Here is a 45,268-nt window from a genome sequence, read left to right on the forward strand (position 1 = left end):
TGCGGCACGGTGAATGTCACGATCGGTATAGGAGGCCAAGCTTTCGCTCAGCATTTCCTTCACCAGGACGGCCATATGGGGGATGATCTCGAGCGGCTTAACCTGCGTTTTTCCAGCCAGACGTCGAGCAATTTTGGCGATATCGACCGCATGGTCACCGATACGCTCCAAGTCGATAGCGATTTTCAGTGCTGTTCCGATTATACGAAGATCGCTAGCCATAGGCTGTTGGAGGGCAATCAATCGCAGGCAATTTTCCTCCACTTCCAGTAAAAGCTCATCGATCTGATCATCATTCTCGATAATGCGCTGAGCCAGAGCTTCATCCCGCCTGCTGAGTGCCTCAACCGCTCCTTCTATGCTGTTCTCAGCCAGACTGCCCATCTTGAGCAGTTCACTTTGCAATTCTTCCAATGCGGAATGAAAATTCGATCTTGTATCCATTCTGGCATTCGCCCCCTAGTCTTTGTTATCCGAAGCGTCCCGTGATGTAATCTTCTGTGCGTTGGTCGGTCGGTGTTGTAAAGATTTTTTCCGTTTGGTCTGACTCAATCACTTCACCGTTCAGGAAAAAGGAAGTAAAGTCCGAGATACGTGCAGCCTGCTGCATATTGTGCGTGACGATGACGATCGTGTATCTGTCGCGCAGCTCGCGAATCAATTCCTCAATTTTCAGAGTGGATATCGGGTCGAGCGCAGAGGTTGGCTCATCCATAAGCAATATCCGAGGATTGACAGCCAGCGCACGCGCGATACAAAGACGCTGCTGTTGACCACCGGACAACCCGTATGCCGACTTTTTCAGATTGCCGCTGACTTCCGTCCACAGGGCGGAGGCTTTCAGACTGGATTCCACGATGTGATCGAGCTGCTCTTTATCTTTTATGCCGTGAATGCGAGGACCATACGCAATATTATCGTATATCGATTTGGGAAACGGATTGGGCTGCTGGAACACCATCCCGATGTTTTTACGCAGCAGCTCTACGTTTACGTTGGGATCGTAAATATTTTGCCCGTCTATGTTGACTTGGCCGTCGATCTTGATGCCTTTGATCATATCGTTCATTCTATTGAGCGTCCGCAGCAGCGTAGATTTGCCGCAGCCCGATGGACCGATAAAGGCAGTAACGGAGTTTTCAGTTATATCCATATTTACTTTCTTAAGTGCGTGAAACTCGGAGTAGTACAGATCAAGCTGCTTGATATCCACTATCGTTGCCATGACTTCTATTCCCCCTGACCGTCTTCTAGAGCTTTCTCTGATACTTGTTCCGCAAGTAAATGGCGAATGCATTCATGCTGAGCAGCATGACGAGCAGCAGTATAATTCCCGCAGCGGCTACGTTCTGGAATTCGGCTTGCGGCTGGCTGGCCCAGTTAAAAATTTGAATCGGCATAACGGTGAACGTATCCAGCGGCGAGCGCGGCAGGAAAGCCACATAGGCGACGGCTCCGACTACGATCAGAGGAGCTGTCTCCCCGATAGCCCGGGACAGCGAAAGAATAGAACCGGTCAGAATACCGGGAAGGGACGATGGCAGTACGACGCGCACGATGGTTTGCCAGCGGTTGGCCCCAAGTGCAAACGACGCATTGCGCAGCGATTGCGGCACGGTCTTGATCGCCTCCTGTGAGGATACGATGATGATTGGCAGCACCAGCAGGGTCATCGTTAATGCACCCGATAAGATACTGCGCTCGAGATGAAGCAAGCGTACAAATACCGTCAAACCTAGCAGCCCGTATACGATAGAAGGTACGCCGGCCAGGTTCGCTATATTGGTTTGGATGATCCGACTGAAGCGAGTGTCCTTCGCATATTCCTCCAGATAGATGGCTGTGGAGACCCCGATGATAAATGTCAGCGGAGCTGTGATCGCCATCAGCCAAAGCGTACCGACGAATGCAGCTAATATGCCCGCCCGTTCAGGGAGCCTCGAGGAATAGTTGCTCAGGAAATCCCAATCCAACCAGCCGAGGCCCTGGACCAGAACTTGTATCAACAGCAAGGCAAGAGCAAGCACGCCAAAGCAGGTAGAGGCGAAATACAACCGATGGTACAGCTTGTTTTTTCGCTTGCGGCGATTGATGTGCAGAAGCGTTTCTTTGCTTTCCATCAGTATTCCTCCCTGAACTTTCTCGAGATATAGCTTGCCAGAATATTCATGATTAGCGTCAGGACGAATAAGGTCATCCCTACCGCATAAATAGTCAAGTACTCCGTGGAGCCGTAGCGGGTATCGCCCGAGCTTACCGAAACGATATACGCCGTCAAGGTTTGCAGACTTTGCAGCGGATTATAGGCAAGCACTGCCATATTGCCCGCGGCGAGCGTCACGATCATGGTCTCCCCGATGGCTCTGGAAAGTCCCAGTACAAACGATGAAACGATCCCGGACAATGCTGCCGGAACTACTATTTTAATGGCAACCTCTAGCTTCGTGGCTCCTAAGGCATAGGCTCCGTTACGAAGCGCGGCTGGAACGGCGACCATAGCATCCTCGCTTAGGGACGAAATAATCGGAATAATCATAATGCCTACGACGATACCAGCGCTAAGCGCATTGAAAATTTCCGTTTGCGGAATAATAAATCGGAGCACAGGCGTGACAAAGGTCAGCGCAAAAAAACCATATACAATCGTCGGGATGCCGGCGAGAATTTCCAAGATTGGCTTTATAATATTCCGTACCTTTGCAGGTGCATATTCACTTAGATAAATGGCGCTGCCCAGTCCGATCGGTATAGCTACTATGCTCGCTATCACCGTAATCAGCAGCGTTCCTGTGATGAGCGGCAATACACCGTACTCAGGCGGCTCGAATAACGGCGTCCACTTGATGCCGGTTATGAAATCCCAGAAGCGAACCACCCGGAAAAAGCCCACCGATTCAAAAACAAGTATAAAGACGATCCCTACCGTGGTGAGAATCGAGATAATGGCGAAAAACGCCAGTATTTTCGGAATTAATACATCTGAAGAAAGTATACGTTTTTTCTTCTTATAATTGACCTTCGAGCTGGCCGTTGTTGCTGCTATCTGTCCTGCCATTTTCTCCATTACCATTCCCCCGCGTAAAGCAAATGATATTGTTAAAAAGCCGCAACGCCCACACTGCCTGATCCGGTGAGCGTCACGGCCAGAAATTCAGTTCTTACTTAATAGATTCCAGGTTTTTGCTAGCGACTTCTTTCGGAAGCCTGATGTACTTCACGGCTTCGACAAGCTTAGCGCCTTCTTCGCTGTTATAGTACTTAATGAATTCTTTGACATGAGCTTGCTCCAACGCTTTCTTCGAAGGATAAATATAGATGTAACGGGAAAGCGGTGCATAAGTCATTTTCTCAATCGTATCATGGTTCGGCAATACGGCAGCTGCGCTTGCATCCTTCTTAATGCCAACTGCATTCAGCTTGTCTTCGTTTTCTTTATAGTAGGAAAAGCCGAAGTATCCGAGGGAGAATTCATCCCCTGCAACACCTTTTACGAGTACGTTATCGTCTTCGGAAGCTGTGTAGTCCGAACGGGATTCTTTAGCTTTGCCATTGATGGCTTCTGTGAAAAATTCGAACGTACCCGAAGCCGTTCCTGGACCGTACAGCTTGATTTCTTTATCCGGCCATTCTGGACGAACCTCGTTCCATTTCTTGATCTTGCTGTCCTTGCTCCAAATTTTCTTGAGCTCTTCTACCGTCATTTCCTTGGCAAATGTGTTCTTCTTGTTTACAACAACCGTTACGCCGTCAAGAGCTATAGGCATTTCAATTGCTTCTGTATTTTGCTTGGTTTTAAGCTCTTCCAGCTCTTCCTTCTTGAAGGTACGGGACATGTCTGCGATATCGATCTCGCCGGCAATCAGTTTTTTGGCGCCGTTACCCGACCCCGACTCACCGACAGTAATTTTAACGTCTTTATTTTTTTTCATAAATTCTTCCGCGATTGCCTGGGAAATCGGGAACACCGTGGAGGAACCGTCAATTTTGATTTCGCCTTTCAAGCTGGAAGCTGCAGGAGGAGCTTCTTTGGCTGGCGCGGGCGCAGGAGTAGTACCGCTGCCTTGTGTTGGGTTTTCCGTTTTTGTACCACATGCTGCCAGGGATAGTGCCAATACTGTTGCAGTTACTGCCAACGTACTTTTCTTAAACAACTTGACCACTCCTTAAGTGTTTGTGTTTTGCTCACAATTGCAATGTTACAGCTCTAATGTTTTCGCTAATTCACTCCTTTGTTAACGCAATGTTAAAAATCACGAAATCTATGAATTCTTCTGATCAATCGTGGTCCTAGTCTGGAAGACCCTGATAATATTTACAGTGCGTTTACGCAATCCGTACATAGACTTAATTTTTGGATCGTACAATAGTCATGCATCCCTTGTTTGGTTATCATTTTATTACATTAGGAGGAACTCACGTGATTACTAGAATCAAGTCTCTGCCTGTATGGCATTTGACGCTGCAAGCCAAGCTGATTCTCAGCTTCGTGGTCTTGCTCGCGATCTTCGCTGGTGTGTCCGCCTATCATAGAAGCCAGGTGAACGGGATACACGATCAAGTCCTACATCAGAATCATGAGATGCAGAAACAGCAGCTGGCACTGGAGTTGAAAATTAAGACGAATGAAATTGACGCGATTAAATCCGGATTTCTTATCTCAAGAAATGAAGCTCTGATAGAAACATTTGAAAGCAGTAAGTTGGATTTCTACGCCCTCGTGGAGCAGATCGCTTCGACAGCCTCCAATGCAGACCAACGGAAGTGGAGTGCGCGCCTGAAAAATACATCCACTGAATATACGGCCACCTTCGATTCTGCCGTGACTATTGTCAGAGACAAAAGCTTATCGCTGGCAGACATGAACGACCAATTAGCCAAGCTTCATGAATTGTCCCAGGTACATAAGGAGTATATATTCGAACTGGTCGACCAATTTAACCAGGCCTACGCCCAGGATGTCGAGGCGGCAGTGGCCAGCTCCTCTTCTTATGTAGCCGCCTCATTGAATACGTCCCTTCTGTCTTTAGCCGCCGTGCTGATTCTTAGTTCGGTTGTAGCCGTCATCCTGATCCGTTCGTTCTCAAGACCTATCAAGCGTCTTCAGGAGGCCGTCAAACGGATCGCTCAAGGAGACCTAAGTCAGACGATTAACCATACTTCCCGTGATGAACTTGGCAATCTAAGCCGTGACTTCGATCATATGGTCGAGCAGGTTCGAACGATGCTCGCCAACACGAAGCGGATCGCTTCCACGCTATCCGGGCATTCGGAAACGTTTCGCAAATTCTCCGGTTCCACCGCGGCAGCTAACCGCGATATTGTCCGGGCTATTCAGGAGATCTCCTCAGGCACCGAAAAGCAGGCTAGGCATACCGAGCACAGCTCCATATCTATCGCTGAGCTGTCGAGCCAAGTACAGGAAATTGCACGCATAACAGAGATCATGCAGCGCAAAAGCCGGGAGGCCGCCTTCAATACGTATACCGGCTCGGAATCAATGGCAGGTCTGAAAACGGCCGCGCAGCATTCTGAAGGCGTCTTGCAGCAAGTGTTCGCCTCCATGGATACGCTGTCGAAAAGCTCGGCCCAAATAGGTAAAATCGTCAGTACGATTACCGAAATCTCGACGCAGACGAACGTATTGGCCTTGAATGCCGCGATTGAGGCGGCGCGTGCGGGAGTCCACGGCAAAGGCTTCTCGGTTATTGCGGAGGAGGTCCGCCTGCTGTCCGGCCAAACGAACGAATCCTCCAAGCAAATCGGCGTCATCGTGAAATCGCTGGCTTACCAGATTGGAGAGCTCGAAGCCATCCTAAGCGCAGCAAGGCAATCCTTCGAGCTTCAAAACGGAAAGATGGAGGAAAGCTCCACCGCTTTCCAAGACATCCGCCAGTCCATGGACGAGCTTAACGGACATATTACGCTGATTCATGAACGCATCGCGGCTGCAGATGTAAAAAACAACGAGCTGGTGCATTCCATCCAGCATGTTGCCGGTATTTCTCAGGAAACCGCAGCAGGCGTAGAAGAAGTCAACTCTTCCTCGCTCCAGCAGGATGCAGCGATTCATCAAATCGCCAGAGGAGCAGATGATATGAGGCTTCTCGCTCAGCAATTATTCGATGAAATGAGTACATTTAAGATCGGGGAAGAACATGGAGAGACAGAGGAAGTACTTGCTGCGGGGAATCATGACTCGGATCCGGCTCTCAGAGCTTCCCAAGATGTAGCCATCATCCATCAAATTGAGGAGTATCAACAGCCTGAGGAACATCATGTAGAAAAACTTATTGTGGAGGAGCCTTCTTCGGAAGAGCAAAGGTCCGCAGAAGTCAAACAGGAGGAGAGCAAGCAAGAAGACGCGGAGAAGAAACTGATCCCAGTATAGGGTAGGCTTTGCTTAACTCCCCGCTTGAGAAAGAACGTACCTGATGCTGCGATCAAGCCGCAGTAAGAGGTACGTTCTTCTTTGTCGTTAGAGGCGTATGCTAAGCCTCATTATGGAAGTAAATCGCCTTCCCGGTACGGGACGATTCGTAAATAGCCTCCAAAATCTCCGATACGACACAAGCTTGCTCCGGTGTGACGACCGGATCGATATCCTTCTCGATCGCTTCCAGCCACAGCTTGGCCTCCAGGTCGGCAGGGCTTTCTTTGGAGCCGTCGTAGAAATCAACGCCCTTGGCATCCAGCTGGATTTCATTAGCAAACAACCGGCTGTGCTTTTCCCCATTGATGCGCAGCCCGTCCCACATATCGGCGCCGCCTTCGGTACCGCATAGCGTTGTTTTCGCTTCGCCGGTCTGCAGCAGATTCAGTGCCCAGCTGGACTCCAGCATGATCGTTGCCCCGTTCTCCATCGTGATCATGCCGAAGGCGGAGTCCTCTACCGTAAATTGCTTCGGGTCCCACGGCCCCCAGGCGTTGGCCGCATTTTCCTTCTGCGACAGCTTATGAAAAGCAGTGCCGAGCACAGCCTTCGGCTTATAATTGTCCATCATCCACAAAGTCAGGTCCAGCGCATGGGTCCCGATATCGATGAGCGGGCCCCCGCCCTGCTTCTCCTCATCGAGAAATACACCCCATGTCGGTACGGCTCGGCGCCTGATGGCATGCGCTTTCGCATAATAAATGTCGCCCAGCTCGCCATCCCGGCATACCTGCTTCAGGAACTGGCTGTCCGGACGGAAGCGGTTCTGGTAGCCGACCGTCAGCTTTTTGCCGGTCCGCTTGGCCGCTTCCACCATCCTTCTGGCATCGGCTGCGGTTTTCGCCATCGGCTTTTCGCACATGACATGCTTGCCCGATTCCAGGGATGCGATCGTAATCTCCGCATGGGAGTCATTAGGGGTGCAAATATGTACAACATCTAGACTGGAATCCTGAAGCAGCTCCCGATAGTCCGTATACACCTTCGCGCCGTCGGCCCCGAACTTCGTCGCCGCATCCCGGGCACGGTCCTCTTCAATATCGCAAAAAGCGACCAGCTCCGCATTCGGCTGGTTGTTCAGGGCAGGCATATGCTTGCCGAAAGCAATCCCCCCGCAGCCAATTATTCCGATTCTAAACACTTTTGACATCCTTAGCTCCTCCTCCACTCGTAACGGATATGACGCTTGTCTCCTAACAAAGCGCAATATGTTTAGTATAGGCAATAGGCTGAAAAAAGATATGCCGGATTTGGCTTTGTTTGCATGCGATTCTGTCCTTGGGATGACCGGCGGTCCGGCGGAAGGCCGTTGGGAAAGAAAAAGGCTCCCTTTCCTAAGAAAGGGAACCTGCTTTTACCGCATGCGGTACTTCATATAGCTATGCTTTCTTCGTCGGCGATGTAACCAGCTTATAGCCGACGCCGCGGATCGATTCGATCTGAACGGACTGCTGGTTCATCTCCAGCTTCTTGCGCAAGGAGCTGACATGCACGTCAACCGTACGCTGACCGCCGATGTAATCAAATCCCCAGACGATGTTCATCAGATCGTCTCTTGTAATAACGACGCCCGGGCGCTGCACCAGATAGAGCAGCACCTCAAATTCCTTGGGCCTCAGCGGAATCGACTCTCCACCCAGCACAACCTCGTATTTCTCCGGGTAAATGTGTAGATCCCCTGCGGTAATCACCTTTTCTCCCGAAGAGGTCTTCTCTTGAAGCCCTTCCCCCGTCATCGTCCGCCGCAGAACGGCCGAAACGCGGGCCAGCAGTTCGGCTACGCCGAAAGGCTTGGTAATATAATCGTCAGCCCCGTGCTTTAGCCCCTGCACGACTTCCTCCTCGGCATTACGGGCGGTCAGGATGATAACCGGCGTCCGGTTCCCCTTCTGTCTCAGCTTAGACAATATTTCAAATCCGTTCATACCCGGAAGCATAATATCCAGCACGATCAGATCGAACGACTGCTGAAGCGCTGCCTGTAAGCCGTCGCTCCCGTGATCGACGACCTTGGTCTCATACCCTTCCTGAGAGAGGTTATAAGACAAGAGGCGCGCTAAAGTAGGTTCGTCCTCAATCACTAATATCTTTTGTGGCATGAATATCCCCCGACTCCAAATTCTATATCTCAAGCTTACCATAGCGTGAAAATATTGACAAACGGTAAATCGATTGTCGCAAGCTAGTGAATAAGGGGCATGTCGATCTTAAAGGTCGTACCCACCCCTACTTCGCTTTCCACCCGTATGGAGCCCTTGTGAAGGTCGATCAGATGTTTGACAATCGAAAGCCCTAGCCCCGTTCCGCCGGAAACCCGGGAACGCGCTTTGTCTACGCGATAGAAGCGCTCAAAGATACGCGGGATGTCCTTCTTGGGGATACCGATACCGGTGTCGTTGATCGTGAAGCGCACCTGATCAGCCTCCGCAAGACCGGTCAAGCTCGGGACATGCTGGACGCTTATGCTGACCTGGCCGCCTTCCGGCGTATAGTTGATCCCGTTGGACAGCAGATTGATCAAAATTTGCCTCAAGCGATCCTCGTCCGCCTCCATATACAGATCCCCCGGCACCTCCATCGTCATCTTGATGTCCTTGGCCGAAGCCTGCGCGTTCAGCACGTTGATACAATTATGGACAAAGGGTGCCAGATGGATAGGCGAGAATTGCAGCGGAATGCGCTTCGACTCAATTTTGGACAGCTCGAGAATATCGCCGATCAACCGGTTGAGGCGCTCGCTCTCATCAAAGATAATTTGGAGAAACGACCGGGCGGTCTCTTTATCGTTAAGCGCTCCAGCCAGCAGCGTTTCCGCGAATCCTTTGACGGCGGCGATAGGCGTCTTCAGCTCATGCGATACATTGGCTACGAATTCGCTGCGCATCCGCTCCAGACGCCTTACCGCCGTAATGTCATGAAGCACGATAAGCAGCCCCGACCAGTCCTGTCCCTGCTGCGAGATCGGGTTCAGGTTGATCTCCAGGATGCGCTCGGATGGGAAATAGAATACCATTTCGTCTCGGATATGCTCCCTTGACTCGATACATTCCTGAATCAACTGCGTAAATTCATATTGCTGTTTCGCCTGATCGAATCGCTTACCAAGAAGCTCCATCGACGAGAAGCCGAGTATCTCTTCGGCCGACCGGTTCAGCAGCACAATCTTGCCTTCACGGTCTATCATCACGACGCCGCTAATCATATTCTCGAGCACGCTCTTCAGCCGGCTCTCGTCCTCCAGAATCCGCTCCATCTGGAGCTGCAGACTGTCGGCCATCCGGTTGATCGCTGTGCCAAGCTGACCGATCTCGTCCTTCTTGTTAACCGTTACCCGATACTTATAATTCATATCCGTGATCTGCTGTGCTACACTCGTAATCAGTTCGATCGGGCGCGTTATATTGAATGCAACCCGGTAGCTGATCAAGGCCGCTAAAGCAAAGACGGCAGCCAATCCTCCGAGCAGTACAAACCATACATTGCGGATGGAATTATCAATTTCGGTGAGACTCATGGACAAGCGCAAGAAGCCGACCGTTTCTCCCCCAGACGGCACGGGCAGGGCCACATACAGCAAGTTCTTGCCGACGGAATCGCTGTAACGGGTCGCATACCCTATACCGTCGCGCGCAGCCTCGATAATCTCTTCCCGATTCGCATGAGACTCCAGCTCGGACGCCTTGCGGTCGGAGTCTCCAAGCACCTTGCCGTCCGCCTGGAGAAACGTCACTCTCGCATCCGCAGACTTCTTCAGAAGCTCGGCCTGCTTCGTATAGAACTCCAGCTTCTCCTCCTCGGTCCCCGTCTGCTGCATGTTGACCGTCGTCATGATAATGCGAAGCTCGCGTTCCATGTTCAGCTTTAACGATTCGATGTACGAATTTCTGAGCATGCTGGCCATGAATATGCCTACAGCCAACACGGATGCGCCTATCAAGGCCATAAAAATAAGAGTAAGACGCGCGCGAAACATATTCATCGTGTAGGGGTCCCTCCATGCCGGTTAGCTTGCTTAGCTTGTCAGCAAGAAATAAATTTTACTCAATATCGTACCTGTTCGGCAGAGGGAATGCCAGTTATTTTTTTGTAAAGATCCGACCGCATGAATGCTTTCATGAAAGCATTATTCAGCGTGGCGAACGGCTGCTGGATCAGAATAGCAAGCACGACCGGCACAGCGGTCAGCGGGCTGAAGTAGGACAGCGCAAGAACAAGCCCGAGCGAAATATTGCGCATTCCGGAACTGAACGTAACCGCGATCATCAAATCCGGTCTTCTCGTCCATAAGGATCCAGCAAAGCCGATCAGGTAGCAAAGGCTCACGAGCAGCACGACCAAGGGCACAACAACGACCATGTCGCGCTTCAGCTCCACCATATAAGGGGCGATCGCCGCGGCATTGATCATAATCACCGTACATAAAGCGACCTTGGAGGTCGGTCCGCAGACGGGAGCCGACCATGCCTTGAAGCGGTACCTCGACAGCTCGTTGACGAGCACCCCAAGTATCGTCGGCGCCACCACGATAAGCAGCAAATCCGCAAGCATCCCCATATGATCCAGCTCGATCGAGGTGCCGAACATTGTCTCCAGGGCAAGCGGGATCACGAACGGACTTAAAGCCGTATCGATGACGATCATCGCCAGTGTGAAGGGCACATGTCCCTTCGATAGCGATACCCAGATGACCGAGGACACCCCAAGTGGAATAACGGCGAACAACACGAAGCCTACGACATAAGGAGAGTCGGCTCCGAACACCCAGGCACCGATGCCGTAAGCGATCAGCGGCGCAACAATATGGGTCAGGGAGAAAGTCAGGAGCATCGCACTCGGCATTCGAAACGCATCTCGGATCGAATTCACGCTGCAGCCTGAGGCCATGACAAACGTCAAATAAGCGAACAGCCACGGAATAGCGTTGACGCCCGACTTAAACTGTTCAGAAAGAAGAAACCCGAGTATCAGAGATACCGGGGTCAGAAGAAATAAATATTTTTCAAGCAGCCCGTTGAGACGGTTCCCATTCTCTCTCATAGGATCCCGCCGTTATACGAAAACCGGTTCTTTAAATTGCTCAAGCTTCGTCCGGGAGTCGTGCTCGACCTCGGCATGGAGGCTGTTGCCATGCGAGTCCATGGTGACGATCGCTGCGAAACCTTCGGTTTGCAAATGCCACATCGCTTCCGGAATGCCGAACTCCAGGAAATCGACGCCTTCTACCTTTTTGAAGCATTCGGCATAATACTGCGCTGCCCCGCCGATGGCATTCAAATAAACGCCTCCATGCTCTTGCAGAGCCTTGAGCGTTTTGGCGCCCATGCCGCCCTTGCCAATCACCGCGCGGATGCCGAATTTCTTAATAATATCTCCCTGATAAGGCTCTTCCCGGATGCTCGTCGTCGGTCCGGCCGCCTTGACCACCCAGTTGCCATCGCCGTCTTTGGCCATGACAGGGCCGCAATGATAGATCGCCGCGCCATTCAGGTCGACCGGCGAATCATGGTCCATCAAGTACTTGTGAAGCGCATCCCGGCCGGTATACATCGGACCGTTGATGATGACGACATCACCGACGCGCAGTGAACGAATCTGCTCCTCGGAGATCGGCGTCTGCAGCACAATCTCGCGGCGTTCTCCGCTGTCTGCCGCTGCGACCTCGGAGGGCTCGTCCTTCTGCATCGGCAGCTCGGTGCCCCGGCGATACACCCACTCCGTTATTTCCCCGGTCCCTGCGTCGATCAGCACGCCCTGGCGGCGAAACGCCCAGCAGTTGTAAGCCACCGAGACAAAGAAGCTGGCCGGCAAGCGGTTCATAACGCCTACCTTACAGCCCAGCAGGGAAACTTGTCCGCCGAAGCCCATCGTGCCGATGCCGAGCTTGTTGGCATTCTCCATCACATAATCTTCAAGCTTGCGCAGCTCCTCGTTCGGGTTTACATCATCCACAGTACGGAACAGCTGATGCTTGGCAAGCTCGTACCCGGTTGTCCGGTCGCCGCCGATACCGACGCCGATGAAACCCGCGCTACAGCCCTGGCCTTGCGCCTGGTACACCGCATGCAGGATGCATTTGCGGATACCGTCGAGATCGCGGCCTGCCTTGCCGAGGCCTTCCAGCTCTGTAGGCAGACTATACTGGATGTTCTTGTTCTCGCAGCCGCCACCCTTCAGGATCAGGCTTGCTTCGATCTCAGGACGCTCCCATTGCTCGAAATGAATAACCGGAGTACCCGGCCCGATATTGTCTCCGCTATTGGCTCCCGTCAGGCTGTCGACGGAATTCGTCCGCAGCTTGCTGTCCTTCGTCGCTTGGGCGACCGCCTCGATAATCGCTTTCTTCATCTCGAGCTGGTTCGCGCCTACCGGCGTACGGACGATGAACGTCGGCATGCCGGTATCCTGACAGATCGGAGATACGTTGCACTCCGCCATCCGAATATTATCGGCAATCGTAGACAGCGACAGAGCCGAACGCGTACCGGCATCCTCCTTCCGTCTTGCCTCTTGGATCGCCTCACGAACATCGGCTGGCAGGTTGGTGGAGGTTTCCACAATCAGGTTATACATGCTTTCTTGAAATTGCTTCATGATGGATGATGACTCCTTTCGGCAGCTGAACTACATAATCCTATCATACCATACCGCCTGACGCTCCGGCACATCCTTTTCTAGAATGAAAAACAGGCGGCAAGCGGCATCCGGGAAATGTCACGGAGGTTTTACAATTGGAGGGGCGCACGACCCCCGCGAATCGTGTATAATTCGTTCTGCGGCATGTTTCGCCATTAATCGGAGTAAGGATGATAACGATGAATAGCCATTTTTTCGCCTATATGAATAGACTAAGGTATATTGAGCGATGGAGCCTTATGCGCAATGTCATGAAGGAAAACGTCGCGGAGCACTCCTTTCAAGTCGCTGTACTCACCCATGCGCTGTGTACGATCGCCAACACCGTGTTTGACCGCGATGTGCCGACGGACCGCATCGTCTGCATGGCGCTTTTTCACGATGCTACGGAAGTGTTTACCGGCGATATTCCGACGCCTGTCAAGCATCACAATCCCAAGATTTTGTCCAACTTCCGCGAGATCGAACAGCTGGCTGCCGAGCGTCTGCTCGATATGGTCCCTGAGCCTCTGCGACAGGTCTACGAGCCGTTGATCGATACCAAAGCAAACGGGGAGAATGGCGTCTACAAGCACTATATCAAAGCGGCCGACCAATTGGACGCCTACCTCAAATGCGTGACCGAGCTATCGGCAGGCAACCGCGAATTTGCCATCGCCAAGAAGCAGATCGAGGAATCCATGGCAGCACTCGATATGCCCGAGTTGAATTACTTCCTGGAGCATATGGCTCCAAGCTTCGAGAAGACGATCGACGAGCTGTAGCGACCGCGGCCGTCTCCGCAGCAGAGGCCCGCAAGCATCGCCCCAAACGAAACAAGAGCCAGGATGGAGACCGGCTCCATCTGGCTCTTATTTCATCATGTCCCTCTAGGAGCGGACATTCGGTTAGGGCAATCCCCTTCTAGAACAGCATCGGGAATTTCATCAAGGTAACAATCAGGAAAAATACGACACCGTTAATCAGCGCGAGTGTTTTGATCCACCCAAGCTGAGCGGCGACCAATCCGCCTGAAGATTCGCTAACGGCCAGACGGATACGCTTGCCCATAATGCCGGTCAGCGCAGCAAGCGCCAGGAACAGCACGACGGATAGGACCATCCAAAGCACGGAATAATCGCCTTTCCCGACCATGTAGCCACCTGTCAGGAAAGCTAGGATCAGCGAGAACTGGCCTACGCGGTTGGTGGTAAACAGCACGTTCAGAAAGCCTACCTTGGACGCGCCGGATTGAAGCTTGTCCACCCGCCCGACCAGGAACGGCAGGACCAGGTATATCCCCATTAATATGGCGCTAAGTACATGAAGATAAATCAACACATTCCACACAGTGAAGCCACCTCTCTGCTATTTAATGCTATCCCCCTCAGTATAACGGAAGCGTTTGCCTGTATCAAACCAAACGTGCAAATATTGTGTGAACATGTGATAACAATCATAGACAACATACGAAAGCCTCCGAGCGCTTGGGCGCACGGAGGCTTGGAGTGGACTTGGCAGGAGCCTAAGCCGTTACAACTTTGATGACGTTGCGAACGGATTCTGCCGATTTGTCAAGGGCCGCTTTCTCTTCAGGAAGCAGCTCAAGCTCGAATATTTTCTCGATCCCGTCGCCGCCAAGCAAGGTAGGCACGCCCATGAACAGGTTGTCATAGCCATACTCGCCTTGCAGCAAGGCGATCGAAGGAAGGATACGTTTCTTGTCCTTCAAAATCGCTTCTGTCATTTGAACGAGCGATGCAGCCGGAGCATAATAAGCCGAACCGTTGCCCAGCAGGTTGACGATCTCGCCGCCGCCCGTACGGGTACGCTTCACGATGGCCTCGATGCGCTCAGCCGGAATCAGCTTCTCGATCGGGATACCGCCTACGTTCGAGTAACGAACGAGCGGAACCATGTCATCCCCGTGGCCGCCTAGTACGAAACCTCGGACATCCTCAACGGATACGTTCAGCTCTTGCGCGATGAACGTACAATAGCGAGCCGTATCCAGCACCCCGGATTGACCGATAACACGGTTTTTCGGGAAGCCGAGCGTTTGGAACGCCACGTAAGTCATCGCATCGACCGGGTTGGAGAGGATGAGGACGATCGAATGCGGGCTCGTTCTCTTGATATTCTCACAAACGGACTTCACGATACCTGCGTTCGTATTCACGAGATCGTCGCGGCTCATGCCCGGCTTGCGAGCGATCCCAGCCGTGATGATCACAATATCCGAGTTAGCGGAATCGTCGTAACTCGACGTACCTGTGATGTTCGCGTCAAAGCCTTGAACCGGGGAAGCCTCGAGCATGTCAAGCGCTTTACCCTTGGTCGGGTTCTCCAGCTGCGGAATGTCGAGCAATACGACGTCGCCGAGTTCTTTTTGCGCCAGCATCAAAGCAGTAGTCGCGCCTGTGAAGCCCGCGCCGACAACCGTAATTTTCTTACGTTGGATAGCCATTAGAAATTCCTCCTGGGAATGTCTTTTAGTGGGTTTGACAAAGCTTCGAGCTACAGCGATGCGATTAAAGCTTCATGAGGGCCGCAGCCCGCTGCCTGCATGATCCCGGCAGCGGGCTTGCCCTTCACGAGCAAGACGCCCCTTGCCAGGGATGTACTTAGCCGTCAGGCTTCGTTGCCGAGGCAAGCAGGGCGTGCGCTCCCCGTTAAGGGTTCGTCCAATTTAGAAATTAGCGATGATCTCGTTAGCGAACTGCGAGCATTTTACTTCCGTAGCGCCTTCCATCAGGCGTGCAAAGTCATACGTAACCGTCTTGTTGTTGATAGCTGTTTCCAGACCTTTGTAGATCAGGTCAGCCGCTTCCTGCCAGCCCAGGTGTTCAAGCAGCATAACGCCGGAGAGGATAACTGAGCCAGGGTTTACTACGTCAAGGCCGGCATACTTTGGAGCCGTACCATGAGTAGCTTCGAAGATCGCGTGGCCGGTCACATAGTTGATGTTCGCGCCAGGTGCGATCCCGATACCGCCTACTTGAGCAGCCAGAGCATCAGACAGATAGTCTCCGTTCAGGTTCAGCGTAGCGATAACGTCAAAGTCAGTCGGACGCGTCAATACTTGCTGCAGCGCGATGTCGGCGATCGCATCTTTTACGATGATTTTGCCGGCGGCTTCTGCGTCTTTTTGCGCTTGGTTAGCTGCATCAGTGCCTTGCTCTTCTTTGATTTTATCGTACTGCGCCCATGTGAAGGTCTTGTCGCCGAACTCCTGCTCAGCCAGCTCGTAGCCCCAGTTTTTGAACGCACCTTCGGTGAATTTCATGATATTGCCTTTGTGGACCAGGGTAACGCTCTTGCGGTTATGCTGGATAGCATACTCGATAGCCGCGCGCACGAGACGCTGGGAGCCTTCCTTCGAAACAGGCTTAATCCCGATACCTGAAGTTTCAGGGAAGCGGATTTTCTTAACGCCCATTTCGTTTTTAAGGAATTCCAGTACCTTCTTTACTTCGTCAGAGCCTTCTGCCCACTCGATACCCGCATAGATATCTTCTGTATTTTCACGGAAAATAACCATATCCACGAGCTCAGGACGCTTTACAGGGGAAGGAACGCCATCGAAGTAACGGACTGGACGGGAGCATACGTACAGATCCAGCTCTTGACGAAGAGCTACGTTCAGGGAACGGATTCCGCCGCCGATAGGCGTAGTGAGCGGGCCTTTGATAGCAACGATATACTCGCGGATCGCCGTCAGCGTATCGGCAGGCAGCCAGTTGTTATATTGATTGAAGGCCTTCTCGCCGGCAAACACTTCGTACCATGCGATTTTCTTCTCGCCCTTGTAGGCTTTCTCAACAGCTGCATCCAGCACGCGCTTGGAAGCGGCCCAGATGTCAGGACCTGTTCCATCGCCCTCGATGAAAGGGATGATCGGCTGATTGGGAACATTCAGCTTACCGTTAGTGATCGTGATGCGCTCGCCTTCAGTCGGCAGTGCATATTGCTCGAATTGTACCATGTTGATGTAATCCTCCTCGTAAAAGTAGAGTCAGCGGATGCTGACCCAAAATAATGAATCTAGAAAACATAGGGGTGCCGCAGCAGTCCACCCTCTCCTGGGGGATCATGCGGACTGCTGCAGACAGCCCATGGGGGTAAACAGTCCAAGTCTGATCATATACGACCGATTAACGGTTGTCGATAGGAACGTAAGCCTGCTGGGAAGGTCCCGTATATTCGGCGCGTGGACGAATCAACCGGTTGTTCTCGTATTGCTCAAGAATATGGGCCGTCCATCCGGATGTACGGCTGATCGCGAAGATCGGCGTGAACAGGTCGCGTGGAATTTCCAGGGACGTGTACACGGAAGCCGAGTAGAAGTCGACGTTAGGCTTCAGCCCCTTCTGACCGGTTACGATTTCTTCGATTTGAATCGACATGTCGTACCAGTTCATGTTGCCGGTCAGCTTGCCAAGCTCTTGAGACATTTTTTGAAGATGCTTTGCGCGCGGATCGCCATTTTTATAAACGCGGTGGCCGAAGCCCATGATCTTGACTTTGTTTTCAAGCTTCTCGTTGATGTAGCTGGACACGTTGTCCGCTGTGCCGATCTCTTCCAGCATCGCCATCACAGCTTCGTTCGCGCCGCCATGGAGAGGGCCTTTGAGTGCGCCGATAGCGGAGGTAACGCCCGAGTAAATATCGGACAGCGTCGCCACGGTAACACGCGCTGCGAAAGTGGACGCGTTCAACTCGTGGTCGGCGTGGAGGACTAGGGCTTTGTCCAACGCTTCGACCGCGATTTTGTCCGGGTCTTTCCCCGTCAGCATATACAGGAAGTTTTCAGCGATGCTTGCGCCGGCTTTCGGAGCAATCGGCTCAAGGCCTTTGCGGATGCGGTCGAATGCGGCCACAATCGTAGGCAGTTTGGCTTGCAATTTAATCGCCTTGCGCAGGTTCGATTCCGGAGTCATGTCGTTCGCTTCGGCATCGTACAGGGCAAGACTGGAAACGGCGGTACGCAGAGCCGCCATCGTATTGACATCCTGTGGGAACAGTTTAATTTGGCTAAGCACTTCGGACGGAACGGAGGCATTGTCGCCTAATTCCTTGACCAATCCCGCGAGTTCGGAGCGATTGGGCAGCTTGCCGTACCATAACAAATAGACAACTTCTTCGAACGTAGCGTTCTCTGCGAGGTCGTCGATGTTGATGCCGCGGTACGTAAGCACACCGTCAATAATGGAGCTAATGGAAGACGTGGTAGCTACGATTCCTTCCAAACCTTTGGTAGCAGTCAAGATAATCTCTCCTTTTGCGTTCAAATCACATATGTCTACTATAAAGGATTTACCAATCAATGTGAACAAATTTAGACATAAAAGTTCATTATCAGCACCATAAACATATGCTATCTGCAAGTAAGTCCTCTCATACAAGCATGTCTTTCCCCATGTAAATTTATTCTCGCCTCCTACAATATCTTCAACCGGACGGCTTCCGCCGAACCGGGTGGACTTCAAATAGGGTAAAAGGTAAAATAGAAATCGTTCCGAAAAAAATATAACAATCATTCGAAAAGTAGAAATCAGACCACGCCTTTGCGCGGACGGGAGGACCCCCATGAACAACAGCCGCATCATCGGGATTATCGACATCGGCTCCAACTCCATTCGACTGGCCATCTATGAATTAGCGGCCGAAGGCGGCTATCGGGTCGTGGGCGAGTTCAAGGAATCGGCACGCCTCAGCAGCCGGATTCATCCGGACGGCTCCCTTCCTGAAGAGGATATTCAAAGACTTGTGCACATCCTGACCCGGTTCAAGCGGATCGGGGATACCTATAAGGCAGGCGAATACCGCGTGGTGGCCACGGCGGCCATTCGCAACGCCTCTAATTCGCTACAAATCCTGGAAAGTCTCCGCCGGGAGAGCGGGCTTCCGGTAGAGATCCTGTCCGGCGAGGACGAGGCGCGCATCGGCTTTCTTGGGATGATCCGGACGATGGACATACCGGACGGCTTCCTTGTCGATATCGGCGGCGGCAGCACCGAGGTCAGCCTGTTCCGCGATCGCAAGATTGTCCAAAGCGTGTCGTTTTCGTTTGGAGCGGTTAATACGACGCGCGTCTTCTCCACAGACGGTGAGTTTTCGAACGAACAGCTGATGGGGATCCGGTACATGGTCGAGGCAGCTGTCGCTGCAGAGCCTTGGATCAAGGAGTCTCCCGGTCTCCCTCTGGTCGGCTTGGGAGGAGGCGTGCGCACGCTTTGTAAAATCAGCCAGCGCAAGAGACGCTACTCTTTCCCCCAAACGCATCACTATCTTATTCCTCCTGAAGAGATGGATGAGCTTGCCGCTTGGCTTCCCTCGCTCCCCGGCGAAAAGCGCAAGAAGGTGGACGGCCTGTCCAAGGACCGCATCGATATCATCATACCGGGCCTGATTATTTTGCAGACGCTCTTCCAGCAAGCCGGCGCAACGCATTACCTGGTTAGCGGCGCAGGGCTCCGGGACGGGTTGTTCTTCGAAACGTTCGCGCCGGCGCAGCCCGAGGACGTGCAGGTAGCCGAGTATAGCGCAGCCAACCTGCTTGCGCTGCATTCAACGGCCCCCGCGGCGCACACCCTTCAGGTACGTGCATTGGCGCTCCAGCTTTATGATGCGGTGACCGTAGAAGGCGGCATCCCATTGTCAGAACGGCACAGGCTTTGCTTCGGCATCGCGGCCATGCTTTATCGGATCGGGGCTTCCTTGCAGTATTACCAATTCCCTAAGCATTCGTTCCATCTGATCGCCCAGACACGTATCGATGGGCTGACTCACCGCGAGATGCTGCTTTGCGCCTACATCGCGTCGTTCAAAACGAAGAGCCGTACCCAGCAAGCGATGTCCGGCTACAAAGATATTCTCGAAGACGACGATCTGGAGACCGTCGCTAAGCTGGGAAGCCTGCTTCAAGTGGCGGTTGCGCTTGATGTCAGCGAGACCCAGGCACTGGAGCTGACGTCAGCCACGCTGCACAACCACTCCCTTCTTTTGGGTCTGCGGATAAAGCACGACCCCTCTGCGGAATACAGAGAGGTCGAAGCACTGCAAAAGGATTTTAAAAAATTATGGGGGCTGCAGCTCAAGCTTCAGGGGCCGTCGTTTTCCACGAGCTGATGCGCATCGCCTCGAACTGGCTGCGCAGCGGCTCATCCGGCCCTGCCTGAACTCTTTCGTATAGCCCGTTTGGCTGAAGCCGGCGGGCTTTTACATTATCCCGCAAACTCAGCTGCAGGATGTTGATCAGCGTCTCCTGGATGCTCGTATCGAATACCGGGCACATCAGCTCTACCCGTCGCGTCAGGTTCCGCGTCATCCAGTCGGCGCTCGAGATATAGATCTCGGGCTCGCCGCCATTCTCGAAGTAGAAGATTCGGGAATGCTCCAGAAATCGGTCCACGATGCTGATCACGGTGATATTCTCGCTAAGCCCCGGAACACCCGGCTTCAAGCAGCAAACTCCGCGCACGATCAGCTCAATCTTCACACCCGCCTGCGAGGCCAGATACAGCTCATCCACCATCCGCTGGTTGGAGAGCGAGTTGAACTTCGCGACGATGCGCGCGGGCTTGCCCTGTGCGGCATTCTCGGCTTCACGACGTAATTTCCCGATCAGCTTATCCATCATGTCCGATGGCGCTACTCCGAAGGCTTTCCAGTTATGGGGCGCCGAATAACCCGTTACTTCGTTAAATAAGGCCGACGCGTCCTCCCCAATATCCTTGTCCGTGGTGAACAGGCCGATATCCGTATACAGCTTGGCTGTGCTGTCATTATAATTCCCGGTTCCCACATGAATGTATCTGCGCAAGCCGTCCTGCTCCTGACGTACGACCAGCGTGATCTTGGCATGCGTCTTAAGCCCAACGAGACCGTAAACCACATGACATCCCGCTTGCTCAAGCTTGCGTGCCCAAGCTATGTTGCGTTCTTCGTCAAACCGGGCCTTCAGTTCGACCACGACCGTCACCTGCATGCCGGATTCCGCTGCACGGGCAAGCGCCTGGATCAAAGGAGAATTGCCGCTGACGCGATATAGCGTCATTTTGATCGCGAGCACCTCGGGATCATAGGCCGCCTGACAGATGAAGTCCGTCACCGCATCGAAGGATTCGTACGGATGATACACGAGGACGTCCCGCTGACGGAGCTTGCCGAAGATGTCGGCCGCCTCATCCAGCTCCGCCGGATAGGCCTGCTGGATAGGAGCATAGCGCAGCTGGTCATATCCTTTTAGCGAGCCCGCGAGCTTCATCAAGTAGCTCAAGTCAAGAGGGCCGTCGATCTCGAAGATATTGTCCGTGACCTCAAATTCATCCAGAAGCTGTGCCAACGCATACGGGTGAATCCCCTTCTGAACCTCTAGCCGTACCGGCGTCCCCCATCTGCGGCGGCGGAGCTGGAGCTCAATCTCCTCCAGCAGATCCTCCGCCTCTTCTTCGTTGAGTATCAGATCCGAGTTGCGGGTTAGGCGGAAGGCCTGTACGGAAACGGCATTGTACCCGCTGAACAGAGTGTGGATATGCTGCTCAATCAGCTCCTCCATGAGGATATACTCCCGTTTCTTGCTGTTGGTCCTTACCGGAACTTCTATAAAGCGGGACAAGTTGGAAGGTACCTCTAGAATCGCAAAGTAGGGCTCCTCCTCATTCTCCAGGCCCTCTTCGTATTCTTCCTTCATCAGCACGACCGCCAAATACACGCCCTGCGAATGCACAAGCGGGAAAGGACGCGCCTGATCGACCGCCATCGGAGTAAGCACGGGAAACATAAAGTTATGGAAATATTCATCCATCGCTTTTCGCTGCGTGATGTTCAGGTCTTCATATTCGATAAAATGAATCCCTTCCTTGCCCAAAGCCCGGGATAGTTCACGGTAGGTTTTGTACTGCTCCGCGACCAGCTTGGCTCCCCGCTTCATGATTCGCTTAAATAGGCCTGCAGGCGTATATCCCGTAAAATCCTTCTTGGTGTAACCCGCCTTGATCTGATCCACGACGCCGGCTACCCGGACACTCATAAATTCATCCAAATTAGAAGATACGATGGATAGAAATTTCATACGCTCCAGCAGCGGAGTGGTCGGGTCCTGCGCCTCCTCCAGTACCCGTCTGTTAAATTCCATCCAACTCAATTCCCGGTTCAAGTAATGATTGGCCGTTTCTTTGACATGCGTCTCTCGAGAAGCCGTCTCCTTCATTGGTACTATACCCCCATGGCATCCGCATCATTGTCTAATCGTTTGCGGGCTTCTGTTTCCTCCATCGTAATTCGACAATGTTAAGGGACAATACGTCTTTTGTAAATTTTATGTAAACAATTCCAAACGTATTCGATTAATACCCCGTTCCATCTGCAGGAGAAACAGCTTCTCGCAGTAGCGCATAGACCTCCGCCGCTTCACGATCAAGCCGTACCGGCTTCCAGTCCTTCCTCACCCACACGTGCCGGGTAGTGCCGGTGACAAGCAGATCGCCGCCACGCTTCACCTCATACGCAAATGCCAAGCGGACATGGGTATAGGACTCCAGACGGGTATGAACCGTAACCACGTCATCGTAGCGGGCAGGCTGCTTGAATTTCACCTCCGCCTCCACGACCGGCAGCAGCAGTCCCTTGGCTTCCAGCTGCTCATAAGGGACGCCCAGCGAACGTATCATTTCCGTGCGACCGATCTCGAACCACGTCAAATAATTGGCGTGATACACAACGCCCATTTGATCCGTTTCCTGATAGCGCACCCGAATTTCATGAGAAAACCACATGATTGCCTCCACCTCCACCTATTAGCCGGCGAAAAGAAAAGAGCGAAACCGATATTCGATTTCGCTCCCTTCTCTGTATAAACCCTAACCGTTCGTCTTACAATACCCGCGCGCGGCCGGAATAAATCACGCCGACCTCAGGATAAATCGATACTTCAGCGCCATCCTTCAGGATGGTCAGCGCGTTTTCGACGCCAACGATGACCGGCTTGCCCAGACTGATGCCGACGACGGCTGCATGAGACGTAATGCCTCCGGTTTCCGTGATGACGGCCGCGGCTTTTTCAAAGGCTGGCATGTACTCCTTGTCCGTGGTCGGCGTGATCAGAATGCAGCCCTCGGTTGCTTTGGCATTCGCTTCCTCCGCGCTGCGGGCCACGATGACTTTGCCCGTTGCATTTTGAGTGCCGATCCCTTGCCCTTTAGCGATCATCTCTCCGACCTGGTGCACCTTGATCAGGTTCGTCGTTCCGGAGCGGCCTACCGGCACGCCAGCCGTAATGACGACGATGTCGCCTAGGCTGACCAGACCGGTCTTCACGCTGGCATCGACAGCCATTTCGAACAATTGGTCCGTCGATGTACAAGCTTCGCCCTTCAACGCTACAACGCCCCAGACAAGGGATAGGCGGCGCAGTACGCTCTCCACCGGGGTAACGGCGATGATCGGAGCCTTCGGGCGGTATTTGGATACCATCCGGGCCGTATAGCCGCTCTCGGTAGCTGTCAGAATGGCACGCGCCTGCAGATCGAGCGCCGAGTTGGCTACTGCTTGGCTGATTGCTTCCGTGACAGTCGTTTGCTGTGCGTTGCTTTGACGGATAAAAATCTCACGGTGCTCCAGCGCGCTCTCCGCACGCTCGGCGATGCGGGCCATCGTTTGCACGGATTCGATCGGATATTTCCCCGCAGCCGTTTCACCGGACAGCATGACGGCATCGGTGCCGTCGAAGATCGCATTGGCCACGTCGCTTGCTTCCGCACGGGTAGGGCGAGGGTTGCGCTGCATCGAATCGAGCATCATCGTTGCCGTAATAACCGGTTTGCCGGCCTGGTTACATTTCTTGATCATCGCCTTCTGTACGATCGGCACATCCTCGGCCGGAATTTCCACGCCAAGATCTCCGCGCGCAACCATCAGACCGTCGGATACTTCCAAAATTTCGTCGAGGTTGTCCACGCCTTCCTGGTTCTCGATCTTGGAGATGATCTGAATATGAGTCGCATTATGACGCTCCAAAATTTCACGAATTTCGATAACGTCGCTCGCTTTGCGGACAAAGGAAGCGGCGATGAAATCCACGCCCTGCTGGATACCGAAGATAATATCGTTGGCATCCTTCTCGGTAATACCCGGCAGGTTGATCTTCACGCCAGGCACGTTGACACCCTTCTTACCTCCGAGCAGTCCGCCGTTCTTGATGCGGCAGATGATATCCGTACCCTGAATATCCTCAACGGTCAAGCCGATCAAGCCGTCGTCGATCAGAATCGTCGATCCGATCCGCACGTCCTTGTACAGATCGCGATATGTAATATGGACGCGCTCGGCATCCCCCACGATCTCCTCCGTCGTCAGGGTGATCATCTGATCCTGTACAAGCTCAACCTTCTGGTCGTCCTTCAGCTTGCCGGTACGAATCTCCGGCCCCTTCGTATCGAGCAGGATCGCAATGTCGCTGCGTCCGAGCTCTTTGCTGGCCTCGCGGACGTTCTTGATCCGGTTGCCATGCTCTTCGAAGTCGCCGTGGGAGAAGTTAAGACGGGCGACGTTCATACCCGCTCCGATCAGTTTCTTGAACATCTCCAGCGATTCGCTCACTGGACCAATGGTGCACACAATTTTAGTTCTACGCATGGTTTCCCTCCTGGATGGTTGTAAAGGTGCCTATTTCTCTAAATTTGCGGTAACGATCTTCGACAAGCTGTTCCTCAGACAGAACAAGCAGCTCCTGCAGGTGCTGCCACAGCGTCGTCTTGATCGATTCGGCCTGCAACGCAACATCCCGATGGGCACCGCCCCTCGGTTCGGGAATAATGGCGTCGATGACGCCCTGCTTCAGAATTTCATCGGCGGTGATTTTCATCGCTTCCGCCGCTTCCATGGACTTGGAAGCATCTTTATACAATATCGAGGCTGCGCCTTCCGGGCTGATGACCGAATAGATCGCATTCTCAAGCATAAACACACGATTGCCGACGCCAAGCGCCAGCGCGCCGCCGCTGCCGCCTTCGCCGATGACGACGCAAAGGATCGGTACGCGCATAGCAGCCATCTCCATCAGGTTGCGAGCGATCGCCTCGCCTTGACCGCGTTCCTCGGCTGCATTGCCGGGATAGGCACCCTTCGTATCGATGAACGTAATGATCGGCCGCTTGAACTTATTCGCCTGCTTCATCAGGCGCAGCGCCTTGCGGAAGCCATCAGGGTGAGGAGAGCCGAAGAAGCGGGCGATATTCTCCTTGGTGTCCTTGCCCTTCTGATGGCCGATCACCGTAACGGGAATTCCGTTGAAACGGGCTATACCGCCTACAATCGCGAGATCGTCGCCATAAAGACGGTCGCCATGCAGCTCCATGAAATCGGTAAACAGATGCTGGATATAATCCAGCGTGGTCGGCCGCTGCGGATGTCTTGCGACCTGCATCTTCTGCTGGGTGGACATGCTCTCGTAGAGCTCTCCTTCCAGCTGAGCCAGCCGCTGCTCCAGGCGCGCGATCTCCTCGGAGAAGTCGATTTGCTTGTCCCGGCTGAACTTGCGCAGATCCTCGATCTTCGAACGCAGATCCGCAAGCGGCAGCTCAAAGGGCATTTCATTTGCCATGAACGACTTCCTCCTTTACCTTATGCATGCCGAGCAGCTTGGACAGCATGCCCCGCAGGTCCTTGCGATGCGCGACCAGATCCACTTGCCCATGCTTCAGATTGAATTCCGAGGTTTGGAAATTATCCGGCAGCTTCTGCCGGATCGTCTGCTCGATGACGCGACGGCCCGTAAAGCCGAAGGCCGCGCCCGGCTCGGCGATAATATAATCGCCCAGCATCGCGAAGCTCGCCGATACGCCCCCGAAGGTCGGGTCGGTAATGACCGACACGTACAAGCCCCCATGCTCATTAAGCTTGGACAAGGCTGCGCTGGTCTTGGCCATCTGCATCAGACTCAGGATGCTCTCCTGCATCCGGGCTCCGCCCGAGGTCGAAAAGATGATCATCGGCTTGTCCGTCTCTATCGCGTATTCGATAGCCCGGGTTACCTTCTCGCCAACCACCGAGCCAAGCGATCCGCCCATGAAGTCGAAGCTCATGACCGCCATCACGACCGGGTAACCGCCGATCCGGCCCTCGCCGGTGATGACCGCATCCTGCATCCCCGTCGACTCCATCGCCTTCGCGTACTTGCCGGCGTAGTCAGGGAAGCCGAGCGGGTCCTCGGAGATCATCTCGCTGTCAAGCTCTGTGAACTCTCCGTCATCCATCGTCATCTGGATCCGCTCTACCGCGCTTAACCGGTAGTGGTAATCGCAGGACGAGCACACCTTCAGGTTCTTATCCAGTTCCTTGTTATATTGGATCGTTCCGCACTTCGGGCACTTGTTCATCAGGCCCTCTGGGATTTCGCGCCGCGGCCTCTCTTCAGGTACGTCGATACCGCCGTCCAAGGGACGATCGACAGCAGGCCTGTCCGTACTCGGAACGGTCGCGTATTTTCTTTTCTTCTGAAACAGGTCTTTAAATTGCACGACTACACCTCGCCTTACGTTGTTGGACTTGTCCGTGCGCATCGCAGCTTCTAAGGAATCCGAGCATTCAGGATCTATGCAAAATGGTATTCAACACCTCTTGAACTTCTTCCACTTCGCCTTCGGGAACGAGGATCTCGAACTGATTCTTGGTCATGTTAATAGCCCGAACCTGTACCAGAAAGCCTTCTTCGGTCAACTTCAGCTTGATTCTATCGGCTATTTTCGCCGTAGGTGCGATATAGATCACGGTCCACATGAAAAAAGACCTCCCGAACATAATGGAATAATGATATCATAACTCCACTTTTACCCGCAACCGAGTTCAGGAGGGCGTTTACCTGATGAAACAAGGCGAAAACGCGCGAATTTCCGCGAAAAAAGGGTGCTGAGCCTTAAGTTTGACGGTCCAGCTCATCCTGCTGTCTATGGGCAATCCGGGCGGATGCCGCGGCGGCAAGGCCTGCGACCAAATCGTCGAGAAACACATGAATAGCGCTCACGTGATCATTCAAATCGCGAATAATGCCGATTTTATTTTTATCCAAATAGCCGAAGCTGGTCAGTCCGATCATCCCGTATACGTGTACGATGCCGAGCGCGAGCGTCTCGTCCACCCCGTACAGCGAAGCATCCGTCTCCATCAACCCTTGAAGCGGCTGCGGCAGCAGCTTCTTCTCGGCAAGCTCGTCGAGTGCGATGCCCGTATAAAGCACGTACTGCACCTCACGCTTCTGCAGCACCGCCAGCACACTCTCCAGGCAAGCCTCCTTCGTCAGGACCGGGTTGTAAGGAGCCTGCAGCTCGTGTACGATGTCCGCGATCCGCTCCAAGGTCACTCCGCGCTTCTCCAGATAGTCTACGATAGGTTGATGCGACATAACAACAACGCCTCCTTCGATTCATTCGTAACACGTGTCAGACCGTCTCGGGATCTCCCGGGAGGGCCGATGATAGCTCGGGTTACTAAATGTATGCAAAGGAGGCTTTCATTATTTCACCTTTACGCTCTGCTTGCCAAGCAGCTCCTCAATCTGCGCGAACAGCTGGGGAGACGGCTTTACATTGAATTCGCCGCTGAGACCCAGCGTCTTCTGTGTTTTCTCATAATAAAGGACGACCGGCAGCGGTCCGCCGTGCTGCCCGATCAGCTGCTTCAGCGCGGCAAGCACGGCCGGCTGCTCCCGCTCGGCGGCGATGCGCACGTAGACGCGCTGGGTTGCCGACGGCGCCGGGCGGTCTCCCCCTGCCGCCGGCCGAGACTCGGTGGCAAATGCGGCCGACCGCTGGCTGCCGTCCCCTTTCCATGGCGCGCCGCCCTCGCGGACCGTCCCGCCCTCCGGCGGAAGACGCTCCGGGGTCTTCGCCTGCACTGCCGCAGCGCCCTGGCGCGCCGTGCCGCCCGCTGCAGCCTCTCTGGCCGCCGGGCCGGATGTCTCCTGGCGTTTCCCCTTCGGATAGCCCGCGTAGCCTGTACGGCCTCCTGAGGGGGTTTCCGGCCTCACGCCGCTTTTGACGGCTTTCAGCTCGATGTGCGGGTCATTAAGCGCCACCAGACGGTCGGCCAGCAGCTTGAACTGCTCGTCCCCATGCTGAAGCCTCGCGATCACAAGTACGGGATGCCCCTTCTGCACGAGCGGAGCATGGGTCTTCCACACCTCAGGGAACAGCACGACCTCCGCTTTGCCCACCCGGTCCTCCAGCTCCATGAACGCCATCGGCTGCCCTTTCTTCGTCACAATCGTCTTATTGGACACGACCAGCCCCGCAACCATCACCTCGCTGCCTTCGGCATACTCGGGCAGCAGCGCCATCGTGTCCAGCTCCAGCCTCCGCAGCAGCTCCTCGTAGTCGTCCAGCGGGCTGCCCGAGATGTACAGCCCGAGCAGCTCCCGCTCCAGCTCCAGCTGCTGCATCAGCGTGTAGGGAGAAATCTCCGGATACTCCAGCTCCCAGGTGACCTCTTCGTCGAACCCGTCCAGCACGAGCTGCAGCGCCTCCCGGTCCTTGCGCCACTTGACGGCAGAATCGACGGCATCCTCCAGCATCGCCAGCTGCTGGGCGCGGTGACCCGGAAGCGTGCCGAGCGCCCCTCCCTGAATAAGCGACTCCATCACGCGTTTGTTGCACACCCTCAGATCGACGCGCCGGCAGATATCGCTCAAGCTCTCGTAGGGCCCCTCCTTGCGCCCTTCTATGATCGACTCGATCGCATGGGTGCCGACGTTCTTGATCGCCGCCAGTCCGAAGCGGATCGCCGGACTTTCGCCGGCAAGCGCCGGCGTAAAAAGATAGCCGCTTTCGTTAACGTCAGGCGGCAGCACGGCGATCCCCATGCGGCGGCATTCATCCACATACTCGGCCACCTTATGATGGCTGCCGGTTACGGCTGTCAGCATCGATGCCATGAAGGGAACGGGATAGTGCGCCTTCAGGTAAGCGGTCTGGAACGCCAAGACCCCGTAGGCGGTCGCATGGGCGCGCGGAAAGCCGTAGTCGGCGAAGCGGACGATCATATCGTACACATGGTTCGCATCCTGCTCCGTGTACCCTTCGCCGAGACTCCCCTCCACGAAGTGGGCGCGCTGCTCGTCGAGCACTTCGCGCTTCTTCTTGCTGACGGCCCGCCGCAGCAGGTCCGCTTCTCCGAGATTGAAGCCCGCCATCCGCGAAGCGATCTGCATGATCTGCTCCTGATAGACGATGATGCCGTACGTATCCCGCAGAATCGGCTCCAGATCGGGATGAGGATACTGCGCTTCGGTCTCCCCGTGCTTGGAGCTTATATACTGAGGGATAAATTCCATAGGCCCCGGCCGGTACAGCGCGAGAACCGAGATAATATCCTCGAAATGAGACGGCCGCAAATCCTTGAGCACCCGCCTCATCCCCGGCGACTCGAGCTGGAATACCCCGGTCGTGTCTCCACGGCCCAGAAGCTCATAGGTTAGCGGATCGTCGGTCGATATCCGGCTCCAATCGAGGGCCTCGCCGGTTTGGTCGCGTATCCACGCCAGCGTGCGCTCGATGATGGACAGCGTGCGCAGACCGAGGAAATCCATCTTAAGCAGACCGATCGACTCCAGATGCTCCATCGTATACTGCGTAAGCGCCGTCTGCTCGTTCCCCTCCTGCAGCGGGACATACTCGGTCAGCGGCTCCCGGGAAATGATAACGCCCGCGGCATGGGTCGAAGCATGGCGCGGCATGCCCTCGACCTTCATCGCGAAGCGCAGCAGCTCGGCCGTCTTCGGCTGCTTGGCAGCCAGCGCCTGCAGCTCGGGACTGACGCGCAGCGCTTCCTCCAGCGTCATCCCCAGCTGGTGGGGGATCGTCTTGGCCGCCCGGTCCACCTCCTGAAACGGCACGTTCAGCGCCCTGCCCACATCGCGTACGGCGGCCTTCGCCGCCATCGTCCCGAAGGTAATGATCTGCGCCACCCGGTCGCGGCCGTATTTGCGCACCACATAATCAATGACCTCGTCGCGGCGCAGATCGCTGAAGTCGATGTCGATATCCGGCATCGTCACCCGCTCGGGATTGAGGAACCGTTCGAACAGCAGCCGGTACTTGATCGGATCGACATCCGTAATCTTCAGCACATAGGCGACCAGACTGCCTGCCGAGGATCCCCTTCCCGGGCCGGTCACGATGCCCTGCTCATGGGCAAAGCGGATGAAATCCCATACGATCAGAAAGTAATCCGAATACCCCATCCGCTCAATGACGCCCAGCTCGTAAGAGAGCCTGTCCTCCACGCTGCCCCGCCATTCCTTGTCCAGCCAGTCCGAAGTCCCGGCGTAGCGTTCCACCAGTCCTTGGCCGCAAAGCTCGGCAAGATATTCGCCTGCTGTCAAGCCTGCGGGAATCGGGTCGAATTGGGGCAGAATCGAGCGGCCGAACTCGAGCTCCACCTCACAGGCTTCGGCGATGACCGACGCATTCCTCAGCGCCTCCGGCACATGGGCGAACAGCTCCGCCATCTGCTCCCCGCTCTTCAGATACAGCTGGGAGGTGCCGATCTTCAGTCGGTCCTCATCCTCCACCGTCTTCCCGGTTCCGATGCAGATCAGAATATCCTGCACTTCATGATCCGGCTCCCGCACATAGTGCACGTCATTGGTCGCAACCATCCGGATGCCGGTCTCCGCGCTAAGCCGGAGCGTCTCCTGCAGCACCTTTTTCTGCTCGGTCATGCCGTGATCTTGAATCTCCAGGTAGAAGTCGTCGCCGAAAATATGCCGGTATCTTAACGCGGCCTTCTTAGCCTCCTCATAGCGGCCGTGCAGCAGATGCTGGGATACCTCGCTGCCCAGACAGGCGCTTGTGCAGATCAGCCCTTCCGAGTAGCGCTCCAGATGTTCCAGATCGATCCGCGGCTTGTAATGAAAGCCTTCCAGATGGGCGACCGATACTAGTCTCATCAGATTCCGATACCCGGTTATATTCTTAGCCAGCAGAATCAGATGATAGATCGGCTGTTCCTGACGGCTTCCCTTCTCCCTCAGCGAACCGCTGGTAAAATAAACCTCGCAGCCGATGATCGGCTTGATGCCCTTAGCCTTGCAGGCTTTGTAGAACGGAATAGCGCCGTACATCACGCCATGGTCCGTCAAGGCAAGTGCCTTCATCCCCATGGACGCAGCCTGCCCGACCAGATCGTCGATGCGCGCGGCACCATCAAGAAGACTGTATTCGCTATGTACATGCAAATGGACAAAATCGCTCACGCGCCCGACGCCTCCCCGCACATTTTTGAATATTCATATTTTAGCATAATACGAACAAGTGTGCCATATAGATGATAGTAACCATTCGGCGGCCAAGCTCATCTCCGGACTTTCGCTCGACCGCTTGCGAACGCTGCAGGCGAACATTCGCCTCTCTCGCCCTGACCCGGGAAGAGGTCCGCCAATTGAAGAAAGGGTGTTTCTACGTGGCCGTATTTTTGTCCAAATGCTTGCTGGATTTTTTCATCGCCTTCGGAGTCGTGCTGGGCGGAACCATGCTGGCCGGCATCTCCTCCGTCATTACGCTGGACCCTCCGGTCCACAAGATGCTGACCGTCGCCGAGCAGATCAAGATCTGGGCGATGGTCGCCGCGATCGGCGGTACGATCGACCCGATCCGGGCCATCGAGACGCATTTTCAGGACGGACATATTTCACCGGCCATTCAGCAGATTCTATACATTGTCTTCGCCTTCGTCGGCGCCCATATGGGGACGACGCTGATCCAATGGATTTGCCGGGGAGGGGACGGCGGGTGAGAGTTCCCTCCTTCGAGCCGGGCTACAGGCATTTGCAGGCCATCGGTCTGGTCATTGCAGGAATGGTGATCGGAGCCGCTTTGTTCCTCAGTCTTTACAATGAGCGCTTGAATCTGGTCATCGAGCAAAACCGCAGGCTGCTGACCGAGAAAAGCCGGCTGGAGGGCGATGTCGCCGACCTTCGGAAAACGAAGAACCAGCAGACGACGATCAACCTGCTGAATGTCTATATCGACCCGTCCGAGCATACCGAAATTGATAAAGTTACCGAAAGCGAGCTTCAGCGCCGCGTGCATGCTCAGTTGAAGCCCATCGTAGTGGGACGCAAAATTTCCGAATTCGCCGCCATGCCGGATGTATACGAGCAAATTCTGAAAGAAAAGCCGCTGCTTGGCGTACTGGATAAGGACTATCTCGTCCAGTCGGTCAAATGGATCGTCCTGACCCAGTCCGAGCTGAAGGTGTGGGTGACCGTCAAGGAATGGAAACGAATTCCGATGTCGATGGCCGGAGGTTGATTTTCCCGCCTCTTATGGGCTAAAGTGTATACAACAGACACTTGTCTATAAGGATGTGCTTTCTCATGACGCTCCAAACGATCCAGCTCGCGCTCAGTACGCTTATCGTCATCGCCGTCGCTTTCTCCGTGTATTACAGCTTCAGGTACCGGCGGCAGTCCGACCCGAGATTGCGGGGGCTGTTATCCTCGCGGATGAACATAGCGATGGGCGTGATGCTGATCCTCATTGCATTGACTCAATTATTTTTCTTCACCGATTCGGTAACCCGACGTATTTTCGGCACGGTCTGCATGCTGCTCGGCATCTGGAACCTGTTCGCGGGACTCCGCAATCATATGCACTACAGCCGCAAAGCGTAAAGGATCGGGCAGCGTACCACTTCTGAAAAACCTGACAGGGAGCCTTGTCAGGTTTTTCTTCGTCTGCGCTCTCCGAAAAGCGGGTCCGCGCTCCTCTTCCTCACTCCGACTCCTCTACGCCGCTAGGCCGGTTCAATAACCTGGGCCGTCAGCATCGCCTTGGCGACCAGCGCTCCGTTCAGGTACATCTCCACATCCAGCTTGCCGAACTTGCGGCTGACCTCGATGATCTTGGGACGGATTTCCACCAAGCTGTCGATCTGCAGCGGCTTCACGAAATAAGACGACATGTTGTCGACCACCAGGTCCACCTTCTTCATGTCCTGGATGGCATGATAGGCGGCCTGGGTCAGAAGCACCGTCAGCACGCCCTCGGATACCGTCCCGAGCCGGCCTGTCATCTGCGGCGTAATCGCGCCCCGGAACACCAGCTGGCCAGCCGCATCCCTCTCCTCGGCGAAGCCGGACCAGATCAGATCCTCGAACGTCTCGCCGTGCTGCGGCTGACGCTGTGCGTGCTGCATGGCCTTCAGCACGTCCTGGCGGCTGATGACGCCCACGATCTTGCGGCCGGCATCTACAATCGGCAGCAGCTCGATGCCTTCCCATACCATCAGATGGGCGGCTGAGGCGACCGAGGTATTGGCCAGCGCGGTCACCGGATTGCGCGTCATCAGCTTGTCGATCGTCTGGCCGCTGGTTGCGCCGATCAAGTCGCGCGGCGTGATCATCCCGATCACGCGGTTCCACTCGTCCACTACGGGGAATCGGCTGTGTCCGGTCTCCTCATGCATGCGCTGCCAGTCCTCCATCGACTGGTTGCTTCGGAGCGTGAACACCTGCATCGGCTGAGCGATGATGTCGTCGATCAGCAATATTTTTTTCTTGATCAGACGGTCGTAAATAGCGCGGTTGATCATAGAGGCTACCGTAAACGTATCGTAGCTGCTCGAGATAATCGGCAGCCTGAGTGCGTCGGCCAGCCTCTTCACCTCGTCGCTTGTTCCGAAGCCGCCGGTGATGAGCACGCCTGCGCCCTGCTCAAGCGCGCACATATGCGCCTTGGCCCTGTTCCCGACGATCAGCAAGCTGCCCGGATCGATATAGCGCATCATCGCATCCTGCTGCATGGCGCCGATCACGAATTTGTGCAGCGTCTTCTCGAGCCCGCTCCGCCCGCCCAGCACGTCGCCGTCCACCATATTGACCACCTCGGCAAACGTGAGCTTATCCAGCTCGTCACGCAGCTTCTTCTCCACGCGGACGGTGCCTACCCGCTCCTTGGTCGCCACGAGCCCGATCGCATCGGCCTCCTTGATCGCCCGGTAAGCCGTCCCTTCGCTGACGCCCAGCTTCTCCGCAACCTTTCGGACGGAAATTTTGCTGCCGATTTTGAGACCCTCGATATATTTTAAAATTTGCTCATGCTTGGTCGCCGCATCCGGCAGAACCGTTCCGAGTTCATCATCCATCTGTTCTATCTTCCTCACATTCACTGTAATAGTCCTGTACTACTACTCCCATCATACCACAGCAAAGCCTCCGTGAGAAATCGGCCTGTTGAACGCAAGCCTTCGGGCATGCCCTTGCTGCAACAGAACCCCGTCGCTTCGTTCCCGGGAAAATTTTACCCATACAATCAAACGGTCATGCATAGGATGGAATAGCTCAACTTTATCGGGAGGTGCTGAATCGAATGCCACACATGCCTTATTCCGGGCAGACGCAGTCTGTCTACGAGCTGGACGCCAAGGAAATGGAGATTTTGCATACGTGCAAACAGAAGGTTCACTCGATCTGCTCCCAGCATCTGCACAAGCCGGTCCGTATCCAGACCGTTGACGGCAGTACGCATGAGGGGATTATCGTGCACGTGGATCACACCTTTGTCTATCTTCAGATACCGGCAAGTCATACGCGCGCTTTTTTCCCTCCCTATTATCCGCCCTTCAACCCGTATTACAGCAACGTGGTACTGCCCCTGGCCTTGTTCAACCTGCTGGCCATCGCTCTGCTTGTTTAAGAGTTCCTCCGCGACAAAAAAATCCGCAGCCGCCCTGCATTCAGGCGTCTGCGGATTCCCTCTGTCCGGCCTTACCGGGCCGGCTGCTTCTGTCTTTAGCGCTTCACCTGCAGCAGCTTTCGTTTGCCGGCAACGGTCTGCTGAAGCTGCCACCGCTTCATCCGTTTGATACGCAGCAGCTGGCGCTTCTTTTCCTCTTCCACCCCAAGCAGCTCATGCAGATGAGCCGCTACGATAAGCAGCGCAAATGCGACCCAGACGACGCCGAAGATCGTGCTCAGATTCGACCAGTCGGCCAGATCGATCCTGGGCACCGCGAACATCAGCATACCTAGCGCCAGTCCCATGTAAACGATGTTTTTCCAGCCTTTCCCCATATGCTTCTTCCCCTTTCTGCAGCTTGTACATCCCGGTTCGTGTTCAAACAGCCAGATCCCGGCTCTTGAGCAACCTTGTTGATGTATATGCCCAGTCAGGTCCAATTAGCACTTCTTACCCCGTTCCCGGCTTCAAGCCGGAAGGCTTTCGGCGCACGAGCTTTCTCGCCGCCCGCTGATAGGCATACACGATGACCCACGGAATGCCCAGCGTGAGAGCGAAGCCGACGAGCGTGTAGACGTGGTACAGCAGGATCGATCCTCCGTCATAATGATAATGAATCCGGTAGTAGGTCAGCAGCGCCGGGTGCATCAAATACACGCCGAAGGAAACGGAGCCGAGACTGAATAATACCCGGGAGAGCGCCTTGGACCGCTCGACAATGAACTGTCCCGCCCGGATAAGCGTCATCGCGGCCAAAGCCGCATACCCGAAGAACAAAGCCTGATACGCGTAAGGGTTGAGCTGCAGCTGCACTCTTCCCTCGGCCAGGAAAATACCGACGAACGCTGCCCCTGCCACTATCGTCGCGGCCAGCACCCAGCCGAAGCTGCGGCGAAGCCAGGCGGAGAAAGCGGCGTAATGCAGTCCCATCCATCCCCCAAGGGTCAGCATGCTGAAGTAATTAAAGGCCAGGGACGCCATATGCTCGAACGGCTCCACCCAGTAATGGTACGAGTAAAACGCGGCCTGCACGGCCAATCCGATCCAGCCCATCCATCTCCGGAACCAGGTCCAGCGGCACAGCCACATCAATAAAGGAAACATCAGGTAAAACTGGACGATAATCACCATGAAATATAAGTGATACCAAGCGTCTGCCCAGGGCAGCAGCTCCCAGAAGGCCCTTGCATCGAAGTGAAGCCTGGGCCGGTCGAACATCCATTGATAATACAAGTAATAAAACAAAGACCAGACTACATAAGGGATCAGCACCTGCCTCACTCGCTTGAGGTAGAACGTCAGTGCCTGCTTGCCTCCGAAATCTGTCTGATATCGGTAAAACAAGACAAGCCCGCTGAGGAGCAGGAATACCGGTACGGCAAAATTGCTCAGCTTGTTGATCATGAGGTAGAGCGCTTGCGAACCGCTTCCGAGCGGCAGCTCTACCAGAGCGTCGGAAGAGTTGTGAATCGCCAAGACGGCCACTATGGCTATCGCCCGGACAAGGTCCAGCTCATGCAGCTTAGGCTGCGTTTTCTTAATTGCTGACAATCGATTCGGCCCTTTCCTCTTCATGTTGTTAGTTAGAACGTACCATAATTTCCTGCTGTTCGCCAACTTCATAGCTCAGAAAAAACCGTCCCGTCCTTCCTCGGTGTTCTTTCCTTGCGATAGTGAGAGCGGAAGGGGGCCATGGCGAATAAATCCAGCAAACCGGCTCATACTAAATGACGGTATAACCATACGAGAAGGAGGAAGTTCCCTCATGCAGAACAACGTCTCTTATCAGCAGTTTCTCGAGCAGCAGCAGCAGCAGCGCATGCAGCAGGCTCAGGAGGCCCAGATGGCTTTGGCTCAGTCGGGACTGAGCAATAGCTCTCAGAAGCTTCGCCAGCTTCAGCAGCAATTCGTCCAGGTGCAGACAGACCTGCAGCAGGCTCAGTCTCAGGTCGAAATCCAGATGCAAGCTCAGCAGCGGCGCATTCAAGAGATTCAAGGCCGTCTGCAGCAGTGCATTCAGCAGATGGATACCGTCATTCAAAGCTCCCAGTCCCCGTCTTATTCGCAGGGAACCAGCCTGATGTAAGGCTTCTTCTGCATAGCGCCCCAGCTTGGACTCTTCCTGCATAAGAAGAGTCCAAGCTGGGGCTTGTTCGCTCTCTCTGCTGCTCTTCACAGCAGGTTCATACTTGCTCGATGACCCCGGCCGTAAGACGGTCCGGGGATTTTCCCATGCAGCCTCCTTGTCCGTTCCTTGATCCGGCCCATGGCGGTTTCAGACCGCCTGCACAGATTCGTTCGTTTTTCTCTCACCAAGGGATAAATGCACTCATATGATGAAGTAGTTCGTTTCTTAATGTTCCAAGCATGATCGGACCTTGGGAGGACGCTTCTTGCTGGGAAGGAGTACCGTATGAAAAGAACAAAGGTAAAGATCCAAATACAGTCTCCCGGTACGTCCACAGACGGCTCCATCGTGGCGATCAGCGAATCGCTTGTGCGCAAATGGAAGATTCCGCCTCACCAGCCGCTGCAGCTTCGGCTCGGCTCTTTCCGCCAAGAAGTCCGTGTCGTCGCATTCGGCTCTCCCGGCACTATGCGTCTGAGCGGAGCGCTAGCTTCTCGCATGGGCCTGACGACAGGCCATCAGCTCTGCTTGCAGTATAAAGCGACCAGCAAGGCGTTGGTGCTCGGACCGTTGATCGGCGTCATGGTCAGCCGGGTTTATGCAGGCGCTCCCGACAAGCCGTTCGGCGCCAACACCGCTTTTTGCCGAGAATTGACGGATGCTTGCAAGGTGTACGGTGCCGCCGTTTTCTTCAGTACGCCGGATGATCTGATCGCTCAGGGAGATTCGGTGCGCGGCTGGCATTATGCAGGCGGCTGGAGGAAGGCTTCTTTTCCCTTGCCCCACGTGCTTTACAACCGCTTGACCAGCCGCAAGCTGGAAAACCGCCCAAGCGTACAGCAATTCATCGCCCATGCGAGAAGCAAACAGAACACCCTGCTGTTCAATGAAAAATATTTGAATAAGTCGGAGGTGTTCGATGCGCTCCGCCAAGAAGCCGGCCTGCAGCAGTACCTGCCGGAATCGTACTTGCTCAAGTCGTTCCAGCAGCTCAAGTCGATGTGCGCCAAATACCCTACCGTCTTTCTAAAACCGGTAACCGGCAGTCTGGGCAAAGGCATCATCCGCATCCGCAAGGAGGGCGGAGGCTACGCCTGTCATTTTGCGAATCTGAACGGAGCCCGCAAGCTTTCGTACCCGACGCTCTCCGCGCTTTATTCCGCACTGGCCGGGAAGATCAAAACCCAGCGCTACCAGATCCAGCAGGGCTTAAATCTGCTGACCGTGGGCGGGCGTCCTGTCGACTTCCGGGCCGTCGTACAGCGCTGCGAAACCGGTCAATGGAAAGTGACCTCCATCGTGGCCCGTATCGCCGGCAATCATCACTTCGTCTCGAATATCGCCAGGGGCGGCACGCTCAGCAGCGTAAAGAGTGCGCTGGCGCGCTCCGGCACCCCCGCTGCGGCTGGAGGGCTCTCCAAGCTGAGGCGCGCCTCGCTGCGGATCGCCAAGGGCATCGAAGCCCGGGTCCAGGGCCACTTCGCCGAGCTTGGCGTCGATCTGGCGCTTGACGCGAGCGGACACGTTTGGCTGATCGAAGTGAATTCGAAGCCCTCGAAGGAAGACAACACCCCTCTGTCGACCGAGAATAAAATCCGCCCCTCGGTCAGGCAGCTGGTGCAGTATTCACGGTTCGCCGCGAAATTCTAAGAACGGATGCGAGGTGAAAAGCTTATGCCGACAGCCGGGCCGCACGCAAGCAGCGTCCGTTCGCTGGGCATCCTGACCACGACAACCCGACATGATCCACCCTTTGAGAATCGGAGCTTTTACCGCCGATTATGCAGTCTGGGACGCAAGCTCAAGCTGCAGGTTTTTGTATTTACGCCCGAATCTGTGGACTGGGAGCAGTCGGAGGTTTCGGGCTTCGAATACGATACCAGATCGCAATGCTGGATCGGCCGGTCCTTCGCGCTGCCGGCGCTCGTTTACGACCGCTGCTTCTTCACCACGCGCCGGCAGTATACGGAGTATCGACAGACGATGGAGAAGCTGCGCAAGCGGCCGGATATCCGGCTGCTCGGCTGCGGCTTGAAGGGAAAGTGGGACGTACACCGACTGCTAACCGCCGACGGCAGGTTTGACCGGTATTTACCTCCAACCGAGCGTCTGCGCAGCACGCGTAGACTCATCCAGTGGCTGGAGCAGTACGGCGAGGCTTTATTAAAGCCGTCCGGCGGCTCGCAAGGCCGCGGTGTGCTGCATCTGCGGCAAGAGTCGCGAGATCCGCAGACGCGCTATACCGTGCGCGGCCGAGATGCGCACAATACCAGCATCGCGCGCGGCTTCGCGGATACCACCGAGCTGCTCGGCTGGCTCCGGCTCCTCATCGGCGGCCGCAGCTATTTGGTGCAGCGCTATCTGCGGCTGCACTCTCGCAGCGGCGGCGCCTTTGATGTCCGCGCCCTTGTCCAGAAAAACGGCGCAGGCCGCTGGCAGCTCACCGGTCTCGGTGTCCGCTTGGGGCAAGACGGCAGCCTCACCTCTAACCTGCACGGCGGCGGACGCGTGGAAGCAGCCGCGCCTTGGCTCTCCCGCGAGTTCGGAGAGAAACGCGCCGAAGCTATTCTTGCCGAGCTGACCCAGCTCTGCATCTGGGTGCCTGAAGCGCTGGAAGCCGGCCACGGGCGCCTGGCCGAGGTCGGTCTAGATTTTGGGATCGACACGGACAGCCGGATTTGGCTGCTTGAGGCGAATTCCAAGCCGGGCCGCTCCATCTTTACGTATTTGCGCGACGAGCAGGCGCTATCGGCCTCCTTGGCCTCTCCGCTGCGGTACGCCGATTATTTGCTCGATCTTGCCTCATACGAAGAGGCTGCGGCCGGCACAGTCGTGCAGGCTCAGCGCCGGGCTGCGTGCAGGCGCCGCCCCGTCCAGGTTCAGCATGAGCCAACCGCTCTCCCGCCTTCCAGAGTATCCGGCAGCTTGTACCGCAAATCAATGCCTAAGCGGCATCGTCCTTTAGGAGGTCCATCATGAGCTTGACAACCTGCACGATTCATGTCGCCCAGCGGCAGGAACGCGTCGTCTATGTCAGCAGCGATTTGGCCAAAGCGCTCAAGCTGGTCAAATCCCGCAGTTTGACTTTAAAGCTCGGCAGCAAAAGCATCTCCCTGGGGCTCAAGCTGCTGAAAAAAAGCGGAAATCATCTTTATCTTACCCAGTCGGTCTACTCCCAGCTCCGGCTGCCGAGGGCCGGCACGACTCTCGTCACCAGCTCGAACGGCAAGGACCTGAGGCTCGGGCCTATGATTGGCATATTAACCAGTGTAACCCGGGGCAGTACGGCTCCCTTCGGTTCGCGCACCGAGTTTATCCGGCAGTTCATGCGAGTGGGATCGGACCGCGCTTTCTACTTCGGCTTCTCTCCGGGCGACGTCAATTGGTCCGAGGGCACCGTCACGGCTACGATTCCGCGAAGAGAGGGAGGCTGGGTCCGCAAGGTGGTTCCGCTGCCCGACGTCGTGTACAACCGGCTCCCCAGCCGCAAAGCCGAGAAGCTTGCTTCCAACAATGCCTTCAAGCAGCGCTTCGTGCGCCAGGGCATCCCATTGTTCAATTGGAGCTTCTTCGACAAATGGGATGTATACAATCTGCTTACGGGAACCGAGGCCTTCCGCCACGTGCCGGAGTCACACATCAATCCAAGCCCCTCGCAGATCAAGGAAATGCTCAACAGGCATAAATTCATTTATTTCAAACCGACTGGAGGCAGCCTTGGCATCGGAATATTCCGGCTCACCTATAACCCCCAACGAGGCTATTACGCCCGCTTCCGCCGTGCAGGACGCAATGTGCTGCTCCGCTTCAGCAAATTCGAATCTCTGATGGCGCTACTGAAACGGCAAAGCGGCGGCCTGAACGGCTATGTGGCCCAGCAGGGTATCCGTCTGATCGAATTGGATAGCTGCCCGATCGACTTCCGCTTCCATATGACCAAGAACGGCTCCAATCAATGGGTCTGCGCTGCTATAGGCGCCAAGAAGGCCGGCAAGGGAAGCGTCACGACGCATGTGCGCACCGGAGGCATGCTGATGACGCCGGAGCAGGTGCTCCGGCAGGTGTTCGGCGGCAGAGCGGACGCCGTGCTGTCGAATGCCAAGGAGGTGGCAATCAAGCTCGCGCAGGATATCGAGCGCAATTACCGGCATACGCTTGGCGAGCTTGGCTTCGATATCGGGATCGATAAGAATGAACGGATCTGGATGTTCGAGGCCAACTCCAAGCCGGGCCGTTCGATCTTCAAGCACCCCGCGCTGAAAGAACAGGGAAGAGCATCTCTTCAATATATTTATGATTATTGCTTGTACCTGAGCCGATTTCGCGCAAGGAGGGATTCTTGAGTGGATGGGCGAATCCAGAATACCCGTCAGCGTCCGACCCTTGCCATTCTCACTTACGCGGATGAAAAAAGAGTTTTTCGAGGGGATCAGGAAAATTTTATCGATCTGATCCGGGCCGGCGAGGAGCGCGGGGTGCTTGTCTATGTGATGACCACCGCCGACTTCAAGCTTAGCGGCAAGCAGGCTGCCGGCTACAGGTACCGCGCCTCTACCAAATCGTGGAAGCGGGAAATGCTGCCGATGCCCCATGTCATCTACAACCGGATTCCGTACCGCAAGTTCGAGGCGCTGCCAGAGGTGCAGCAGGTCATTCAGGCTTGCCTGCACCATTCTCAGGTCCGGTTTTTCAATCCTTCGTTCTTTAATAAGTGGACGTTGTTCGAATGGTTGAACAAATCCAAGCGCACGAAGCCCTTTATCCCCGAAACCAAAAAGCTGAATTCCGGCGACGATATTGACAAACTGCTGCAAAGCTACCCCTTCCTCTATCTGAAGCCGATTCGCGGCAAAGCGGGGAAAGGCATCATGAGGGTCAGCCGCACGGAGAGCCGGTCTGCGCCAAGGCTGTTCGAGCTCAGCATCCAGGATAAGACGCGAAGTCATATCTCCCGGTATCCTACCGTGAACCAGCTCTGGTCCCAGGTCCGCGAACTGGTCGGGTCCAGGGACTATATCGTGCAGCAGGGCATCTCCTTATCCAGCTACAAGCGCCGTCCATTCGATCTTCGCGTACTGGTCCAGAAAAACTATAAGGGCATATGGACCGTTGCCGGAATCGGGGCCCGCCTGGCCGGCAAGTCCAGCATTACGACGCATGTGCCCCGGGGAGGCTCGATCGACGATCCAAGCAAGCTGCTCGCCCATGCCTTCGGTCAGACCGAGGGCAAGAAGATCATCCGTACCGCCAAGCAGGCGGCCCTCCGGATCGCCCGGCAGGTCGAAACGGCAAGCGGCCATACTCTAGGCGAAATGTCGATGGATCTGGGCGTGGACAGCGTCGGTCATATCTGGTTTTTCGAGGCCAACTCCAAGCCGATGAAATTCGACGAACCGCCGATCCGGCAAAAATCGCTGGAGAACCTCATCCGCTATTCCATTTTTTTGTCACGAAAAAACGGCAGCAAAGGGTAGGCAGGTGGATGCTTGATGGGCAAACAGTTAGGCGTGCTTGCGATGTATATGAATAAACGACACCTTGAAGAGCTATCTTTCTTCCGCAAGCTGTGTATCATAGGTGAGAGGCTGGGATTGGAGGTTTTGATCTTTACCCCGGATGATGTCCACCAGAATGGGACGATGATCCATACCTTGACTTACCGGGGAACCGAGCGCAGATGGGTGCGAAAGTGGAGTAAGTTTCCACCTATTATCTACGACAGGTGCCGTTATCACGGGGCCGTAAACTTTCGCAAGCTGTCTCACTTCCGCAAGAAATATACGAAGCTTCGGTACATCAGCAAGCCGCTGGCCAACAAATGGAAGATGCATCAACTCCTCTCCGAGCACCCCGGCATCGCCCCTCATCTACCGGCCACCATCCGCTATAGGGAGCCGCGAGAGCTGGGCGATTTCTTGAAAAAGCATGCGGTTGTCTATATGAAGCCCAAAAGCGGCACTGGCGGACGCGGCATTATCCGCTTGCAGCGGGTCGGCGGGATCCCTGCGCTGCTGATGCAGGGACGTGATCCTGCCCGGCGTATTATTCCTGCGAGAAAAATAACGGTAGAGCAGATCCCGCTCCGGCTGGCCGGCTGGAAGCTGAACGAGCGGTATATCGTGCAGCAGGGCATTCCGCTTGAGCTGAAGGACGGCCGGGTGCATGACTTCCGCATGCTCGTACAGAAGGACGGAGACGGCGAGTGGCAGGTCACCGGCTGTGCCGGCCGCATCGGTCCGAGGCAGTCGGTCACCTCCAATCTGCATGGAGGCGGAACCGCAGTAGCTATGGAGACCCTGCTGAAAAAAAGATTCAGCAGCGAGCAGAAGGTATCCGAAATCCGCAACGAAGCGTATGAGCTCGGCCTGCGAATCGCCCTGCATCTGGAAAAAAAATTCGGCCCCTTCTGTGAGGCTGGCCTGGATCTGGCTGTCGACCCCAAAGGCCATGTGTGGCTGCTGGAAGTCAACCCCAAACCTTCGCGCGAGGTGTTCAACCGGATCGGGGAGAAGGAAACGTACCGCAGAGCGATCAGCCGGCCGCTGGAATACGCGCTGTGGCTGATTCGTTAGAAACAACCGGCGCCGAAGGCGTAACCATGAAAAAGACCGTCTGGCCGTGATTACGCCAGACGGTCTTTTGACATGCGCTCCGGTATCCGGAAGCAAGGAAGCCGGGAGGGGGCAGTGAAACAGAAAAACGCCCCTGTCTTATGCCGGGTGGCATGACAGAGGCGTCCAACGGTTATGCGGGTGATTGCTCCCGCACGTCATCCAGCAGAGTTAATAGCTCGCCGAACGACGCGATGCGCGCATCCGCACCTTCCAGCTCATGCGGCTTACGGAAGCCGGCATAGTCGCAGCCGACCACGTACAGACCATTCTTCCGTCCGGCCTCTACGTCGGAGGACCGATCGCCGACCATCCAGGCATCCCGGATCTCGTACTTCTCCAACAGCAGCCTGACCAGATCGACCTTCGATCGGGTGCGGAATTCCCCGGCACTGTACAGTCCCTCTGGCTCGAACAACGGCTCCAGTCCCTGGTGCCGAATAACGCCCTTCACATAAGGCTCCAGCCCGTTGCTGGCGGTAAATAAACGGACGCCCCGTTCCCGCAGCCTCTGCAGCGTCTCGCGCACGCCTTCATAGAGCTCGCCTTCCCCTTGCTTCAGCCCGTCCAGCTGCAGCTTGAGCAGAAGCTCGTCCGCACGCCGGCGGACATCCCGTCCGTAATCAGGGAGCACCCGCTCCCAGATCTCCTCAAGCAGCATCCCGAGACCGCTGATGATATAGTGCTCCGGCGGCGTTTCTCCCTGAAACAGACCTTCCGAGCGAAGCCGGTCGAACGTAGTATGATAGGCTGGCAGCAGCAGCGTCTCCGTGCGAAATAATGTACCGTCTACATCGAATATCATCGCTTCCGGCAGCGACCTAGTTTCCATCTATGCTTCCCCTCCCTCATCTACCTTAACAGACTAATACAATCATGTTTTGTCTGTTATGTCAATTGGCCGGAGGGTGCGTACTCGGCAGCAGAATTTCCGATACTTGGGATAGGGGAACGCGAAAAAGAAGGAGCAGTCCGATGATAATAGGAACGGAGCAAGCATAGGCCACAAGCGGCCGGCGGCTGTGCAAACGAAGCATCGGAAACATCATGAAGTCAAAGAGCACGGAGCAATACCAATTCCAGCCGTTGCCGTACTCGATCCGGCCTGTCCACATCAGTACCAGCTCGATACCCGCATAGCAGCCTATCCATTTCAGATAATGAACTCTCACTCGTCCCAGACCCTCGGGGTAACCGTTCAAGAACATCAGTGCGGTAAGCGGGAACACAAGCAGGGAATAAAATAACTCGCAGGTGAGGCGCAGCATCGGGATATCCGGCACGAACGACCACAGTACATAGCCAGCCGTCAATACGATATACAGCAGACTGCCTAACATTATATACAAGGCCGTCGAATGGTATCGGCCCGACTGCCTCCAGCGCTTAGAGCGAAAAAAACAGATAACCGTTAAGCCTGTCAAAATGAGATGTATGACCTTCTCCTCTTTCCTATGATGGGTAATGGAATGGCCGTTGCAAGCCTCCTTTCCTAGGATAGGTAAAAGGAACCGTTTTTTTACGTTGCATTTATTAAATTTTCTTTATATATAGATTGAACTCATAAAATTGAGAGCCGCACAAATCGGGTAAAAGATATCAAAGGACCGAAAAGGCGGAGATCAGAATGACACATGAACAAGAAATTGAAAAGCTGGCAGTAGCCATGAAAGAAACAAATAGCACTCGCATGTACGAAAGGTATCTGGCTATCCGTTTGCATTTAGAAGGCCGGACGTTAACCGAAATTGCA

The 45,268-nt window shown here is 54.9% G+C and carries 40 protein-coding genes (1 of these 40 running past the window's edge); 13 read left to right on the plus strand and 27 right to left on the minus strand.

From position 1 onward, the window contains the following. The 5 genes from phoU to GSF01_RS03270 all read right to left on the minus strand — a co-directional run. Nucleotides 1–444: the 5' portion of a phosphate signaling complex protein PhoU gene (gene phoU, locus GSF01_RS03250; RefSeq protein WP_159881575.1), read on the minus strand. Its footprint begins 216 nt before the window's first position; 444 of the gene's 660 nt are visible here — the first part of the coding sequence; it begins with the start codon at nucleotides 442–444; its stop codon lies beyond the left edge, outside the window. A gap of 25 nt (nucleotides 445–469) precedes the next feature. Continuing rightward, entirely contained in the window at nucleotides 470–1,225 is a 756-nt protein-coding gene (gene pstB, locus GSF01_RS03255) for a phosphate ABC transporter ATP-binding protein PstB (RefSeq protein WP_159881576.1), read from the minus strand. Between the two features lie 25 nt (nucleotides 1,226–1,250). Then, nucleotides 1,251–2,120, minus strand: coding sequence for a phosphate ABC transporter permease PstA (gene pstA, locus GSF01_RS03260; RefSeq protein ID WP_159881577.1), 870 nt, complete (start codon nucleotides 2,118–2,120; stop codon nucleotides 1,251–1,253). Then, nucleotides 2,120–3,064, minus strand: coding sequence for a phosphate ABC transporter permease subunit PstC (pstC, locus tag GSF01_RS03265; RefSeq protein ID WP_407945735.1), 945 nt, complete (start codon nucleotides 3,062–3,064; stop codon nucleotides 2,120–2,122). The genes pstA and pstC overlap by 1 nt, the downstream gene beginning before the upstream one ends. 94 nt (nucleotides 3,065–3,158) lie before the next feature. Beyond that, nucleotides 3,159–4,151 (minus strand): phosphate ABC transporter substrate-binding protein PstS family protein, encoded by a 993-nt coding sequence (locus GSF01_RS03270; RefSeq protein ID WP_407945736.1) that lies wholly within the window; start codon nucleotides 4,149–4,151, stop codon nucleotides 3,159–3,161. Nucleotides 4,152–4,417: 266 nt separating this feature from the next. Here GSF01_RS03270 and GSF01_RS03275 point away from each other — a divergent pair, with 266 nt between their 5' ends. After that, the gene (locus GSF01_RS03275; protein ID WP_159881579.1) at nucleotides 4,418–6,388 is read left to right on the plus strand and encodes a methyl-accepting chemotaxis protein; all 1,971 of its coding nucleotides are present in this window, start codon (nucleotides 4,418–4,420) and stop codon (nucleotides 6,386–6,388) included. Nucleotides 6,389–6,488: 100 nt separating this feature from the next. Here GSF01_RS03275 and GSF01_RS03280 read toward each other — a convergent pair whose 3' ends face one another. The 5 genes from GSF01_RS03280 to GSF01_RS03300 form a co-directional block, all read right to left on the minus strand. Continuing rightward, the gene (locus GSF01_RS03280; protein ID WP_159881580.1) at nucleotides 6,489–7,580 is read right to left on the minus strand and encodes a Gfo/Idh/MocA family protein; all 1,092 of its coding nucleotides are present in this window, start codon (nucleotides 7,578–7,580) and stop codon (nucleotides 6,489–6,491) included. Between the two features lie 229 nt (nucleotides 7,581–7,809). Beyond that, nucleotides 7,810–8,529 (minus strand): response regulator transcription factor, encoded by a 720-nt coding sequence (locus GSF01_RS03285; RefSeq protein ID WP_159881581.1) that lies wholly within the window; start codon nucleotides 8,527–8,529, stop codon nucleotides 7,810–7,812. Between the two features lie 83 nt (nucleotides 8,530–8,612). Further along, nucleotides 8,613–10,409 carry a two-component system histidine kinase PnpS gene (pnpS, locus tag GSF01_RS03290; RefSeq protein ID WP_159881582.1) on the minus strand — a complete coding sequence of 599 codons (1,797 nt, stop codon included), beginning with the start codon at nucleotides 10,407–10,409 and terminating at the stop codon, nucleotides 8,613–8,615. A 62-nt stretch (nucleotides 10,410–10,471) separates the two neighbouring features. Beyond that, on the minus strand, nucleotides 10,472–11,467 hold the full coding sequence (locus GSF01_RS03295; RefSeq protein ID WP_159881583.1) for a bile acid:sodium symporter family protein: 996 nt from the start codon (nucleotides 11,465–11,467) through the stop codon (nucleotides 10,472–10,474). A 12-nt stretch (nucleotides 11,468–11,479) separates the two neighbouring features. Beyond that, nucleotides 11,480–13,021, minus strand: coding sequence for a fumarate hydratase (locus GSF01_RS03300; RefSeq protein WP_159881584.1), 1,542 nt, complete (start codon nucleotides 13,019–13,021; stop codon nucleotides 11,480–11,482). A 221-nt stretch (nucleotides 13,022–13,242) separates the two neighbouring features. On the opposite strand from GSF01_RS03300, the gene yfbR reads away from it, so the two are divergent. After that, the gene (gene yfbR / locus GSF01_RS03305; RefSeq protein ID WP_159881585.1) at nucleotides 13,243–13,827 is read left to right on the plus strand and encodes a 5'-deoxynucleotidase; all 585 of its coding nucleotides are present in this window, start codon (nucleotides 13,243–13,245) and stop codon (nucleotides 13,825–13,827) included. Between the two features lie 139 nt (nucleotides 13,828–13,966). Here the strand turns inward: yfbR and GSF01_RS03310 are convergent, their stop codons facing one another. The 4 genes from GSF01_RS03310 to citZ all read right to left on the minus strand — a co-directional run bounded on the left by GSF01_RS03310 (nucleotide 13,967) and on the right by citZ (nucleotide 18,309). After that, nucleotides 13,967–14,392: a hypothetical protein gene (locus tag GSF01_RS03310; protein WP_159881586.1), complete on the minus strand. Its 426-nt coding sequence runs from the start codon at nucleotides 14,390–14,392 to the stop codon at nucleotides 13,967–13,969. 175 nt (nucleotides 14,393–14,567) lie between these two features. Further along, entirely contained in the window at nucleotides 14,568–15,509 is a 942-nt protein-coding gene (mdh, locus tag GSF01_RS03315) for a malate dehydrogenase (protein WP_159881587.1), read from the minus strand. A 222-nt stretch (nucleotides 15,510–15,731) separates the two neighbouring features. Then, a complete protein-coding gene (gene icd / locus GSF01_RS03320; RefSeq protein WP_159881588.1) occupies nucleotides 15,732–17,027 on the minus strand; it encodes an NADP-dependent isocitrate dehydrogenase in 1,296 nt (431 codons plus the stop codon). Between the two features lie 169 nt (nucleotides 17,028–17,196). Then, on the minus strand, nucleotides 17,197–18,309 hold the full coding sequence (citZ, locus tag GSF01_RS03325) for a citrate synthase (protein WP_159881589.1): 1,113 nt from the start codon (nucleotides 18,307–18,309) through the stop codon (nucleotides 17,197–17,199). A gap of 322 nt (nucleotides 18,310–18,631) precedes the next feature. Between citZ and GSF01_RS03330 the strand changes: the two genes are divergently transcribed. Beyond that, nucleotides 18,632–20,173, plus strand: coding sequence for a Ppx/GppA phosphatase family protein (locus GSF01_RS03330; RefSeq protein ID WP_159881590.1), 1,542 nt, complete (start codon nucleotides 18,632–18,634; stop codon nucleotides 20,171–20,173). Here GSF01_RS03330 and ppk1 read toward each other — a convergent pair. The 8 genes from ppk1 to GSF01_RS03370 all read right to left on the minus strand — a co-directional run bounded on the left by ppk1 (nucleotide 20,139) and on the right by GSF01_RS03370 (nucleotide 31,292). Further along, the gene (gene ppk1 / locus GSF01_RS03335; protein ID WP_159881591.1) at nucleotides 20,139–22,256 is read right to left on the minus strand and encodes a polyphosphate kinase 1; all 2,118 of its coding nucleotides are present in this window, start codon (nucleotides 22,254–22,256) and stop codon (nucleotides 20,139–20,141) included. The genes GSF01_RS03330 and ppk1 overlap by 35 nt on opposite strands. Before the next feature lie 136 nt (nucleotides 22,257–22,392). Next, nucleotides 22,393–22,821 carry an acyl-CoA thioesterase gene (locus GSF01_RS03340; RefSeq protein WP_159881592.1) on the minus strand — a complete coding sequence of 143 codons (429 nt, stop codon included), beginning with the start codon at nucleotides 22,819–22,821 and terminating at the stop codon, nucleotides 22,393–22,395. A 97-nt stretch (nucleotides 22,822–22,918) separates the two neighbouring features. Beyond that, the gene (gene pyk, locus GSF01_RS03345; RefSeq protein ID WP_159881593.1) at nucleotides 22,919–24,679 is read right to left on the minus strand and encodes a pyruvate kinase; all 1,761 of its coding nucleotides are present in this window, start codon (nucleotides 24,677–24,679) and stop codon (nucleotides 22,919–22,921) included. Then, nucleotides 24,672–25,646 (minus strand): acetyl-CoA carboxylase carboxyltransferase subunit alpha, encoded by a 975-nt coding sequence (locus GSF01_RS03350; RefSeq protein WP_159881594.1) that lies wholly within the window; start codon nucleotides 25,644–25,646, stop codon nucleotides 24,672–24,674. Before GSF01_RS03350 ends, pyk begins: the two co-directional genes overlap by 8 nt. Beyond that, a complete protein-coding gene (gene accD / locus GSF01_RS03355; protein WP_235941240.1) occupies nucleotides 25,636–26,562 on the minus strand; it encodes an acetyl-CoA carboxylase, carboxyltransferase subunit beta in 927 nt (308 codons plus the stop codon). The genes GSF01_RS03350 and accD overlap by 11 nt, the downstream gene beginning before the upstream one ends. Nucleotides 26,563–26,629: 67 nt before the next feature. After that, nucleotides 26,630–26,821: a glutamate decarboxylase gene (locus GSF01_RS03360; protein WP_072330275.1), complete on the minus strand. Its 192-nt coding sequence runs from the start codon at nucleotides 26,819–26,821 to the stop codon at nucleotides 26,630–26,632. A 136-nt stretch (nucleotides 26,822–26,957) separates the two neighbouring features. Then, complete coding sequence (locus tag GSF01_RS03365; protein WP_159881596.1) at nucleotides 26,958–27,443, minus strand: phosphatidylglycerophosphatase A family protein; 486 nt, start codon at nucleotides 27,441–27,443, stop codon at nucleotides 26,958–26,960. Between the two features lie 111 nt (nucleotides 27,444–27,554). Then, the gene (locus tag GSF01_RS03370; protein ID WP_159881597.1) at nucleotides 27,555–31,292 is read right to left on the minus strand and encodes a DNA polymerase III subunit alpha; all 3,738 of its coding nucleotides are present in this window, start codon (nucleotides 31,290–31,292) and stop codon (nucleotides 27,555–27,557) included. 206 nt (nucleotides 31,293–31,498) lie between these two features. Between GSF01_RS03370 and GSF01_RS03375 the strand changes: the two genes are divergently transcribed. The 3 genes from GSF01_RS03375 (at nucleotide 31,499) to GSF01_RS03385 (ending at nucleotide 32,711) form a co-directional block, all read left to right on the plus strand. Then, on the plus strand, nucleotides 31,499–31,831 hold the full coding sequence (locus GSF01_RS03375) for a YtrH family sporulation protein (RefSeq protein WP_159881636.1): 333 nt from the start codon (nucleotides 31,499–31,501) through the stop codon (nucleotides 31,829–31,831). Further along, complete coding sequence (locus GSF01_RS03380) at nucleotides 31,828–32,349, plus strand: hypothetical protein (protein ID WP_159881598.1); 522 nt, start codon at nucleotides 31,828–31,830, stop codon at nucleotides 32,347–32,349. The genes GSF01_RS03375 and GSF01_RS03380 overlap by 4 nt, the downstream gene beginning before the upstream one ends. A 65-nt stretch (nucleotides 32,350–32,414) precedes the next feature. Next, a complete protein-coding gene (locus GSF01_RS03385) occupies nucleotides 32,415–32,711 on the plus strand; it encodes a YtpI family protein (RefSeq protein ID WP_159881599.1) in 297 nt (98 codons plus the stop codon). A 122-nt stretch (nucleotides 32,712–32,833) separates the two neighbouring features. Here the strand turns inward: GSF01_RS03385 and GSF01_RS03390 are convergent, their stop codons facing one another. Continuing rightward, nucleotides 32,834–34,183 (minus strand): DRTGG domain-containing protein, encoded by a 1,350-nt coding sequence (locus GSF01_RS03390; protein ID WP_159881600.1) that lies wholly within the window; start codon nucleotides 34,181–34,183, stop codon nucleotides 32,834–32,836. Nucleotides 34,184–34,407: 224 nt separating this feature from the next. Here GSF01_RS03390 and GSF01_RS03395 point away from each other — a divergent pair, with 224 nt between their 5' ends. Continuing rightward, entirely contained in the window at nucleotides 34,408–34,734 is a 327-nt protein-coding gene (locus GSF01_RS03395; protein WP_235941241.1) for a hypothetical protein, read from the plus strand. Between the two features lie 95 nt (nucleotides 34,735–34,829). Here GSF01_RS03395 and GSF01_RS03400 read toward each other — a convergent pair whose 3' ends face one another. Then, nucleotides 34,830–35,111, minus strand: coding sequence for a hypothetical protein (locus tag GSF01_RS03400; RefSeq protein WP_159881601.1), 282 nt, complete (start codon nucleotides 35,109–35,111; stop codon nucleotides 34,830–34,832). Between the two features lie 115 nt (nucleotides 35,112–35,226). Then, nucleotides 35,227–36,327: an acyltransferase gene (locus GSF01_RS03405; protein WP_235941242.1), complete on the minus strand. Its 1,101-nt coding sequence runs from the start codon at nucleotides 36,325–36,327 to the stop codon at nucleotides 35,227–35,229. A 214-nt stretch (nucleotides 36,328–36,541) separates the two neighbouring features. Here GSF01_RS03405 and GSF01_RS03410 point away from each other — a divergent pair, with 214 nt between their 5' ends. The 6 genes from GSF01_RS03410 to GSF01_RS03435 all read left to right on the plus strand — a co-directional run bounded on the left by GSF01_RS03410 (nucleotide 36,542) and on the right by GSF01_RS03435 (nucleotide 43,476). Continuing rightward, nucleotides 36,542–36,862, plus strand: a complete 321-nt coding sequence (locus GSF01_RS03410; protein ID WP_159881603.1) for a hypothetical protein — start codon at nucleotides 36,542–36,544, stop codon at nucleotides 36,860–36,862. 327 nt (nucleotides 36,863–37,189) lie between these two features. Continuing rightward, nucleotides 37,190–38,554: a YheC/YheD family endospore coat-associated protein gene (locus GSF01_RS03415; RefSeq protein ID WP_159881604.1), complete on the plus strand. Its 1,365-nt coding sequence runs from the start codon at nucleotides 37,190–37,192 to the stop codon at nucleotides 38,552–38,554. Nucleotides 38,555–38,578: 24 nt separating this feature from the next. Further along, complete coding sequence (locus tag GSF01_RS03420) at nucleotides 38,579–39,883, plus strand: YheC/YheD family endospore coat-associated protein (RefSeq protein WP_159881605.1); 1,305 nt, start codon at nucleotides 38,579–38,581, stop codon at nucleotides 39,881–39,883. Next, a complete protein-coding gene (locus GSF01_RS03425; protein WP_159881606.1) occupies nucleotides 39,880–41,247 on the plus strand; it encodes a YheC/YheD family endospore coat-associated protein in 1,368 nt (455 codons plus the stop codon). The genes GSF01_RS03420 and GSF01_RS03425 overlap by 4 nt, the downstream gene beginning before the upstream one ends. Further along, the gene (locus tag GSF01_RS03430) at nucleotides 41,248–42,378 is read left to right on the plus strand and encodes a YheC/YheD family endospore coat-associated protein (RefSeq protein ID WP_159881607.1); all 1,131 of its coding nucleotides are present in this window, start codon (nucleotides 41,248–41,250) and stop codon (nucleotides 42,376–42,378) included. 15 nt (nucleotides 42,379–42,393) lie between these two features. Beyond that, nucleotides 42,394–43,476: a YheC/YheD family endospore coat-associated protein gene (locus GSF01_RS03435; protein ID WP_159881608.1), complete on the plus strand. Its 1,083-nt coding sequence runs from the start codon at nucleotides 42,394–42,396 to the stop codon at nucleotides 43,474–43,476. 172 nt (nucleotides 43,477–43,648) lie between these two features. Here GSF01_RS03435 and GSF01_RS03440 read toward each other — a convergent pair whose 3' ends face one another. Both GSF01_RS03440 and GSF01_RS03445 read right to left on the minus strand, forming a co-directional pair. Then, entirely contained in the window at nucleotides 43,649–44,347 is a 699-nt protein-coding gene (locus GSF01_RS03440; RefSeq protein ID WP_159881609.1) for an HAD family hydrolase, read from the minus strand. 61 nt (nucleotides 44,348–44,408) lie between these two features. Further along, entirely contained in the window at nucleotides 44,409–44,939 is a 531-nt protein-coding gene (locus tag GSF01_RS03445) for a CBO0543 family protein (RefSeq protein ID WP_159881610.1), read from the minus strand. Nucleotides 44,940–45,268 lie beyond the last annotated feature (329 nt).

It is taken from the genome of Paenibacillus puerhi, assembly GCF_009846885.1.
Classification (GTDB): domain Bacteria; phylum Bacillota; class Bacilli; order Paenibacillales; family NBRC-103111; genus Paenibacillus_G; species Paenibacillus_G puerhi.

Bases quoted from the DNA above. Each gene is read 5' to 3' on its own strand.
- GSF01_RS03360 (WP_072330275.1), bottom strand. From the start codon at position 26,821: ATGTGGACCGTGATCTATATCGCACCTACGGCGAAAATAGCCGATAGA.
- pstA (WP_159881577.1), bottom strand. From the start codon at position 2,120: ATGGAAAGCAAAGAAACGCTTCTGCACATCAATCGCCGCAAGCGAAAA.
- GSF01_RS03280 (WP_159881580.1), bottom strand. From the start codon at position 7,580: ATGTCAAAAGTGTTTAGAATCGGAATAATTGGCTGCGGGGGGATTGCT.
- GSF01_RS03285 (WP_159881581.1), bottom strand. From the start codon at position 8,529: ATGCCACAAAAGATATTAGTGATTGAGGACGAACCTACTTTAGCGCGC.
- pyk (WP_159881593.1), bottom strand. From the start codon at position 24,679: ATGCGTAGAACTAAAATTGTGTGCACCATTGGTCCAGTGAGCGAATCG.
- GSF01_RS03420 (WP_159881605.1), top strand. From the start codon at position 38,579: ATGCCGACAGCCGGGCCGCACGCAAGCAGCGTCCGTTCGCTGGGCATC.
- ppk1 (WP_159881591.1), bottom strand. From the start codon at position 22,256: ATGAAGGAGACGGCTTCTCGAGAGACGCATGTCAAAGAAACGGCCAAT.
- pstC (WP_407945735.1), bottom strand. From the start codon at position 3,064: ATGGAGAAAATGGCAGGACAGATAGCAGCAACAACGGCCAGCTCGAAG.
- mdh (WP_159881587.1), bottom strand. From the start codon at position 15,509: ATGGCTATCCAACGTAAGAAAATTACGGTTGTCGGCGCGGGCTTCACA.
- GSF01_RS03340 (WP_159881592.1), bottom strand. From the start codon at position 22,821: ATGTGGTTTTCTCATGAAATTCGGGTGCGCTATCAGGAAACGGATCAA.
- GSF01_RS03295 (WP_159881583.1), bottom strand. From the start codon at position 11,467: ATGAGAGAGAATGGGAACCGTCTCAACGGGCTGCTTGAAAAATATTTA.
- GSF01_RS03435 (WP_159881608.1), top strand. From the start codon at position 42,394: ATGGGCAAACAGTTAGGCGTGCTTGCGATGTATATGAATAAACGACAC.
- GSF01_RS03330 (WP_159881590.1), top strand. From the start codon at position 18,632: ATGAACAACAGCCGCATCATCGGGATTATCGACATCGGCTCCAACTCC.
- GSF01_RS03400 (WP_159881601.1), bottom strand. From the start codon at position 35,111: ATGGGGAAAGGCTGGAAAAACATCGTTTACATGGGACTGGCGCTAGGT.
- icd (WP_159881588.1), bottom strand. From the start codon at position 17,027: ATGGTACAATTCGAGCAATATGCACTGCCGACTGAAGGCGAGCGCATC.
- pnpS (WP_159881582.1), bottom strand. From the start codon at position 10,409: ATGAATATGTTTCGCGCGCGTCTTACTCTTATTTTTATGGCCTTGATA.
- GSF01_RS03300 (WP_159881584.1), bottom strand. From the start codon at position 13,021: ATGAAGCAATTTCAAGAAAGCATGTATAACCTGATTGTGGAAACCTCC.
- GSF01_RS03350 (WP_159881594.1), bottom strand. From the start codon at position 25,646: ATGGCAAATGAAATGCCCTTTGAGCTGCCGCTTGCGGATCTGCGTTCG.
- GSF01_RS03440 (WP_159881609.1), bottom strand. From the start codon at position 44,347: ATGGAAACTAGGTCGCTGCCGGAAGCGATGATATTCGATGTAGACGGT.
- GSF01_RS03365 (WP_159881596.1), bottom strand. From the start codon at position 27,443: ATGTCGCATCAACCTATCGTAGACTATCTGGAGAAGCGCGGAGTGACC.
- yfbR (WP_159881585.1), top strand. From the start codon at position 13,243: ATGAATAGCCATTTTTTCGCCTATATGAATAGACTAAGGTATATTGAG.
- GSF01_RS03415 (WP_159881604.1), top strand. From the start codon at position 37,190: ATGAAAAGAACAAAGGTAAAGATCCAAATACAGTCTCCCGGTACGTCC.
- GSF01_RS03385 (WP_159881599.1), top strand. From the start codon at position 32,415: ATGACGCTCCAAACGATCCAGCTCGCGCTCAGTACGCTTATCGTCATC.
- pstB (WP_159881576.1), bottom strand. From the start codon at position 1,225: ATGGCAACGATAGTGGATATCAAGCAGCTTGATCTGTACTACTCCGAG.
- GSF01_RS03425 (WP_159881606.1), top strand. From the start codon at position 39,880: ATGAGCTTGACAACCTGCACGATTCATGTCGCCCAGCGGCAGGAACGC.
- GSF01_RS03395 (WP_235941241.1), top strand. From the start codon at position 34,408: ATGCCACACATGCCTTATTCCGGGCAGACGCAGTCTGTCTACGAGCTG.
- GSF01_RS03410 (WP_159881603.1), top strand. From the start codon at position 36,542: ATGCAGAACAACGTCTCTTATCAGCAGTTTCTCGAGCAGCAGCAGCAG.
- GSF01_RS03390 (WP_159881600.1), bottom strand. From the start codon at position 34,183: ATGGATGATGAACTCGGAACGGTTCTGCCGGATGCGGCGACCAAGCAT.